Origin of the sequence: Aureimonas phyllosphaerae, assembly GCF_047943035.1 — a bacterium.
In the GTDB taxonomy this organism is placed as follows: Bacteria; Pseudomonadota; Alphaproteobacteria; order Rhizobiales; family Rhizobiaceae; genus Aureimonas; species Aureimonas phyllosphaerae.
Genome location: NZ_CP181348.1, coordinates 2,239,495 through 2,293,255 on the forward strand (window position 1 = coordinate 2,239,495; position 53,761 = coordinate 2,293,255).

At 67.9% G+C, this 53,761-nt stretch carries 55 protein-coding genes (1 of these 55 cut by a window edge); 29 read left to right on the forward strand and 26 right to left on the reverse strand.

Going from position 1 to position 53,761, the window contains the following annotated elements:
* The 5 genes from ACLNGM_RS10550 to ACLNGM_RS10570 form a co-directional block, all read left to right on the forward strand.
* Positions 1-764 carry the final stretch of an anthranilate synthase gene (locus ACLNGM_RS10550; protein ID WP_416358300.1) on the forward strand. Its footprint begins 1,426 nt before the window's first position, so 764 of the gene's 2,190 nt are visible here — the last part of the coding sequence; its start codon lies off the left edge, out of view; it ends in the stop codon at positions 762-764.
* A gap of 20 nt (positions 765-784) precedes the next feature.
* A complete protein-coding gene (locus ACLNGM_RS10555; protein WP_416358426.1) occupies positions 785-1,687 on the forward strand; it encodes a cation diffusion facilitator family transporter in 903 nt (300 codons plus the stop codon).
* Positions 1,688-1,947: 260 nt separating this feature from the next.
* A complete protein-coding gene (locus ACLNGM_RS10560; RefSeq protein WP_090961110.1) occupies positions 1,948-2,325 on the forward strand; it encodes a hypothetical protein in 378 nt (125 codons plus the stop codon).
* Positions 2,326-2,728: 403 nt separating this feature from the next.
* Positions 2,729-4,420 (forward strand): 2-isopropylmalate synthase, encoded by a 1,692-nt coding sequence (leuA, locus tag ACLNGM_RS10565; protein ID WP_416358301.1) that lies wholly within the window; start codon positions 2,729-2,731, stop codon positions 4,418-4,420.
* A gap of 108 nt (positions 4,421-4,528) precedes the next feature.
* Positions 4,529-5,146 (forward strand): hypothetical protein, encoded by a 618-nt coding sequence (locus ACLNGM_RS10570; RefSeq protein WP_416358302.1) that lies wholly within the window; start codon positions 4,529-4,531, stop codon positions 5,144-5,146.
* Positions 5,147-5,155: 9 nt separating this feature from the next.
* On the opposite strand, the gene ACLNGM_RS10575 is transcribed toward ACLNGM_RS10570, so the two are convergent.
* On the reverse strand, positions 5,156-6,307 hold the full coding sequence (locus ACLNGM_RS10575; protein WP_416358303.1) for a benzoate/H(+) symporter BenE family transporter: 1,152 nt from the start codon (positions 6,305-6,307) through the stop codon (positions 5,156-5,158).
* Positions 6,308-6,401: 94 nt separating this feature from the next.
* Entirely contained in the window at positions 6,402-7,343 is a 942-nt protein-coding gene (locus ACLNGM_RS10580; RefSeq protein ID WP_416358304.1) for a metallophosphoesterase family protein, read from the reverse strand.
* A gap of 45 nt (positions 7,344-7,388) precedes the next feature.
* Between ACLNGM_RS10580 and ACLNGM_RS10585 the strand changes: the two genes are divergently transcribed.
* Positions 7,389-7,853 (forward strand): NUDIX domain-containing protein, encoded by a 465-nt coding sequence (locus ACLNGM_RS10585; protein WP_416358305.1) that lies wholly within the window; start codon positions 7,389-7,391, stop codon positions 7,851-7,853.
* Position 7,854: 1 nt separating this feature from the next.
* Here ACLNGM_RS10585 and ACLNGM_RS10590 read toward each other — a convergent pair whose 3' ends face one another.
* Positions 7,855-8,841: a glutathione S-transferase family protein gene (locus tag ACLNGM_RS10590; RefSeq protein WP_416358427.1), complete on the reverse strand. Its 987-nt coding sequence runs from the start codon at positions 8,839-8,841 to the stop codon at positions 7,855-7,857.
* 237 nt (positions 8,842-9,078) lie between these two features.
* On the opposite strand from ACLNGM_RS10590, the gene ACLNGM_RS10595 reads away from it, so the two are divergent.
* Positions 9,079-9,591, forward strand: a complete 513-nt coding sequence (locus ACLNGM_RS10595) for a GNAT family N-acetyltransferase (protein ID WP_416358306.1) — start codon at positions 9,079-9,081, stop codon at positions 9,589-9,591.
* Here ACLNGM_RS10595 and ACLNGM_RS10600 read toward each other — a convergent pair.
* From ACLNGM_RS10600 to ACLNGM_RS10620, 5 genes are all read right to left on the reverse strand, one after another.
* A complete protein-coding gene (locus ACLNGM_RS10600; RefSeq protein ID WP_416358307.1) occupies positions 9,588-10,604 on the reverse strand; it encodes a patatin-like phospholipase family protein in 1,017 nt (338 codons plus the stop codon). The two genes, ACLNGM_RS10595 and ACLNGM_RS10600, sit on opposite strands and share 4 nt — an antisense overlap.
* A gap of 149 nt (positions 10,605-10,753) precedes the next feature.
* On the reverse strand, positions 10,754-12,829 hold the full coding sequence (locus ACLNGM_RS10605; RefSeq protein WP_416358308.1) for a hypothetical protein: 2,076 nt from the start codon (positions 12,827-12,829) through the stop codon (positions 10,754-10,756).
* A 4-nt stretch (positions 12,830-12,833) separates the two neighbouring features.
* Complete coding sequence (locus ACLNGM_RS10610; protein WP_416358309.1) at positions 12,834-15,692, reverse strand: DUF4159 domain-containing protein; 2,859 nt, start codon at positions 15,690-15,692, stop codon at positions 12,834-12,836.
* Positions 15,692-16,606: a DUF58 domain-containing protein gene (locus ACLNGM_RS10615; RefSeq protein WP_416358310.1), complete on the reverse strand. Its 915-nt coding sequence runs from the start codon at positions 16,604-16,606 to the stop codon at positions 15,692-15,694. The genes ACLNGM_RS10610 and ACLNGM_RS10615 overlap by 1 nt, the downstream gene beginning before the upstream one ends.
* A gap of 4 nt (positions 16,607-16,610) precedes the next feature.
* A complete protein-coding gene (locus ACLNGM_RS10620; RefSeq protein WP_416358311.1) occupies positions 16,611-17,621 on the reverse strand; it encodes an AAA family ATPase in 1,011 nt (336 codons plus the stop codon).
* 183 nt (positions 17,622-17,804) lie between these two features.
* Between ACLNGM_RS10620 and ACLNGM_RS10625 the strand changes: the two genes are divergently transcribed.
* The 3 genes from ACLNGM_RS10625 to ACLNGM_RS10635 are packed head-to-tail and all read left to right on the forward strand — an operon-like array spanning position 17,805 to position 20,228.
* Positions 17,805-18,380, forward strand: a complete 576-nt coding sequence (locus ACLNGM_RS10625) for a DUF1285 domain-containing protein (RefSeq protein ID WP_416358312.1) — start codon at positions 17,805-17,807, stop codon at positions 18,378-18,380.
* Positions 18,373-18,999, forward strand: a complete 627-nt coding sequence (locus ACLNGM_RS10630) for a CoA pyrophosphatase (protein ID WP_416358313.1) — start codon at positions 18,373-18,375, stop codon at positions 18,997-18,999. The genes ACLNGM_RS10625 and ACLNGM_RS10630 overlap by 8 nt, the downstream gene beginning before the upstream one ends.
* Entirely contained in the window at positions 18,996-20,228 is a 1,233-nt protein-coding gene (locus ACLNGM_RS10635) for a CCA tRNA nucleotidyltransferase (RefSeq protein ID WP_416358314.1), read from the forward strand. Before ACLNGM_RS10630 ends, ACLNGM_RS10635 begins: the two co-directional genes overlap by 4 nt.
* Before the next feature lie 80 nt (positions 20,229-20,308).
* Here ACLNGM_RS10635 and ACLNGM_RS10640 read toward each other — a convergent pair whose 3' ends face one another.
* Complete coding sequence (locus ACLNGM_RS10640; RefSeq protein WP_090961073.1) at positions 20,309-20,488, reverse strand: DUF1059 domain-containing protein; 180 nt, start codon at positions 20,486-20,488, stop codon at positions 20,309-20,311.
* Positions 20,489-20,772: 284 nt separating this feature from the next.
* Positions 20,773-21,684: an oxygen-dependent coproporphyrinogen oxidase gene (gene hemF, locus ACLNGM_RS10645; protein ID WP_090961070.1), complete on the reverse strand. Its 912-nt coding sequence runs from the start codon at positions 21,682-21,684 to the stop codon at positions 20,773-20,775.
* 192 nt (positions 21,685-21,876) lie between these two features.
* Here hemF and ACLNGM_RS10650 point away from each other — a divergent pair, with 192 nt between their 5' ends.
* A complete protein-coding gene (locus ACLNGM_RS10650) occupies positions 21,877-22,125 on the forward strand; it encodes a hypothetical protein (protein WP_416358315.1) in 249 nt (82 codons plus the stop codon).
* Here ACLNGM_RS10650 and ACLNGM_RS10655 read toward each other — a convergent pair.
* Positions 22,094-22,528 carry an NUDIX domain-containing protein gene (locus tag ACLNGM_RS10655; RefSeq protein ID WP_416358316.1) on the reverse strand — a complete coding sequence of 145 codons (435 nt, stop codon included), beginning with the start codon at positions 22,526-22,528 and terminating at the stop codon, positions 22,094-22,096. The two genes, ACLNGM_RS10650 and ACLNGM_RS10655, sit on opposite strands and share 32 nt — an antisense overlap.
* On the reverse strand, positions 22,525-22,992 hold the full coding sequence (locus ACLNGM_RS10660; RefSeq protein WP_416358317.1) for a tRNA (cytidine(34)-2'-O)-methyltransferase: 468 nt from the start codon (positions 22,990-22,992) through the stop codon (positions 22,525-22,527). Before ACLNGM_RS10660 ends, ACLNGM_RS10655 begins: the two co-directional genes overlap by 4 nt.
* A 140-nt stretch (positions 22,993-23,132) precedes the next feature.
* On the opposite strand from ACLNGM_RS10660, the gene ACLNGM_RS10665 reads away from it, so the two are divergent.
* The 6 genes from ACLNGM_RS10665 (at position 23,133) to ACLNGM_RS10690 (ending at position 31,901) form a co-directional block, all read left to right on the forward strand.
* Complete coding sequence (locus ACLNGM_RS10665; RefSeq protein ID WP_416358318.1) at positions 23,133-25,025, forward strand: ABC transporter ATP-binding protein; 1,893 nt, start codon at positions 23,133-23,135, stop codon at positions 25,023-25,025.
* Complete coding sequence (locus ACLNGM_RS10670; RefSeq protein ID WP_416358319.1) at positions 25,022-26,902, forward strand: ABC transporter ATP-binding protein; 1,881 nt, start codon at positions 25,022-25,024, stop codon at positions 26,900-26,902. Before ACLNGM_RS10665 ends, ACLNGM_RS10670 begins: the two co-directional genes overlap by 4 nt.
* Before the next feature lie 207 nt (positions 26,903-27,109).
* Positions 27,110-27,670 (forward strand): ubiquinol-cytochrome c reductase iron-sulfur subunit, encoded by a 561-nt coding sequence (petA, locus tag ACLNGM_RS10675; RefSeq protein WP_090961052.1) that lies wholly within the window; start codon positions 27,110-27,112, stop codon positions 27,668-27,670.
* A 19-nt stretch (positions 27,671-27,689) separates the two neighbouring features.
* Positions 27,690-28,988 (forward strand): cytochrome b, encoded by a 1,299-nt coding sequence (locus tag ACLNGM_RS10680; protein WP_416358320.1) that lies wholly within the window; start codon positions 27,690-27,692, stop codon positions 28,986-28,988.
* Between the two features lie 23 nt (positions 28,989-29,011).
* On the forward strand, positions 29,012-29,974 hold the full coding sequence (locus ACLNGM_RS10685) for a cytochrome c1 (RefSeq protein ID WP_090961310.1): 963 nt from the start codon (positions 29,012-29,014) through the stop codon (positions 29,972-29,974).
* A 142-nt stretch (positions 29,975-30,116) separates the two neighbouring features.
* The gene (locus tag ACLNGM_RS10690; protein WP_416358321.1) at positions 30,117-31,901 is read left to right on the forward strand and encodes a GGDEF domain-containing protein; all 1,785 of its coding nucleotides are present in this window, start codon (positions 30,117-30,119) and stop codon (positions 31,899-31,901) included.
* Between the two features lie 26 nt (positions 31,902-31,927).
* On the opposite strand, the gene ychF is transcribed toward ACLNGM_RS10690, so the two are convergent.
* From ychF to lgt, 8 genes are all read right to left on the reverse strand, one after another.
* On the reverse strand, positions 31,928-33,031 hold the full coding sequence (ychF, locus tag ACLNGM_RS10695) for a redox-regulated ATPase YchF (RefSeq protein WP_416358322.1): 1,104 nt from the start codon (positions 33,029-33,031) through the stop codon (positions 31,928-31,930).
* Positions 33,032-33,099: 68 nt separating this feature from the next.
* Complete coding sequence (pth, locus tag ACLNGM_RS10700) at positions 33,100-33,816, reverse strand: aminoacyl-tRNA hydrolase (RefSeq protein WP_090961042.1); 717 nt, start codon at positions 33,814-33,816, stop codon at positions 33,100-33,102.
* A 90-nt stretch (positions 33,817-33,906) separates the two neighbouring features.
* A complete protein-coding gene (locus ACLNGM_RS10705; RefSeq protein WP_090961039.1) occupies positions 33,907-34,569 on the reverse strand; it encodes a 50S ribosomal protein L25/general stress protein Ctc in 663 nt (220 codons plus the stop codon).
* A 174-nt stretch (positions 34,570-34,743) separates the two neighbouring features.
* Complete coding sequence (locus tag ACLNGM_RS10710; protein WP_090961036.1) at positions 34,744-35,676, reverse strand: ribose-phosphate pyrophosphokinase; 933 nt, start codon at positions 35,674-35,676, stop codon at positions 34,744-34,746.
* A 144-nt stretch (positions 35,677-35,820) separates the two neighbouring features.
* Positions 35,821-36,972 (reverse strand): M24 family metallopeptidase, encoded by a 1,152-nt coding sequence (locus ACLNGM_RS10715; protein ID WP_416358323.1) that lies wholly within the window; start codon positions 36,970-36,972, stop codon positions 35,821-35,823.
* A 13-nt stretch (positions 36,973-36,985) separates the two neighbouring features.
* Entirely contained in the window at positions 36,986-37,792 is an 807-nt protein-coding gene (gene pgeF / locus ACLNGM_RS10720) for a peptidoglycan editing factor PgeF (RefSeq protein ID WP_416358324.1), read from the reverse strand.
* A gap of 54 nt (positions 37,793-37,846) precedes the next feature.
* Entirely contained in the window at positions 37,847-38,953 is a 1,107-nt protein-coding gene (locus ACLNGM_RS10725) for a class I SAM-dependent methyltransferase (RefSeq protein WP_416358325.1), read from the reverse strand.
* The gene (gene lgt, locus ACLNGM_RS10730; protein ID WP_416358326.1) at positions 38,950-39,819 is read right to left on the reverse strand and encodes a prolipoprotein diacylglyceryl transferase; all 870 of its coding nucleotides are present in this window, start codon (positions 39,817-39,819) and stop codon (positions 38,950-38,952) included. Before lgt ends, ACLNGM_RS10725 begins: the two co-directional genes overlap by 4 nt.
* A gap of 139 nt (positions 39,820-39,958) precedes the next feature.
* On the opposite strand from lgt, the gene ACLNGM_RS10735 reads away from it, so the two are divergent.
* From ACLNGM_RS10735 to ACLNGM_RS10750, 4 genes are all read left to right on the forward strand, one after another.
* Positions 39,959-40,231, forward strand: coding sequence for an accessory factor UbiK family protein (locus tag ACLNGM_RS10735; protein WP_416358327.1), 273 nt, complete (start codon positions 39,959-39,961; stop codon positions 40,229-40,231).
* A 322-nt stretch (positions 40,232-40,553) separates the two neighbouring features.
* The gene (locus tag ACLNGM_RS10740; RefSeq protein ID WP_090961022.1) at positions 40,554-41,054 is read left to right on the forward strand and encodes a YbjN domain-containing protein; all 501 of its coding nucleotides are present in this window, start codon (positions 40,554-40,556) and stop codon (positions 41,052-41,054) included.
* Positions 41,051-41,872 (forward strand): pyrroline-5-carboxylate reductase, encoded by an 822-nt coding sequence (gene proC, locus ACLNGM_RS10745; RefSeq protein WP_416358328.1) that lies wholly within the window; start codon positions 41,051-41,053, stop codon positions 41,870-41,872. The genes ACLNGM_RS10740 and proC overlap by 4 nt, the downstream gene beginning before the upstream one ends.
* Positions 41,873-41,875: 3 nt before the next feature.
* A complete protein-coding gene (locus tag ACLNGM_RS10750) occupies positions 41,876-42,238 on the forward strand; it encodes a tRNA-binding protein (protein WP_416358329.1) in 363 nt (120 codons plus the stop codon).
* A 174-nt stretch (positions 42,239-42,412) separates the two neighbouring features.
* On the opposite strand, the gene ACLNGM_RS10755 is transcribed toward ACLNGM_RS10750, so the two are convergent.
* Genes ACLNGM_RS10755 through ACLNGM_RS10765 form a run of 3 tightly spaced genes read right to left on the reverse strand, consistent with a single transcriptional unit; the run spans position 42,413 to position 45,099 of the window.
* Positions 42,413-43,855 (reverse strand): ATP-binding protein, encoded by a 1,443-nt coding sequence (locus ACLNGM_RS10755; RefSeq protein WP_416358330.1) that lies wholly within the window; start codon positions 43,853-43,855, stop codon positions 42,413-42,415.
* Complete coding sequence (locus tag ACLNGM_RS10760) at positions 43,845-44,561, reverse strand: response regulator (RefSeq protein WP_090961013.1); 717 nt, start codon at positions 44,559-44,561, stop codon at positions 43,845-43,847. The genes ACLNGM_RS10755 and ACLNGM_RS10760 overlap by 11 nt, the downstream gene beginning before the upstream one ends.
* Before the next feature lies 1 nt (position 44,562).
* Entirely contained in the window at positions 44,563-45,099 is a 537-nt protein-coding gene (locus tag ACLNGM_RS10765) for a MarR family winged helix-turn-helix transcriptional regulator (RefSeq protein ID WP_294641396.1), read from the reverse strand.
* Positions 45,100-45,367: 268 nt separating this feature from the next.
* Here ACLNGM_RS10765 and ACLNGM_RS10770 point away from each other — a divergent pair, with 268 nt between their 5' ends.
* Positions 45,368-46,258: a branched-chain amino acid aminotransferase gene (locus ACLNGM_RS10770; protein ID WP_416358331.1), complete on the forward strand. Its 891-nt coding sequence runs from the start codon at positions 45,368-45,370 to the stop codon at positions 46,256-46,258.
* Positions 46,259-46,364: 106 nt separating this feature from the next.
* Complete coding sequence (locus tag ACLNGM_RS10775; protein ID WP_416358332.1) at positions 46,365-47,003, forward strand: MBL fold metallo-hydrolase; 639 nt, start codon at positions 46,365-46,367, stop codon at positions 47,001-47,003.
* Positions 47,004-47,007: 4 nt separating this feature from the next.
* Here ACLNGM_RS10775 and ACLNGM_RS10780 read toward each other — a convergent pair whose 3' ends face one another.
* Positions 47,008-47,982 (reverse strand): hypothetical protein, encoded by a 975-nt coding sequence (locus ACLNGM_RS10780; protein WP_416358333.1) that lies wholly within the window; start codon positions 47,980-47,982, stop codon positions 47,008-47,010.
* 179 nt (positions 47,983-48,161) lie between these two features.
* Positions 48,162-48,377, reverse strand: coding sequence for a cold-shock protein (locus ACLNGM_RS10785; RefSeq protein WP_055890128.1), 216 nt, complete (start codon positions 48,375-48,377; stop codon positions 48,162-48,164).
* 464 nt (positions 48,378-48,841) lie between these two features.
* Here ACLNGM_RS10785 and ACLNGM_RS10790 point away from each other — a divergent pair, with 464 nt between their 5' ends.
* From ACLNGM_RS10790 to ACLNGM_RS10815, 6 genes are all read left to right on the forward strand, one after another.
* Positions 48,842-49,201, forward strand: coding sequence for a hypothetical protein (locus ACLNGM_RS10790; protein WP_416358334.1), 360 nt, complete (start codon positions 48,842-48,844; stop codon positions 49,199-49,201).
* 125 nt (positions 49,202-49,326) lie between these two features.
* Positions 49,327-49,671: a hypothetical protein gene (locus ACLNGM_RS10795; protein WP_416358335.1), complete on the forward strand. Its 345-nt coding sequence runs from the start codon at positions 49,327-49,329 to the stop codon at positions 49,669-49,671.
* A 169-nt stretch (positions 49,672-49,840) separates the two neighbouring features.
* On the forward strand, positions 49,841-50,149 hold the full coding sequence (locus ACLNGM_RS10800) for a hypothetical protein (protein WP_090960995.1): 309 nt from the start codon (positions 49,841-49,843) through the stop codon (positions 50,147-50,149).
* A 665-nt stretch (positions 50,150-50,814) separates the two neighbouring features.
* Positions 50,815-50,943, forward strand: coding sequence for a hypothetical protein (locus ACLNGM_RS10805; RefSeq protein WP_416358336.1), 129 nt, complete (start codon positions 50,815-50,817; stop codon positions 50,941-50,943).
* A gap of 99 nt (positions 50,944-51,042) precedes the next feature.
* Positions 51,043-51,363 carry a hypothetical protein gene (locus ACLNGM_RS10810; protein ID WP_416358337.1) on the forward strand — a complete coding sequence of 107 codons (321 nt, stop codon included), beginning with the start codon at positions 51,043-51,045 and terminating at the stop codon, positions 51,361-51,363.
* 329 nt (positions 51,364-51,692) lie between these two features.
* Complete coding sequence (locus ACLNGM_RS10815; protein WP_416358338.1) at positions 51,693-51,980, forward strand: hypothetical protein; 288 nt, start codon at positions 51,693-51,695, stop codon at positions 51,978-51,980.
* A gap of 7 nt (positions 51,981-51,987) precedes the next feature.
* On the opposite strand, the gene ACLNGM_RS10820 is transcribed toward ACLNGM_RS10815, so the two are convergent.
* Positions 51,988-53,154 (reverse strand): hypothetical protein, encoded by a 1,167-nt coding sequence (locus ACLNGM_RS10820; protein ID WP_416358339.1) that lies wholly within the window; start codon positions 53,152-53,154, stop codon positions 51,988-51,990.
* Between the last annotated feature and the right edge of the window lie 607 nt (positions 53,155-53,761).

Below are 53,761 nucleotides of genomic sequence, written 5' to 3' on the forward strand. Positions count from 1 at the left end.
AGGTGCGCGCGGGCGCGACGCTCCTCTACGATTCCAATCCGGAAGAGGAGGAGGCCGAGACCGAACTCAAGGCGTCCGCGATGATCGCGGCGATCCGCGAGGCCGGCAAGCCGAACGCCGGGGAGGGGACCAGCGCCCGCGCCAAGGTCGGCGAGGGCGTGCGCATCCTTCTCGTCGATCACGAGGACAGTTTCGTCCACACGCTCGCCAACTACTTCCGCCAGACCGGCGCGGACGTGACGACCGTGCGCACCCCGGTGCCGGAGGAGATCTTCGACCGCGTCGCGCCCGATCTCGTCGTCCTGTCGCCCGGTCCCGGCAACCCGGATGATTTCGACTGCCGGGGCACGATCGCGCAGGCGCGCAAGCGCCAGATGCCGATCTTCGGCGTCTGCCTCGGGCTCCAGGCGCTGGCCGAAGCCTATGGCGGCACGCTGCGCACGCTTCATGTGCCCGTGCACGGCAAGCCGTCGCGCGTTCGCGTCTCGACGCCCGGCATCATCTTCTCCGGCCTTCCGAACGAGGTCACGGTTGGCCGCTACCACTCGATCTTCGCCGATCCGGTGCGCCTGCCGCGCGAGTTCGAGGTGACGGCCGAGACCGAGGATGGCGTCGTGATGGCCTTCGAACACCGGCACGAGCCGGTCGCGGCCGTGCAGTTCCATCCCGAAAGCATCATGAGCCTCGGGAGCGAGGCCGGGATGCGGATGATCGAGAACGTGGTGGCCAAGCTTCCGCGCCGCGCACGGGTGAAGGCCGCCTGATGACGGCATCCGCGATGGCGATGGCCGACGATTCCGGCCGTCTGGTGAAGCGCACGGCGATGATGACCATCGCCGTGGCCTGCCTCGTCCTCGGAATTAAGTATGCGGCCTACGTGGTCACCGGATCGGTGGCCCTGTTCTCGGACGCGCTGGAATCCATCGTCAACGTCGTTGCGGGCGTGATTGCCCTGTGGGCCGTCAGCGTCAGCTACAAGCCTGCCGACACCGACCATCCCTACGGCCACACCAAGGCCGAGTATTTCTCGGCGGTGGTGGAGGGCGTCCTCATCGTCGTCGCTGCGCTCCTCATCCTGCGCGAGGCCTACGGCGCCTATTTCGTGCCGCGCGACATCGAGGCGCCGATGCTCGGCATCGCGATCAACGGCGTCGCGACCGTGATCAACCTCCTGTGGGCACTCTACCTCATGCGGCAGGGGCGCGAACACCGCTCTCCGGCGCTCGATGCCGACGGGCGGCACATCATGGCCGACGTCGTGACCTCGGTCGGCGTGCTCGCGGGCCTTGCCGTCGCCAGCGCGACGGGTTGGGCAATCCTCGATCCGGCGCTCGCCGCCCTCGTCGCGCTGAACATTCTGCGCGAGGGCTGGAAGGTCGTCGCCTCTTCGCTCTCCGGCCTGATGGACCAGGCGCTCGATCCGGCGGACGACACGCGGGCGCGCGAGATCATCTCGGCTTCGGCAGAAGGGGCGATCGAGGTCCACGACGTGCGCACGCGCATCGCCGGTCGCGCGGTCTTCATCGAGTTCCACATGGTGGTGCCGAGCGAGATGCGCGTCGTGGACGCCCATTCCATCTGCGACCGCATCGAGGACGCATTGCAGGCCACCTTCGCCGGGGCCCGCGTTCTGATCCACGTCGAGCCCGAGGGCGAGGCGAAGCAGGTGGGCGTGCCGGTTCTCTAGCCCTCCGCTCCAGTTCGCATCGGCTTGCGAGCGCCGGTCCACCCGAATGGGTCGGCCGGCGTTTTCGTGTTAACGCCTTGGGCGGCTAAAAGGCGGGATCCCTTATGATAGCGACGGACTGTTCAACAATCTCTACTCGATAAGCCGACATTCGCTGCCTAGATCATGCGCATCGGACGACGCAAGCTGATCTCACCGGCTCCCTCCCAGGCCGCTGAACGTCTCGATGCGCCTCCTAAGTTTCCTCAAGGACAAGAACAATGAAGACCTCCATCTTTGCCTCGGCTGTTGTGCTCTCTCTCGCTGCCCTGACCGGCGTCGCCTCTGCCAACGGTATCGTCCCGGGCTCCGACACCTATGAGCGTGCCGCCGACGGTGTCGCCGTCAATTCGGTGATCCGTGGCGAGACCGTCGCCCCCCGCGCCAGCGTGGTCGAGAGCCGCTCGTTCGGCTATCCCGCGACCGAAGGTGCGGCCGTCAACGTTGTCCCGGGTTCGCGTTACGAAACCCGCGCGATCGATTCCAACGCCGTCAACTCGGTGATCCGTGGCGACTACCATGCCGGCTACACGGCGTCCCCGGTCGAGCAGGTCCGCGTCGTTCCAGGTTCGGATTCGTTTGGCGTCGATGCCCGTTGAGTTTTCTGGAAGGCGGCATCGGTCGCCTTGTGGAGGAAAGGCCCGATCCGAAAGGACCGGGCCTTTTTCGTGTCGGGTGCCTCCTTCGGGCTTGCCTTCCCGGTTCCGGAGCGTCATTCTGGCCGCCATGACGAAGTCGGACGTATCCTTCGGCCCCTTGGCCCCGGTTGCCGCGCGCGAGCGCGATGTCGCCGCACGTCCGCTTCTCGGCCTCCTTCGTCTCGTCCTTATCGGCGACCGTCGGGCCCGTTGATCGAAGGGGCGCCCGGCGGTCGAGCCGGCGCGCGACACCCTCGCGAAGCCTCCAGTCTCTTCGGCTTTACAACCCCGGTCAAATCCTGAAAGACGCGCGTCAGCCGGCCGTCGTGCCGCTCCGTCTTCGCCGAACGAGCAAGGTATTCCCATGTCCGCATCCGTCCCGGTGATGCCCAAGGCCTCCCAGAAGTATCAGCCCTATCCGGCCGTCGATCTGCCCGACCGCCAGTGGCCCTCGCGCCGCATCGAGACGGCGCCGATCTGGTGCTCCGTCGACCTTCGCGACGGCAACCAGGCGCTGGTCGACCCGATGGGGCAGGAGCGCAAGTCGCGCATGTTCGCGCTCCTGAAGCACATGCGTTTCAAGGAGGTGGAGATCGGCTTCCCCTCCGCCTCGCAGACGGACTTCGACTTCACCCGCTGGTGCATCGAGGAGGGCGGCGTGCCCGACGACATGTCGCTGCAGGTGCTGGTCCAGTGCCGGCCCGAGCTGATCACGCGCACCTTCGAGAGCCTGGAGGGCGCGAAGAAGCCGATCGTCCACTTCTACAATTCGACCAGCGAGTTGCAGCGCCGCGTCGTGTTCGGCAAGGACCGCGCCGGCATCCGCCAGATCGCGGTCGAGGCCGCCGAGATGATCGCCGAGATGGCCGACAAGGCCGGCGGCGGGTTCCGCTTCGAGTATTCGCCCGAAAGCTTCACCGGCACCGAGCTCGATTTCGCGCTCGAGATCTGCAGCGCCGTCGCGGAGGTCATCCGCCCGACGCCGGAAAACCGCCTGATCCTCAACCTGCCGGCCACCGTCGAGATGTCGACGCCCAACATTCACGCCGACCAGATCGAGTGGATGAGCCGAAACCTCGACAACCGCGAGACGATCATCCTGTCGCTGCACCCGCACAACGACCGGGGCACCGCGATCGCGGCGACCGAACTCGGCCTGATGGCGGGCGCCGACCGGGTCGAGGGGACGCTGTTCGGCAACGGCGAGCGCACCGGCAACGTCGATCTCGTGACGCTGGCGCTCAACATGTACACGCAAGGGGTCGATCCCGAGCTCGACGTCTCCGACATCAACCGGATGAAGGAGGTCTACGAGCACTGCAACCAGCTCGCGATCCCCGAGCGCCACCCCTACGTTGGCGAACTGGTCTACACGGCCTTTTCCGGCTCGCATCAGGATGCGATCAACAAGGGCATGAAGGCGGCGAAGGTCGCCAACAAGCCCCTGTGGGAGGTGCCGTATCTCCCGATCGATCCGCAGGACGTCGGCCGCTCCTATGAGGCGATCATCCGCATCAACTCGCAGTCGGGCAAGGGCGGCATCGCCTACGTCCTGCAGGCCGACCACGGCCTGAACCTGCCGCGCAACCTGCAGGTGGATTTTCGCGAGGACATCCAGCGGATCACCGACGAGGAAGGCCGTGAACTGCCGGTCAAGCGCATCTACGAGCGCTTCCTGGAACGCTACGTCGAGCAGCCGGGCGCGCGCTTCGCTTATGTCGAGCACATCACGCGACCGGAGCAGGGACCCTCGCGCCGCACGGTGACGGCGACGATCCGCGACGGCGACCGGACGATCGAGATCGAGGGCCGCGGCACCGGTGCGATCGACGGCTTCATCGACGGTCTGTCGCGTCACATGGGGATCGACCTGTCGGTCGCCGATTACGCCGAGCACTCGCTCCAGCGCGGCTCCAACGCCTCGGCGATCGCCTATATGGAGATCGAGCATCCGGGCGGACGGGCCTTCGGCGCCGGCATCGACCAGAACGCCACGACGGCCTCGCTGCGCGCGATCGTTGCGGCCGCCAACCGGATCGTGGATACTCGAGGTTAACGAAACCTTTCCGCTTGCGTCCCGTTCCGGTTTCACGAAAGCCAGCGGCGGTACGCATGACAACCGTACGGCGGGCCATGATGGCCCGCCGCGCGAGGTCGAGGTGGCATGATGATGGAGTCCCGGGGCGCCCTATCGGTGACGAGCGGAACCAAGCGTTTGGCCGATGCCGTGCGCGCGGCCAAGATCGCCTCCTCGCAGCGGACCGACATCGTGATCGACATCCGCGAGGCGGATCGCGCCCGCCTCGAGATCTTCGCCGAGGAACTGCAGCCGATCATCGACGCCGTCCCCGCCGATGATGACCTTTTCGACTTCACCCTGTCCGGCGGACCGCAGCCCCGCTACTGGGTCGACGGCACGGCGCAGGTCCTGATGGCGCGCGACCGGCGCACATATCGCTTCGTGCGGGACACCCGCCTCGGCCGCATCACGCTCGCCGAATCGGGCGAAAGCCGCGTCATCGTCGACAAGGTGACTGAGTACGTCGCCGAGCGGATGGTGGAGCGCGACCGCGCGCTCGCCGCATCCGACGGCATCGGCCTCCGGCCTGCCGAGCGGCCCGCCTCGCTGGCGGCCGCTTCCTCGCTCGAGCCGATCCGCCTCGCCCCCCGTCCGCGCTCGACCGATTTCGTGATCGCCCTGTCCTGGCTGATGATCGGCATCGTGGTCGGTGCCGGCATTCTCATGGCGCTCGCCGCCTATCGCGGCGCGCCGATCGTCTGACGGAAGGCGTCAGCCCCGCCGCCGGACGGCCAGAAGCACGACGCCTCCCACCACGAGGCCCCAGAACGGGGCGCTGATGCCGAGGAACGGCACGCCCGACGCCGTCACGACGAAGCACAGGATCGCCGCCTCGCGGTCGTCCGTCTCGCCGACCATGCCCCCGAGTGCCCCGGTAAAGGCGCCGATCAGCGCGACGCCGGCCACCGTCTGGACCAGCGGCGGAGACTGCGCGGCGAACGCCGTGGCCCAGCCCGCCGTGAGACCGAAAGCGATATAGGCGACCCCCGAGACGATCCCCGCCCACCAGCGGCGGCCCCGGTCGGGTCCGGCCTCGTCACCCGCGCAGATCGCCGCGGTGATGGCCGCGAGATTGACCGCATGGCCGCCGAAGGGGGCGCAGAGGAGGCTCGCGACGCCCGTCGCCGTGAAGAGCGGCGCGGGCTCGGCGGCAAAGCCGTTGACCCTGAGGATCGCAAGACCCGGAATGTTCTGCGAGGCCATGGTGATCAGGAAGAGGGGCAGGCCGAGCCCGACCAGCGACGCCGTTGACCAGTCCGGCAAGACAAGGACGGGTGCGGGGATCACCGCTGCCGTGCCTCCCGGACTGCTCTGGGCGAGGAAGATCAGCAGGAAGGTTGCGACCGCCGCAGCCGGTACAGCTAGGACGCGGCTCCAGCGCCCGACAAGAAACCAGATCGCGATGACGGCGAGCGCCTCGAGCGGGATCGACGCCACCGCCTTGACGGGCGCGAGGCAGAGGGGAAGCAGGATGCCCGCCAGCATCGCATTGGCGAGCGACAGCGGGATGCGCGAGATCGCCCGGCCGACCGGTTTCACAAGGCCGGCCAGAACGACCAGCGCGCCGGCGAGGACAAAGGCCCCGATCGCCGCCGCAAAGCCGCCGGCGGGTGCGCCTGCTCCGGCGAGCAGCGCGGCGCCCGGCGTCGACCAGGCGACCGAGATCGGCATTTTCATCCGCCACGAGACGAGGATGCCGCAGGCGCCCATTGCGATCGACAGGGCCATGATGCCGGACGCGGCCTCCTCCGGCGAGGCGCCGACCCCCACCAGCCCCTGCAGCACCACGGAAAAGGAACTGGCGAAGCCGACGAAGGCCGCAAGCAGCCCCGCCGAGAGGGCGGGCAACGGGGGAGGGCGCATCGGGCGGGCCTCGATCGGCGAACGGCGATCCGAGGGCCTTACGCGGCCGTGTCCACCCCTGGCAAGCGGTTCCTTGGCTGCAGCCTGCCGCCGATCAGGCGGCGACGCCGGGCTCGACGTCGATCGTGGTGCCGTCGCTCAGGAGGCGGCGCTCCCGGATCCAGTCGATGCCGCCGCCGTCGGCCCGGAAACCGCGTTCGCGTTGCACGAGCGACCAGTCGCCGGGCCCGCCGTCGATCTCGAACAGGCTGTAGCGCGCCGCCGGCTTGGAGCCGCCGGGGTTCTGGCTCGCCGACGGGATGCCCGCGACGGGCACGCGCTCGCCGCCGGGGCCCGTCAGCCAGTAGAGCGTGTCGAGATGGGTATGCCCGTGCAGGACGAGTTCGGCGCCGACGTCGTGGATCACCTTGGAGAAGTATTGCTTGCCGATCAGCCGTTTCGACCAGGCCGCCGCACCGGCGATCGGCGGGTGGTGGATCATCACCACGCGGAACAGGCCGCGCGCCTTGGCCTCGTCGAGGAGGCGGGCGGTCGCCAGCGCCTGGCCACGCTTGAAGGTGCCGGTGGCAAAGAACGGTGCGGTGGCTTCGGCACTCGACGTGCCGATGATCGCGACCTGACCGCGCACGCGCATGTAGGGATAGCGCCGATGATGAGGCGCCTTGCCGCCGTCGCCGATCAGATACGGGTACCATTCCTCGTAGACGCGCTTCAGCGCCCCCGGAACGTAGGCGTCGTGATTGCCCGGCACCACCGACACCCAGGCGGGATCGCCGAGGTCCTCGAGCCAGATCCGTGCGCCGACGATCTCGGTCTTGGTCGCGAGGTTCACGAGATCGCCGGTCACCGCCACGTGGCTCGGCGACTGCGTCTTCAGGTCGGCGACGAGCTTCAGAAGCGTGTCGCCGAACATCGCCCGCTTCCGGTTGCGCTGCCAGTTGATGTAGCCGGTGATGCGCTTGGACGCGAGTTCGCGATAGGACAGTTCCGGCAGCGGGCCGAGATGGATGTCGGACAGATGAGCGAGACGAAACATGGGCGGTGAACTAGCCGGACCGGGCGCGATGGGAAGGGGACGGCGATGACGCCCTGGCTTTCCCGGCCGCTCGCCCGCGTGCTGCGCCTCTGGGGGCTCGCCACGCGGTCGATGACCCTCGGAGCTCGCATCGTGGCCCTCGATGCGGAGGGCCGCGTTTTCCTCGTGCGTCACGGCTACCGCGAGGGGTGGTACATGCCGGGCGGCGCGGTGGACCCCGGCGAGACGGTGCTCGAGGCCGTGGTGCGCGAGGCCCGCGAGGAGGGCAACCTCGTCTGCGAGGTGACGCCTGTCCTCGTCTCGGTCCACTACAACCGCCGCGAGAGGCGCGATCATGTGCTGGTCTACCGGTGCGACCGTGTTCGGCAGACCGAACCGCGCAAGGCCGACTGGGAGATCGCCGAGAGCGGCTTCTTCGCGCTGGACGCCCTGCCCGAGGGCACGACGCCGGCCACGCGCCGACGCCTCGCCGAGGCGCTCGGCGGCGAGCCGCCGGCCGAGGACTGGTAGCTCAGGCGGCGGCCAGCCGCTCGCGCCCGTGCGGTGGGTCGAGATCGAGCTCGGGGCCAAGCGGCACGATCCGCGTCGGGTTAATCATGTCGTGGCTCTCGTAGTAGTGATGCTTGATGTGGTGGAAATCCACCGTCTCGCGCACGCCCGGCCACTGGTAGAGTTCCAACATGTAGCCTTGGAGGTTGGGGTAGTCGGCGATCCGGCGCTTGTTGCACTTGAAGTGCCCGACATAGACCGGGTCGAAGCGGATCAGCGTCGTGAACAGGCGCCAGTCCGCCTCGGTGATCCGGTCGCCCGTGAGGTAGCGCTGGCGCGACAGGCGGTCCTCCAGCCGGTCGAGCGTGTCGAACAGGACGTGGAAGGGCTTCTCGTAGGCCTCCTGCGTCGTCGCGAAGCCGCACTTGTAGACGCCGTTGTTGACCGCCTCGTAGACCTCCTCGTTGGTCGCATCGATCGCGGACCGGAGGTCGGCCGGGCAGAAATCCACCGATGCGTCGCCGAACGCGTCGAAGGACGAGTTGAAGATGCGCAGGATCTCGGCCGACTCGTTGTTGACCATGGTCCCGTCCTTCTTGTCCCAGAGGACCGGGACGGTGACGCGGCCGGTGAAGGTCGGATCGGCCTTCAGGTACACCTCGTAGAGGCGCTCCGCCCCGTTCACGCTGTCGGGGATGCAGCCCTGGCGGTCCGAGAAAGTCCAACCTTCCGATCCCATGAACCAGTCGACCACCGAGAGGGAGACGACGTCCTCCAGCTTCTTGAGCTTGCGCAGGATCAGCGTCCGGTGCGCCCAGGGGCAGGCAAGCGAGACGTAGAGGTGGTAGCGCCCGGCCTCGGCCGGCACCGCATCCTGACCATCGGGACCCGGCTCGCCGTTCGGCGTCACCCAGCGGCGGAACGCCGTCTTGGTGCGCTGGAAGCTGCCGCCCGACGACTTGGTGTCGTACCACTTGTCCTGCCACTTGCCGTCGACCAGAAGGCCCATCTGCATCACCCATCGCAAAAGCCGCGCGCGGGGAATTGCTTCGCCCTCGACGCGGCACATATGTGGTGATATGGAGCGGACTGGCCGATAGGCAGGCCTGAAGCAACGGGTTTCCCATGCTGCGACGACGACGCCAGGAGGCGGCACCAGCCGCCACGATCCACGCCGCCGGCGCCTGACCCGATTGCGAGGTCCGGCGGGGCGTAGCGAGTGCGTCTCCACCGTCAGGACCCGACCATGCTGTCCCTCGTCCAGGAACTCGACCTGCGCTTCTGCGCGGAACAAGCCGAGCACGCCGACACCATCGAAGACATCGCCGCCGAGGCTTTCGGTCCCGGCCGCTTCACGCGAGCGGCCGAGAGGGTGCGCGAGCGCTCGCCGCACGATCCCGCCCTGTCGCTCGTCGCGATCCTCGGCTCGGAGATCGTCGGCTCGGTGCGTCAGTCGCGCGTCTCGATCGGCGGCGTTCCCGTCGTAATGCTTGGGCCGCTGACCGTGCGCCCGCGCTTCAAGAAGCGCGGCATCGGCCGGACGCTGCTCGCGATGGCCGCGGAAACCGCAGGACTTGCCGGCGAGCGGGCGATCTTCCTCGTTGGCGACCGGGCCTACTACATGCCGCTCGGCTACAGGCCGCTGCCCATCGGCTCCGTCACGATGCCCGGCCCGGTCGACGAGGCGCGCATTCTGGGGCTCGACCTCGTGCCGGGTGCCTGGGACGGCGTCGCGGGACGGGTGGAACCGCGCCGCTAGACCAGAGCTTCCACTTCGGTCGGCAGCGAGGTCCGGTTGCCGATATCGGCGCGATGGCGTTCCAGCCAGAGGTCGGTCGCTCGCCGCCCGAGGTCGCGCAGTTCCAGGAGTTCCGACCAGCGGGTATCGAGCTTCCCGACGGCGCCGCGCCGCGTCAGTTCCTCACCGGCCGAGATCATGTGGAGCCGGAGGGCAGCGATCTGGCGCAGCACCGGGTTCTCGAGATCCTCGTCGCGCACGAGACGCTTCATCTCGGTCAGCATGCGCAGGTCGCGCATGAGAGATGTGTTGAAGGTGATCTCGTTGACGCGGGCGATGATCTCGTCCGCCGTATCGGGCACGCCCGGCCGCACGAAGGGCGTCACCTGCACGATCAGGAGGTCCGACGTCCCGTGGTCCTGCGTGAACAGGGGCGTCAGGACCGGGTTGCCGAGATAGCCGCCGTCCCAGTAGTGCCGGCCGTCGATCTCGACCGCGCGGAAGACGTCCGGAAGGCAGGCCGAGGCGAGGAGGGCATCGGCTGTGAGTTCGGTCCCGGTGAAGACGCGGACGCTCCCGGCTTCCACATCGGTGGCCGAGACGAAGGTCGGAACAAGCGTCTGGCGCTGGAGAAGGTCGAGGTCGATCGCCTCCTCGACGACGACGCGCAACGGATTGCCGCCCGGTCGCCCCGCGCTGTAGGGCGAGACGAACTGGGTGAGCGAGCGCACCTGCTCGATCGCGTTGTGCACCATGGAGCGCGGAAACGGAAAGAACGGGAAGCTGCTCTCCACCGCACCGAGGGGGGAGCGAGCCGAGACCGTCTCCCACAAGCGGTGCAACGCCTCGCGCGCGCCTCTCCGGCCGCTGCCAGCGAGGCCCGCCGACAGGCTCGCCGCGTTCAGGGCGCCGGCGCTGGTGCCGCTGACGGCCGCGATCTCGATCGTGTCGTCATCGAGGAGACGGTCGAGGACGCCCCAGGTGAATGCGCCGTGCGCGCCGCCGCCCTGCAGGGCGAGACAGATGCGGGCCATGGTCCTACGCCTTCCATCCTCTCCTCCCGTTGATCATTGCCGCACGAGGGGACGCGGAGTCCAGCCTCATGCTGCACCTGCGAGATAGGGTGTCGCGTGCCGATCAAAAACCCCGGCGGAGAAGGAAACCATCCGCGAACGTCGGCGGCTCAGCGCCCCTCGCGATACCAGGTGGCGGAGAGCGCGAGAAGCAGGACGGCAAGGCCGAGGAAGCCCGCGAAGAGCGGCGTCCGGTCGACGCCACGCAGGACGCTTTCCTCCGTGGTCTTCAGGCCGATCCAGTCGCGCCCGTCCGCGTCCGCCCGGCCCGACACCGGCACGATGCGCGGTACCGACACGTCGCCGGTGGCTTCCGCCAGACGACGCGTCGAGCCGCGCGTGGCATCGGCGATCGGCTGCAGCTTCTGCGTGGTCGAGATGGCCTCGCGATACTCGCGCGGGTTCACCGGCCCGACATTGGCGAGCGCCCGCAGATCGCCGTTCGCCACCTGATAGAGCCCGAGCTCGTCGGCGTTCAGCGTGCCGCGCCATTCGCCGGCCACGCCTTGCGTCAGCGGCAGCTGCAGCGCGCGGCCGGACGGCGTGACGACCGTCGCCGGCCCCGGATCGTCGCCGATCGTATGGCGCGTCACCGTCAGGTCGGTGCCGAGTGCCTCGGCGTCGAGGGATTCCTCCTCGAGCTGCGGCTCCTTCATCAGCCAATGGGCGAGACGGCGGAACAGCGGCACATGCGGGCCCCCGCCCTCGAAGCCGCGCGACCACAACCAGCCCTGATCGGACAGGAGAAGCGCGACGCGACCCTCGCCGGCGCGGTCGAGGACGAGGAGCGGCTTGCCGTCCGGGCCGGTCATCACCGTTTCGCCGCGCGTCTCGCCGACGTCGATCGAACGGAACCATGGGCTCCAGTCCGGCGGTGTCGCGCCGGCGCCCGGCAGGTCGCGCGTCACAGGGTGCTTGCGCCCCAGTTCCGACAGGACGGGGCGGAAGGCGCGCTGGTCCACCTCGCCGGTCGGCAGCGCCGGGAGGATCGCGCTCAGCGGCGAGTTGGCGACGGAATCGGGCCCCGCATATTCCGGCCCCGAGGCAATCAGCATCGCGCCGCCGTTCTGCACGTACTGGGCGATATAGTCGTAGTAGAGCGTCGGCAGCACGCCGCGCCGCTGGTAGCGGTCGAAGATGATGAGGTCGAAGTCCTCGATCTTCTCGACGAAGAGCTCGCGCGTCGGAAAGGCGATCAGCGACAGCTCGTTGATCGGCGTGCCGTCCTGCTTCTCCGGCGGGCGCAGGATCGTGAAATGGACGAGGTCGACCGCCGCGTCCGACTTCAGGAGGTTGCGCCATGTGCGCTCGCCGGCGTGCGGCTCGCCAGAGACGAGGAGCACGCGCAGATTCTCGCGGATGCCGTCGATCACCGCGATGGCGCGGTTGTTGACCGGCGTGATCTCGCGGGTCTCGCGCGCCGCCGAGAGTTCCACGATGTTCTTGCCGGCGCGCGGCAGGGTGATCTGGACGTTCGTGTCCTGCCCCGGAACGGCGTTGCGCCGCTCGACGAGGTCGCCGTTCAGGAAGACCTGCACCTCGACCGGATTGGTCGACGCGCCTTCGCCTTCCTCCACGACCCGAAAGGTCAGCGTCTGGGGCTGGTCGACCAGCGCGAACCGCGGCGATGTCACGAGGTCGAGGCGGCGGTCGAACTCGTTCGGCCGGCCGGTGACGAGCGCGTGAACCGGCGCGTCGAAGCCGAGTGCCGCGGCGTTCTCGGGGATGTCGTGGACCTGCCCGTCGGTCACCATGATCGCGCCGCCGACCCGGGCGGGCGAGACGTCGCGAAGGCCGTCACGCAGCGCCCCGAAGAGCGCCGTCGTCGCGTCGCCCTCGCCAGCCGAGCGGGCCTCGATCGTGCGCACCTCGAACTGCGGGAAGGCGGCGAGGTTGCGGCGGATCTCTTCCACCGCCGCATCGGTCTGGGCCGTGCGCTCACCGATCGTCTGGCTCTGGCTGCGGTCGACGACCACGGCGACGACGCTCTTCAGCGGGTCGCGCTCCTCGCGCAGCACCACGGGGTTGAGGAGCGCCAGCACCAGGGCGACCAGCGCGAGACTGCGCACCACGGCGCCGCGCATCCGGGCGGCGAGCAGCGCCAGCGCCAGGATCACGGCCGGAACGGCGAGGATCGCGATGACGGTCCACGAGAAGAAGGGCGAGACGTCGATCGACCAGGTCATGGCGTCACTGCCCCAGGCGTTCGAGGAGGGCGGGCACGTGCACCTGATCGGCCTTGTAGTTGCCGGTCAGCACGTACATCACGATGTTGACCCCCGCCCGGTAGGCGTATTCGCGCTGCGACGGGTCGGCGTTGTCGGTCGGGAAGACGAAGAGCCCGTTGCCGTCGACCGCCCAGGCGCTGGCGAAATCGTTCGACGTGATCATGATCGAGGAGACGCCGTCGCCCGCGCTCGCCGGCCGCGCCTCGGCGTCGGCGGAGCGCACGAGCGACTCGACCCAGAGGTCCGAGCCGGTGTGCCGGCCGGGAAAGCTGTCCATGATGTAGAAGGCCTTGGTCAAGACGTGGTCGGCCGGCACCGGCTCGAGCGGCGGAATGTCGAGGTCGGCGAGGATGTCGCGCAGCCGACGCTGCCCGGCCGAGACCGTCTGGCCCGAGAGGTCGCCCATCGCGTCTCCCTCGACATCGAAGAGCACCGTGCCGCCCTGCTTCATGTAGGCGTCGACGCGGCTGATCGCCTCTTGGCTCGGCATCGGGGCCGAGGCGTGGATCGGCCAGTAGAGGATCGGGTAGAAGGACAACTCGTCCGTCGCGATGTCGACCGGCATCGGCTTGCCCGGCTCCAGCGCCGTCTTCGAGGCGATGTATTGCGACAGGCCGTCGAGACCCTGCCGGGAGATCTCGTCCGTCGCGGCGTCACCGGTCTCGACATAGGCGAGGTGCGTGGTTTCCGTCGCCTCGATCGCCCGCGCGGCGTCGACCCCTTCCAGTCCCTGCGTCGCCATGGCGGCGGGGGAGGGGGTGTCCTGCGCGTGCGCACGCTCTGACTGAGTGCCGATGGCCGCGGCGAGCGACAGGCCGAGCACAAGTGCGGCGGGCGCCGCGCGGCGCCCGAAGCCGCGGCGCAGACGCGCGAAGCCACCATGCAGCCAGAGCAGCGCCAGCGCATCCAGCGCGAAGAGCGCGACCGCGCCGGCGAACAGCCAGGGCGTCAGGTCCGTCGCGCCGGCCGTGCCGTAGGCGCGCGTGGCGATGGGCGCGCCGAGGTCGAGCGCGGGAAGGGGGCGCAGCACGGCGTCGGTTTCGAGGAGGTTCAGGGCGCGATATCCTTCGGCCGTACCGTAGAGGCCGGGCGGGTTCTGGAGGCTGGGAAGGGGCGCGGCGCCGTCGGCCAGCACCAGCGGCCGGATATCCGGACCGGGCTGCACGAGGCGCGCGGTGCCGTCCATCACGCGGTAGGGCGGCAGGCTGGTCTCGGCCGTCCCGCCGTCGGTGCCGACCGCCCCGCGCGACAGCGAGACGATGCGCCGGAGCATGTCGACGAAGGCGCCGGAGATCGGCAGGTTCGACCACGTCGCCTCGGCCGTCGTGTGGAACAGGACGATCGTCCCGGCGCCGCGCGCGGCCGCGGTCACGATCGGCGTTCCGTCGGCAAGGCTCGCCCAGGTCCGGTCGGAGAGGTCGGCGGAAGGCTCCGCGAGGATCTGGCGCGACACGGTGACGTCGGCGGGCACGGTGATGCCGGCGAACGGAGAGCCATCGGCGATCGGCGCCACGCGTTGCGGCTCGGACCATGAGATTGCCCCGCCGAGCTGGCGTTCCCCGCCGCGCAGGCGCACGGGCACGAGCGGATCCTCGGCGGTCGAGGCGGCCAGACGCGGGCCGGCGAACCGGACCAGCGTGCCGCCGTTCTCGAGGAAGCCGTTCAGCGCCTGCGTGGCCGCATCCGGCAGGACGCCGATGTCGGCGAGCACGATGACGGACGGGCGCTGCTCGACGAGCGCGGGGATGGCGGTGCCGAGATCGGCGCTGCCGGCGCGAACGAGATCGGCGAAGGGCTCCAGCGCTCTCGTGATGTAATAGAGCGGCGACAGGAGCGGCTGCGCGAGGTCGGCCGCCTCGCCGGACACGAGGGCCACGCGGCGACGCTGGAAGCTGTCGTCGACGAGGCGAACGGAGGCCGCGTCGTTGATGCCGTCGCGCTCGATGCGGGCGACGTCGTTGCGCAGTTCGACCGGAATGGTGAAGCGCGCCTGCGCGGTCGTCGCGCCGGCGGCGAAGGCGAGGGGCGCGCGGCCGATCTCACGCTCCTGCGCGTCCAGCGCGCGAAGCTGGTAGGTCGCGGGGCCCGTCTCGCCTTCGGGGCGAACGGCATTGACCACCAGCGCGTCCGTTGCGTTCTCGGCGCGCGTGAGCCCGGCCAGCGTGCCGACCGGCGGGGCGTAGAGGATCACCTGCGAGGGCGCGAGGGCGCGCAGCGTTTCGGCCGCCGCCTCCATGCCGCCGCCATCGAGCCCGTCGCTGAGATAGGCGATGCTGGCGCCGCTCTGGGCGCCGAGCACGGAGGACAGGCGCGTCGCGGCGGCCGCGCGGTCGGACGCGATCGGGCGCGGCTCGGCGGCGGCCAGCCGCTCCAGGGCCGTCGCGGCCTCCACCGGGGCCGTATCGTTTCCGGCGTCCTCGGCCGTCAGGACCAGCGACACGGGACGCCCGGCCTTGCCCGCCTCGCGGAGAAGGTCTTCGGCTGCGCTGCGCCGGTCGTCCCAGTCGCGCGCGCTCGCCCAGCCGTTGTCCAGCATCACGACCACGGGGCCGTTGCCCGACAGCGCGCTTTCGCGCGGGTTGAGGATCGGCGCCGCCAGCGCGAGAATGACCAGCGCCGCCAGCAGCAGCCGCAGAAGTGTCAGCCACCAGGGGCTGCGCGCCGGCGTTTCCTCGCGGCGCAGGACGCGCTCCAGAATGCGCAGCGGCGGGAAGGTTTCGGTCTGCGGTCGCGGCGGGGTGAGGCGCAGCAGCCACCAGATCGCAGGCAGGGCGAGAAGCCCGGCGAGCACCAGCGGCGCGCCGAAGGACAAGGCTCCCATCAGGCGCGCGCCTTCATGCTTTGCGGCTGACCGCTGAGATGGCCGTGGACCGCGACGAGGGGTTCGGACGCCAGGCGGTCGGTGGCGTGGAAGACGTGGCTCCAGCCGAGCCGGCGGCAATGCTCGCCGAGATACTGACGGCGTGCCTCGAAGGCGTCACGGTAGAGGTCGCGCAGCGCCTCGGCGCGCCCGGCCGTGAGCTTGGCGCCGGTCTCGGGGTCCTGGAATTCGGTGCGGCCGGAATAGGGAAAGGCGACCTCGGCGGGATCGGCGATCTGCACGATATGGCCGCGCACGCCCTGTCGGGCGAGAAGGTCGATCCGCTCGGTCAGTTCGTCGATCGGATCGAGGAAATCGGCGACCAGCACGATCTCGCTGAAGCGCTTCAAGCGATCCGTCGCGGGAAAGCCGCCCGCCGGCCGGTTGGTCTGGAGCGCGGCGGCGATGCGCTCGGCGGCGTTGCGTGCGGAAACGGGCGCCATCACGTCGGGATAGCCGATCCGCTCGCCCGAGCGCGCCAGGAGTTCGGCGAGCGCTAGAACGAGGACGAGCGCACGGCTCTCCTTGGAAACCAGTCCCTCGCCGCTCTGGTAGAGCATCGACGGGGACGGATCCGCCCAGAGCCAGACGGTCTGCGCCGCCTCCCATTCGCGGTCGCGAAGATAGACGTTGTCGTCACGCGCGGAGCGGCGCCAGTCGATGCGCGATACCTGCTCGCCGTCGACGAAGGGGCGGAACTGCCAGAAGTTCTCGCCCGTGCCGCGCCGCCGCCGACCATGCCAGCCGGTCGCCACGGACGCCGACACGCGGCGCGCCTCGACGAGGAGGTCCGGCAGGAGCGCCGCGCGCTGGCGGGCGCGATGCAGCGCCTCGCCACCCGTCACAGCGTCGGTGATGCGCCCGATGGCCGCCATCCGGTCAGCCGGCCTGGCGCGCCAGACGGGCGATCACCTCGCGCACGCCGATGCCTTCGGCACGCGCGGCGAAGTTCAGCGCCATGCGGTGCTGGAGGATCGGCTCGGCCAGCGCCCGAACGTCGTCAATCGAGGGAGCGAGCCGTCCTTCGTAGAGTGCGCGGGCGCGCACGCAGGTCATCATCGCCTGGCTTGCGCGCGGGCCGGGACCCCAGGCGACATGCGTGTCGGCCTCCGACGAGCCCTGGCCGGGACGCGCCGAGCGCACGAGCGACAGGATCGCCTCGACGACGCTCTCGGGCACCGGCATCCGGCGCACCAGCATCTGGATCTCGCGCAGGCGCTCAGCGCTCATCACGGCAACGGCCTTGTCCTCGGCGACGCCGGTGGTCGCGAGGAGGATGCGGCGCTCGGCCTCGATCGAGGGGTAGTGCACGTCGACCTGGCACAGGAAGCGGTCGAGCTGGGCTTCGGGCAGGGGATAGGTGCCCTCCTGCTCCAGTGGGTTCTGGGTCGCCAGCACGTGGAAGGGCGCGGGCAGGTCGTGCCGCTCGCCGGCCACCGTCACGTGGTATTCCTGCATCGACTGGAGGAGCGCGGACTGGGTGCGCGGGCTGGCGCGGTTGATCTCGTCCGCCATCAGGAGCTGCGCGAAGACCGGGCCGCGCACGAAGCGGAAGGAGCGGCGGCCGCCCTCGTTCTGGTCCATGACCTCGGTGCCGACGATGTCGGAGGGCATGAGGTCGGGCGTGAACTGGACGCGCCGCGCATCGAGGCCGAGCACGGTGCCGAGCGTCTCCACGAGCTTGGTCTTGGCAAGGCCCGGAACGCCGACGAGCAGCGCGTGGCCGCCGGCCAGAATCGCGACCAGCGTCTGCTCGACGACGCTTTCCTGGCCGAAGATCACGCGGGCGACGGATTCGCGCGCCTTCGCGATGTCGGCCAGCGCGCGCTCGGCCTCGGCCACCATGGCGTGCGCGTCGAGGGTCGGCTCCGTGTTGGCGAGTATCGTCATCCTGCGGGGCCCTTCGATGAGTCGTGTCGGAACGGCCGACGACGGGGAGAAGCCGCATAGAATCGAGGCGGCGGTCGTCTGGCAAGCGCTGGGATGCGCGACTATTTGGTGACGGCCAAGCCCGGCCAAAATAAGACGGGATGCTGCCCGGCAAGGGGCGGCGGCCTCGGGGGACGTTGCATCATGACTCAGTCGGAGGACACAAGTTCGGCATCGGTCTCGCTGGAGGCTCTGGTGTCGCGCGCCGAGCGCGCCGGCCGCTCCGCTCCGCCGGTCGAACAGTGGAACCCGCCGCATTGCGGGACGATCGACATGGCGATCGACGAGGACGGCCGCTGGCTCTACCAGGGGTCGCCGATCGACCGTCCGGCACTGGCCCGCCTCTTCTCCAGCGTCCTGCGCCGCGAGGTGGACGGTTCCTTCGTTCTGGTGACGCCGGCCGAGAAGCTGACGATCCGCGTGGCCGATGCCCCTTTCGTCGCGGTCGAGATGAGCGACGAGGCGGGCCGCCTGCGCTTTCGCACGAACATGGGCGACGTCGTGGAGGCCGACGACGCGCACCCCTTGCGTTTTGCCGATGCCGCGGGCGACGCCTTTCGACCCTACCTGCGGGTGCGTGGCGGGCTGGAAGCGCGGCTGACGCGCGCGCTCGCTTTCGACCTCGCGCAGCGGATCGAGGAGCGTGGCGGCGAGGCCGGCATCGCGTCCGGCTCCAGCTGGTTTCCAGTGCCGCTCGCGCTCTCGGCACTCGATGCTTGAGACGCGGTTCGACGCCGCCGACCTTCGTGCGCGCCTGTCGGCCCGCGGTCTGGAAGCCCTCGAGCACGACACCGGTGACCACGTTCTCAACCCGGACTGGGCGCAATTGTCGGAGGGCGCGGGCGCGCGCGAGGCGGCAGTGCTCGTTCCCGTGGTCGACCGGCCGGGCGAGGCGGGGGTGATCCTGACGACGCGCGCGGCGCATCTGCGCAAGCATTCCGGCCAGATCGCCTTTCCCGGCGGCTCGGTCGATCCAGCCGATGCCTCGGTCGAGGCGGCGGCACTGCGCGAAGCCGAGGAGGAGGTCGGCCTCGACCCCGGGCTGGTCGAGGTGATCGGCCGCCTGCCGCGCTACCGCGCGACGACGGGGTTCCGCATCACGCCGGTGGTCGGGATCGTCGATCCCGCCTTCGTGCCCCGGCCGGACCCTTCGGAGGTGGCCGACGCCTTCGAGGTGCCGCTCGGCTTCCTCATGAACGCGGCGAACCACGCCAAGGGCAGCCGGGTCTGGCAGGGCAAGCCGCGATACTTCTACACGATGCCCTTCGGGGATCGGTATATCTGGGGCGTGACGGCGGGCATCCTGCGCACGCTGTATGAAAGGCTCTACGCATCATGACGCGCATCGAGGCGGACTGGCTCCGCGACCCCGCCCTACAGACCATCCTGGCCTGCCTCTCGGCGGGAGGCGAGGAGGCACGGGTGGTGGGCGGCGCGATCCGCAACACGCTGATGGGCCGCCCGATCACCGATGTCGACGTCGCCACCACGACGCTGCCCGCTGAAACCATCGCCCGCGTCGAGGCGGCGGGGCTGAAGGCCGTGCCGACCGGCGTCGAGCACGGTACGGTGACGGTGGTCGCGAGCGGACGGCCCTTCGAAGTCACGACGCTTCGCCGCGACGTCGAGACCGACGGTCGCCACGCCAAGGTCCTGTTCGGGCGCGACTGGGCCGAGGATGCCGCCCGGCGCGACTTCTCGATCAACGCCCTCTACTGCGACGCCGACGGCGAGATCCTCGATCTCGTCGGCGGCCTTGCCGACATCGAGAGCGGCACGCTGCGCTTCATCGGCGACGCCGGCCAGCGGATCGAGGAGGACTATCTGCGCATCCTGCGCTTCTTCCGCTTCTTCGCGTGGTACGGGCGGGGCCGGCCGGATGGCGACGGCCTGCGCGCGGCCTCGCGGCTGAAGGAGGGGCTGGATCGCCTGTCCTCCGAGCGCGTCTGGGCCGAGTTGCGCAAGCTTCTCGGCGCGCCCGACCCGGCCCGCGCGCTTCTCTGGATGCGGCAGGCGGGTGTCCTCAGCCGCGTGCTGCCGGAATCGGAGAAGTGGGGCATCGACGCGATCCACGGTCTCGTCGAGACCGAGGCGCTCTACGGCTGGTCGCCCGACCCGATCCGCCGCTTGGAGGCGATCGTGCTGCCGGACGCCGCGCGTCTGCGCGAGATGGCCGGCCGGCTGCGTCTGTCGAATACGGATCGCGACCGGCTCGTCGCCTGGGCGATGAGCGAGGCTCCACCGGGCGAGAGCGATGCCGCCTTCCGGACCAGGCTGTATCTCGGCGACCGAACCGCGCTCGCCGACCGTTTGGCGCTCGCGCTCAGCGCCGAGCGCACCGCAGCGGCCGGCGATCCCGATCGCCTTCCCCAAGTGGCGCTGCTGGCGGCCCGCTTCGAGGCGGCTGCCGGGTTCGAGCCGCCGGCCTTTCCGCTCAGCGGACACGATCTCGCAGCGGCCGGCGTCGCGCCGGGACCCGAGATCGGGCGCACGCTCGATCGCCTGAAGCGGGCCTATGCCGAGAGCGGATTCGTGCTCGGTCGCGAGGCCTTGCTCAACCTCGTCTGAACCGCACGAAAAAGCGCGGCTCCATCGGTCGATGAAGCCGCGCCCGAACGATTCCTCGAAGCGCCGATGGCGTCAGAGCGTCAGTGCCTCGCGCTCTCGTGCATGCCGTCGCGGATGGCGTCCATCAGCCGCTGGGTGATCGTCTCGACGCCCAGCTGCTTGGCCTGCATCACGGCGCGGCGCATCACTTCCGCCTGCGAATCGGCGCGGATCACCCGCTCGCAGCCTGGAATGACACCGTGGCAATTGAGTTCATACATCACAGTCCTCCCTGGTCGATCCTTCGACCGCGCGGATGCGCGTGCCGCCTGCCCTTCGAAACCATGCGGTCGGAATGCACGTCTGTTCGCGGATGTCCTCGGTCCTGCGAGCACCCGGCCGTCGCTTGCGACGGGCGGGATACACGGACCTTATCAGGAGCGATCGCGTTGTGAACAGGACGTTGTTGGCAAGTTAACCAATTCTTGTCCGCACACGGGAACTAGCGCGAGAGACGCTGTCGGCGAGGGACGCGAAGCCCGAAATTCATCGCCCGTCCAACCGATCAGGGCCACTTCACGAGCGGGGGCAGGGAGGACAGGATCGAGGCGACGTTGCCGCCGGTCTTCAGTCCAAAAAGCGTGCCGCGGTCGTACAGGAGGTTGTACTCCACATAGCGTCCACGGCGCACGAGTTGCTCCTCGCGCTGCTCCTCGGTCCACGGGGTGCCGGCGTTCTGGCGCACGAGATGCGGATAGACCACGAGGAACGCCTTGCCGACATCCCGCGTGAAGGCGAAGTCGGCGTCCCAGCCCCCAGCCTCGTCCGGTGAATGCAGCCAGTCGTAGAAGATGCCGCCGACGCCGCGCGGCTCCTTGCGGTGCGGCAGATAGAAGTACTCGTCGCACCACGTCTTGTAGCGATCATAGCTCGCAACGCCCGAGTGGCGATCGCAGACGAACTGCAGGGCCTTATGGAAGGCGCGCGTGTCGGGATCCTCGGCGGTGCGGCGCGCGTCCAGCATCGGGGTGAGGTCGGCGCCGCCGCCGAACCATTGACCGGTGGTGACCACCATGCGCGTGTTCATGTGCACGGCCGGCACGTTCGGGTTGCGCGTGTGGGCGATCAGCGAGATGCCCGAGGCCCAGAAGCTGCGGTCGCTGCCAGCGCCCGGGATCTGCGCGGCGAAGTCCTCCGACAGCTCGCCGTAGACGGTGGAGGTGTGGATGCCCGCCTTCTCGAAGACGCGCCCGTTCTGCAGCATCGACATCGTGCCGCCGCCGCCGTTCTCGCCGCGCGTCCAGGGCGTGCGCTCGAAGCGGCCGGCCGGCAGCGTCTCGTCGGAACCGAACTCGTCCTCCAGCGTCTCGAAGGCCTGGCAGAGCCGGTCGCGCAACGCCTCGAACCAGGCCTTCGCCTCGTCCTTCTTGGCGTCGAGGTTTTCCGGCAGGCCTTGCGGCAGTTCGGGACGTTCCATGGCGCGCGACGATCCTTCCGACCCGGCCGGAATCGGAATGTCCGGGCTTGCCCTGCATTGGCTAGCAGTTGCGCGAGCGTTTCGGAAGCGATCCGTTCGGGGCGGGCCCGCCGTTCCGACTCGAATTCCCGAGACCGAAGGCCTATATCCTGGAGCGACAGGAGCCCGCCGAAACAGGAGCGCGACGGTTCGATGGCCCCGCTTCCACCGCCCCCTCTCGATGGCCTGCGCCGGCAGCTGCGCGCACGGCGCGAAGCGGCTCCGCGCGACAGCTTCGTGCGCGAGACCTTCACGTTGCCGCGCCCGGAAGCGCGGACCAAGGCGCGCGAGTGGTTCGCCCGCTACCCCAAGGCCGCCTACTGGACGCAGGTCGAAAGCTGGCGCCTCCTGCCGGGCGACGAGGTCGAGTTCACGATGCGCCGCCTTCCGAGCGCCGACTGATCCGCGCCCTCAGGTGGGGCAGGGCGCCCCGCGTCGGCGCGGTGAGCGGCTCGGGCAGGGCGTCGAGCGCGAACCAGTCGAGCCCGTCGTGCTTCTCCGGTTCCTGGATCGACGGCTCGCCCACCGCGTCCTCCACGACGTAGACTGGCGCGAACCAGTGATGGCCCGCCTCGACGTCGATCTGGTCGACGACGCAGAGGAGTTCGTCGGCCGCTATCCGCAGCCCCGTTTCTTCCAGCACCTCGCGCGCCGTCGCATCGGCCGCGGTCTCGAACAGATCGACCTTGCCGCCCGGCAGGCCCCAGGCGCCGGCCTCCGGGGCGCGGCGGCGACGGATGAGGAGCAGTCGGCCCTCGCGCAGGATCGCGGCGCCGGTTCCGACCCGCGGTTCGTCGAAGATCATGGCGTCCCCTTCCATCGTAGCTGCCGCAGCGCCTCGCCCGCGACCATTGCCGCGCTGACCGCAAGGTTTAAGGAGCGCGCTCCCGCCTCCATCGGAATGGTCGCGCGGATATCGGCAAGATCGTGAACGGCATCCGGCACGCCTGCGCTCTCGCGTCCGAAGAGAAGAACGTCGTCGTCCCGGAACGCGACATCGCAATAGGCCGTGTCCGCCTTCGTCGTCAGGAGCACGAGCCGACGTCCCGCCGCACGCCGAACCGCCTCGAAGGCCGAAAAATCGACGTGACGGGTGAGTCGCGCCATGGCGAGATAGTCCATGCCCGCCCGTTTCAACGCCCGGTCCGAAAGGTCGAACCCGGCCGGCTCTATGATCTCCACGTCGAGGCCGAGACAGGCGCCGAGCCGCAGGATCGTGCCGGCGTTGCCCGCGATGTCGGGCTGGTAGAGGGCGATGGACAAGCGCATGCCCTCCCGATACCCAAGCCCGGACCGGCTGCCTACAGCCGTTTCGTGAAATCGTCGTCGCGCGGCCTATATGCTGGCGACACTTCAGGCGAACCGGGCGTTGTGCGTGCCGCTTGCCCGACGCGCCAAACGGAATGCCCATGTTCGCCACCTTCGAGAAGCTCGTCGACCCGTTTCCCGCGGGCCCGGCCAGGAGCCCGCCCGCCACGTTCTGGCCCTTCGTCTGGCATTACGCCAAGCCGGTTCGCTGGTTGCTGGTCGGCATGGCCGTCCTGTCGGGCGTCATCGCGGTGATCGAGGTCTCGCTCTTCGGCTTCCTCGGTTCGATCGTCGACTGGCTTTCGGCCGCCAATCCCGACACGTTCCTAGCCGACGAGGGGTGGCGCCTTGCCGCGATGGCGGCGGTGATCCTCGTCGTCCTGCCGGGGCTGGCGCTCTTCGAATCGCTGATCTCGTTCCAGGCGCTGTTCGGCAATCTGCCGATGCGCTTCCGCTGGACGGCGCACAACTGGTTGCTGGACCAGTCGCTCGGCTTCTTCCAGGACGAGTTCGCCGGACGCGTCTCGACCAAGCTGATGCAGACCGCGCTCGCCGTGCGCGAGACGATCATGAAGTCGATCGATGTGTTTCTCTATGTCGCGGTCTATTTCACCGGCATCATCGTGCTGCTCGCCGCGGCCGACTGGCGGCTGATGCTGCCCTTCGTCGGGTGGCTCGTGCTCTATGTCGCGATGCTGCGCTACTTCATCCCGCGCCTCGGAGCCGTCGCCGAGCTGCAGGCCGATGCGCGCGCCGAGATGACCGGCCGCATCGTCGACGCCTACGCCAATATCGGCACCGTGAAGCTCTTCGCCCACACCCCGCGCGAGGTGACCTACGCCAAGGACGCGATGCGGCTGTTCCTGAAGCCCGTCTACGGGCAGGGGCGCCTCATCACCCAGTTCTTCGTCTGCCTCCTGTTCCTGAACTCGCTGCTTCTGTTCGGCGTCGGCGCGATGGGCATCGGCCTCTGGGTCAACGGCCTCGTGTCGGTCGGCGCGGTCGCCGTCGGCATCGGCCTCGTGCTTCGCCTGCACGGCATGGCGCAGTGGATCATGTGGGAGGTCTCGGCGCTCTTCGAGAACGTCGGCACCATCCGCGACGGCATCTCGACCTTCACGCAGCCCATCGCCCTGACCGACGCGCCGGGTGCAGGCGCGCTGGCGGTGACCGACGGCGAGGTCCGCTTCGACAAGGTGTCCTTCGCCTACGCCTCGGCCAAGCCCCATCGCGCGGCCGGTCCCGTCGTTGGCGACTTCGACCTGACGATCCGCCCCGGCGAGAAGATCGGGCTCGTGGGTCGCTCAGGCGCCGGCAAGTCGACGCTCCTCAACCTTCTCCTGCGTTTCTACGACGTCCAGTCCGGCCGCATCCTGATCGACGGGCAGGACATCGCGGGCGTCACCCAGAATTCGCTGCGCGCTGCAATCGGCATGGTGACGCAGGACACCTCGCTGCTCCACCGCACGATCCGCGAGAACATCCTCTACGGCCGCCCCGACGCCACCGACGAGGAGGTGTGCCACGCCCTGCGCCGCGCCGAAGCGCTGGACTTCGTGGAGGCGCTGGTCGATCGCGAAGGTCGCCGCGGTCTCGACGCCGAGGTCGGCGAGCGCGGCGTCAAGCTGTCGGGCGGCCAGCGCCAGCGCATCGCCATCGCCCGCGTCATGCTGAAGGACGCGCCGATCCTCCTTCTCGACGAGGCGACGTCGGCGCTCGATTCCGAGGTCGAGGCGGCGATCGCGGAGAATCTTTATCGCCTGATGGAGGGCAAGACGGTGATCGCGGTCGCCCATCGCCTGTCCACCATCGCCGCGCTCGATCGTCTCGTGGTGCTCGACCGGGGGCGCATTCTCGAAGAGGGCAGCCACGCCGAACTCATCGAACGGGGCGGTCTCTACGCCGATCTCTGGCGCCGTCAGGTCGGCGGCTTCCTCGATGCCGGCGACGACGAACCACAGTCGGCCGCGACCGGCGTGCGCGCGGCCGAATGATCGGCGGGCTGCTGCGCCGCTTCGAGCGCATCATCGATCCCTATGGCGACGTCGAGCCGGACGGGGCGGAGCCGCGCCGCGTCGGCGCGCTGCCACCGCTGCCACAGGAGACCAACCGCTTCATCTGGCATTTCGCGAGCGAGGCACGCTGGCCGTTCCTGGCGCTTCTCGTGACCGGCGGGCTGACCGGCGGCGTCGACGCCTTTCTCTATGCCGCGGTGGGACGGGTCGTCGATGCCCTCGGCTCGTCGTCGCCGGCCACGCTGCTCGCCGACCATTTCTGGCTCCTTGTGACCCTTGCGGTCACGACGCTCCTCCTTCGCACCCTCGTTCTCTTCGCCGCCTCGCTCCTCGAGCAGCAGGTCATCGTCCCCTCGCTCTACAACCGCATTCGCTGGCAGTCCTACCGGCGGCTGATGGACCAGTCCTACACCTTCTTCCAGAACGACTTCGCGGGGCGCATCGCCCAGAAGGTGCAGCAGGTGGGCGAGGCGACGGGCGATTTCATCGTCACGACGCTCCAGACCTTCTGGAGCTTTATCACCTTCACGCTTCTGGCGGTCGCCATCCTCGGCGCGATGGACCCGTGGATGGGGCTTGTCCTGTTCCTATGGGCGATCGGCTACGGCTGGATCGTGCGGGATCTCCTGCCGCGCATCCGGCGCGCCGGGCGCGAGAGCGCCGAGGCGCGCTCCGTCATGTCGGGACGCATCGTCGACAGCTTCACCAACATCCTCGCGGTCAAGCTCTTCGATCCCGGCCGGCGGCAGGACGCTTTCGTGCTCGACGGCTTCCGGCGCTTCGTCGAGGCGATCCGCGCGCTGACGCGGGCGATCACCGCCGTGCGCACCGCCGTCGCCGTTCTCAACGGCCTGATGATGACGGCGATCGGCGCGCTGGTTCTGCACTCCTGGATGCAGAACACCGCCTCGACCGGCGATGTCGCGACCGCGCTCGGCCTTATCCTACGCCTCAATCAGATGAGCGGCTGGATGATGTTCAATATCAACGGCCTCGTGCGCAACTACGGCACGGTCCAGGATGCGGTCGGCATCGTCACGAAGCCTCCAGCGCTCCTCGATCGCGCGGATGCGCCCGCGCTCCAGCCGGCCGGCGGGGCTGTGGAGTATCGCGACGTGACCTTCCACTACGGGAAGGGGAAGGGCGTCATCGAGAACTTCTCGCTTGCGATCCGGCCGGGCGAGAAGGTCGGACTCGTGGGGCGCTCGGGCGCCGGCAAGACGACGCTCGTCAACCTCCTCCTTCGCCTCTACGACGTCGAGCGCGGCTCGATCCTGATCGACGGGCAGGATATTTCCGGCGTGACGCAGACCTCGCTGCGCCGCGAAATCGGCGTCGTCACGCAGGACACGTCGCTCTTCCACCGCTCGATCCGCGACAACATCGCCTATGGTCGCCCCGATGCCAGCGAGGAGGAAATCCTGTCGGCTGCGCGGCGCGCCGACGCGCTCGGCTTCATCCGGACGGTGCGCGACCCGAACGGGCGCGAAGGTCTCGATGCGTTCGTGGGCGAGCGCGGCGTCAAGCTGTCGGGTGGCCAGCGTCAGCGCATCGCCATCGCGCGCGTCTTCCTGAAGAACGCGCCGATCCTCGTCCTCGACGAGGCGACGTCGGCGCTGGATTCGGAAGTCGAGGTGGCGATCCAGGACAATCTCGGCGAGATGATGCAGGGCAAGACGGTGATCGCCATTGCTCATCGCCTGTCGACCATCGCCCGTCTCGACCGTCTCGTGGTGATCGATGCCGGCCGCATCGTCGAGGAGGGAACCCATGCCGACCTGGTACGCCGCGGCGGGCTATACGCCTCGCTCTGGGCCCGGCAGTCGGGTGGCTTCCTGCCGGCGGCGGCGGAATAGTCGGATGCGTGTTCTCCAAGCGACATAACCGCCCGAAGCGTCGCCACAGTCTGGACAAGTTCCAAGCGGGCGCTTAGAAATCGCGGCCGAAACGGCTCTAGGGGAGGGCGCGGTCGCTCCGGCGCTCGGTGTGCTCCGCGAGGTCGTGTTGGGACTGAGGCAGGCGCGCCGCATCGGTGCGCTGGCCCTGAAGGAGCGCATTTCTCCGTGAGCGTCGATCACAGCAGCGAACCCACTCGCCGGGACTTTCTATACATCGCGACGGGGGCGGCCGGCGTCGTCGGTGCCGCCGCGGCCGTCTGGCCCTTCATCGACCAGATGAACCCGGATGCCGCGACGTTGGCGCTGGCGCAGGTGGACGTCGACATCAGTCAGATCGCGGCCGGCCAGTCGATCACCGCCAAGTGGCGCGGCAAGCCGATCTTCATCCGCCAGCGCACTCCGACCGAGATCGAGGAAGGCAAGGGCGTCTCGCTGTCTGATCTCAAGGATCCCGTCGCGCGCAACGCCAACCTGCCGGCAGACGCGCCGGCGACCGACGTCAACCGCGCCGCGGAGGGCCAGGAGCAGTGGCTCGTGATGGTCGGCGTGTGCACGCATCTCGGCTGCGTCCCGCTCGGTCAGTCCGGTGACTACGACGGCTGGTACTGCCCGTGCCATGGCTCGCACTACGACACGGCCGGCCGCATCCGGAAGGGTCCGGCACCCGAGAACATGGCGGTGCCGCTGTTCTCCTTCCCCAATCCCACCACCATCCGCATCGGCTGAGGCGAGAGGCACAGAGAACATGAGTGGTCCGTCCTCCTACGTGCCGAACAACGGCATCATGCGCTGGCTCGATGCCCGCCTGCCGCTGCCCCGGCTCCTCTACGATTCGTTCGTCGTCTTCCCGGTTCCGCGCAACCTGAGCTACGCCTACACGTTCGGCGGCATCCTGGCTCTGTTCCTCGGCATCCAGATCCTGACCGGCGTCGTCCTGGCGATGCACTACGCGGCCAATTCCGGCATCGCGTTCCAGTCCGTCGAGAGCATCGTGCGCGACGTGAACTGGGGCTGGCTGCTGCGCTACATGCACGCCAACGGCGCCTCGTTCTTCTTCATCGCCGTCTACATCCATATCTTCCGCGGTCTCTACTACGGCTCCTACAAAGCGCCCCGCGAGATCATGTGGATCCTCGGCGTCATCATCTTCCTCCTGATGATGGCCACCGCCTTCATGGGCTACGTCCTGCCCTGGGGCCAGATGTCCTTCTGGGGCGCCACGGTCATCACAGGCTTCTTCACCGCCTTCCCCGGCATCGGCGGGCCGATCCAGACGCTGCTCCTGGGCGGCTTTGCGGTCGACAACGCGACGCTGAACCGCTTCTTCGCGTTGCATTACCTCCTGCCGTTCATGATCGCGGGCGTCGTGATCCTGCACATCTGGGCGCTGCACGTCGTGGGTCAGACCAACCCGACCGGCGTCGAGATCAAGTCCCCGAAGGACACCGTGCCGTTCACGCCGCACGCGACCATCAAGGACGGGTTCGCGATGGTCGTGTTTCTCGCGTTCTTCTCGTACTTCGTCTTCTACATGCCGAACTATCTCGGCCATCCCGACAACTACATTCCCGCCAACCCGCTGCAGACGCCGGCCCACATCGTTCCGGAGTGGTACTTCCTGCCGTTCTACGCGATGCTGCGCGCCATCACGTTCAACATCGGCCCGATCGACTCCAAGCTCGGCGGCGTTTTGGTGATGTTCGGCTCGATCATCATCCTGTTCTTCCTGCCCTGGCTCGACACCAGCCGCGTGCGCTCCACCGCCTACCGCCCGATCTACAAGATCTTCTTCTGGATTTTCGCGGTGAACGCGGTGCTGCTCGGCTGGCTCGGCTCGCGCCCGGCCGAGGGCATCTACCCGACGCTCTCGCTGATCGGCACGATCTACTACTTCGCGCACTTCCTCATCGTCCTGCCGGTCCTTGGCCTGGTGGAGACCCCGAAGAAGCTGCCGAACTCGATCACGGAGGCGGTGCTGGCCAAGCGCGGCGCCGCACGCGGGGTGCCGGCTGGCGCCACCGCCTCTCCCGAAACCAAAGGCTGACGAAGCGACCCATGGACCTTGCAATGAGAAAGCTTCTTCCAGCCCTTCTGGTCGCGGGCGTCGTCATGAGCCCGGCCCTTGGCCGGGCGCAGGAGCCGGCCGCCCCCGCCGGTCAGATCGTCGGGGACGCGCCGGGCGAGGCGCCGGACGCCACGCGCGGCACCGAACAGGCCGTCGCCGAAGGGCATGGCGGCGAAGCGGGCGGCGAGCATGCCACGCCGCATTATCCGCTCAAGAAGCCGGCCGAGCTCTCCTGGACCTTCGCCGGACCGTTCGGGCACTGGGATCTCGGGCAGCTGCAGCGCGGCTTGAAGGTCTACAAGGAGGTCTGCTCGAACTGCCATTCGATGAACCTCGTGTCGTTCCGCAACTTCTCGGCGCTGGGCTACAGTGACGAGCAGGTCCGGGCGCTCGCGGCCGAGTACCAGATCACCGATCCGGCGCCGAACGCGCAGGGCGAGATGTTCCAGCGCGCCGGCATTCCCTCCGACCGCCTGCCCTCGCCCTATCCAAACCCGGAAGCGGCCGCTGCGGCTCTCGGCGGAGCCCATCCGCCGGACCTGTCGCTGATCGCCAAGGCTCGCTCGGTCGAGCGCGGCTTCCCGCGGTTCCTTCTCGATATCTTTCCGTGGAGCCAGTACGCCGAAGGCGGACCGGACTACATTCACGCGCTGCTGACCGGTTACGAGCAGGCGCCGGCCAACGTCACCATCCAGCCGGGAACCTATTACAACCCGCACTTCATCTCGGGCCCCGCGCTCGCGATGGCGCCGCCGCTCAGCGACGGGCAGGTGACCTACGACGACGGCGCGCCGGCGACGATGGAGCAGTATTCGCGCGACGTATCGGCCTTCCTGATGTGGACGGCCGAGCCGCACCTCGTCGAGCGCAAGGCGACGGGCTTCGTGGTGATGATCTTCCTGATCGGCTTCGCGATCATGCTCTATCTCGTCAAGCGTCGCGTCTGGGCCGACACGCCGCACTGATCGTTTGATGGTGTCGCAACCAGATTCAAGGGGCCTTCGGGCCCCTTGTCTTTTGGGGATTGCTTTCCAAGGATGATGACCTCCGGTTGAGGGAACCTTCATCTTTCGTGGTTTAGGCTTCGCAGGTCTCAAGGAGATCGCGATGTTCCGGCTTCCGTCATTCGATCTCATCCGCATCAGTTCCATCATCGCGCTTTCGGCGAGCATGATCATCGGCTCGATCGCGTTGCGCGGCGTGCTCGACCAGAACCAGCGCGCCGGGGCGTCGCTGGTGGAACTCCAGCTTTTCGAACTCGCGACCGCCGCCGCCACGGCCATCACCAAGGAACGCCGCCCGCTGGAGCTTGCCCTGGGCGAGGAGCCGGGGGAGGCCGCCGCCACCACCAACGAACTGCGAGCGGCACGCGGCGACACGGATCGCGCCCTCGATCGCTTCCGGGCTGGTGTCGAGGCGACGACGCTGCGCGACAGCGTCAACTTCAAGTTCCTGACGGCGCTTCTGCGCGACGAGCGTCGCGGTGCCGACGCGCTTCTCGCGCTTCCCGTCAAGGACCGGCAGATCAGCTTGCAACTGCGCGTCGCGCGCGGCATGTCCTCGATCTCGGAGACCTTCGTCCCCTTCGTCGACAAGACGGCGCAGCGCGTGATCCAGGCCGACGAGAACCTCGCCGGCCGCGTCAACGTCGCACGACTCCTTGGCGCTCTTTACGAGTCCGCGACCCGGCTGCCGTCCGAGGTGATGCCTGCGCTCAAGTGGTCGGAAGTGATCCCGCCGGAGGCGGTGATGACCAGCATGCGCGTCCAGCAGCGCATCCTGGCGCTCTGGGATGTCGGCGTGTCGCAGCTGGAATTCGGACCGAGCTCCCCCCGCCTTCGGGAGGCGCACGAAGAGATCCGCTCGGTCTATTTCGGCAAGGGCTTTCCCTTCCTGGTCCGTGCGATCGAGACCTACTCGCGCCGGCCGCTCAATTCCACCGAACACGCCAAGCGTATTTCCGAGGTCTACGCGCCGACGACCCTGCCGATCCTGCGCATGCGCAACCTCTACGTCGATGCGATGATGAACGAGGCCGTGGAGATCCAGAAGTCGACGCTGATCCAGATGAAGCTCGTCGTCTCCCTTGCCGTCCTGATCCTGGTCATGACCGCGACGGCGGCATGGGTTCTCTACCGCCAGATGCTGCGGCCCCTCTTCGGCGTGCGGGACCAGATCCTCGCCCTGTGCGAGCGCCGCCCGATCCGCCGCGATCGCTACGACGGCTCGGTGCTGGCGGTGAAGAGCCTCTACAACGCACTCGAGACCCTGGAAGCGCGCGACCGCCAGCGCATGGTGCTGGAGGAGGAGCGGGCGATCCTGGCAGAGAAACTCAGGACGCTATCCGAAACGGACGAACTCACCGCGCTGCCCAACCGCCGCGGCCTCTTCGTGCGTCTCGAGAAATTTGCGGGGGGCGGGCGAAACTTCACCGCGATCCTCGGCGACATCGACCATTTCAAGGTCGTGAACGACACCCACGGCCATGGGGCCGGGGACGAGGTTCTCGCGGCGTTCTCAAGCCTCCTGCGGCGCCGGGCGAACGCGGACGTCATTGCGGCGCGATACGGGGGTGAGGAATTTGCGATCGTCCTGCGATCCGAGCGCGCCGAGGACGCGCTGACCTTTGCGGAAGAGCTGCGGACCGAGATCGAAGGGCTGGTGGTCGAGACCAGCGCCGGGCCGATCCGCATCACCGCGAGCTTCGGCCTCGCCAACGAGGCCGGCCCCGTCGCCTCGTGGCAGACGCTGTTCAGCGTCGCCGACAAGGCGCTCTACGAAGCCAAGGCGGCCGGCCGGAACCGGGTGCGCCTCAGCAACGCGACGATCGCGGCCCTCGCCAAGCCCACTGCAGAGCCGAAGACGGCGAGGAGCCGAATCGCCGCGGCTTGAGGCCGGCGGCGCGCCGGCTCGGCGCCTCAGACGTTGAACTTGAACAGCATGATGTCGCCGTCCTGGACGACGTATTCCTTGCCCTCGTCCCGCGCCTTGCCGGCTTCCTTCGCCGCGACTTCGCCGCCGAGCCCGACGAAATCGTCGTAGGCGATCGTCTGGGCGCGGATGAAGCCCTTCTCGAAATCGGTATGGATGACGCCGGCCGCCTGCGGTGCCTTCGCGCCGCGCTTGACGGTCCAGGCGCGCGTCTCCTTCGGGCCCACCGTGAAATAGGTGATGAGGTCGAGGAGCGCGTAGCCCTCGCGGATCAGGCGGTCGAGGCCGGGCTCGTCGAGGCCCATCGCACCCATGTACTCGCCGACCTCGTCCTCGCCGAGCTGCGCGATCTCCGCCTCGATCGCGGCCGAGATCACGACGCTGCGCGCACCCTGACGCTTCGCCATGTCCGCGACCGCTTCCGAATACCGGTTGCCCGTGGCCGCATCGGCTTCCGCCACGTTGCAGACGTAAAGGACGGGCTTGGAGGTCAGGAGGTTGAGGTTGCGAAGCTGCTGGCGGTCGTCGGCGTCGAGCGTCGCGAGCAGCGTGCGCGCGGGCTCGCCGTTCTGCAGCTTGGCGAGCGCGGCTTCCATCACCGGCACCTGCGCCAGCGCTTCCTTGTCCTTGCCCTGCGCCTTCTTGCGCGCGGCGACGATGCGGCGCTCCAGACTCTCGAGGTCGGAGAGCATCAGCTCGGTCTCGACCGTCTCGGCGTCCGCCACCGGGTCGATGCGACCCTCGACATGCGTGATGTCGTCGTCCTCGAAGCAGCGCAGGACGTGGACGATCGCGTCCACCTCGCGGATGTTGGCGAGGAACTGGTTGCCGAGCCCTTCGCCCTTCGAGGCGCCGCGCACGAGGCCGGCGATGTCGACGAAAGTGATGCGGGTCGGGATGATCTGAGCCGACTTGCCGATCTTGGCGATCGGCGCCATGCGCTTGTCGGGCACGCCGACATCGCCGGTATTCGGCTCGATCGTGCAGAACGGGTAGTTCGCAGCCTGCGCCGCGGCGGTCTTGGTCAGAGCGTTGAAGAGCGTGGACTTGCCGACATTGGGAAGTCCGACGATGCCGCAGCGAAAGCCCATGGTGGTTCTGCCTCAGGTCTGAAGGGGAGGGCGGACCGCCGGACGGCTGGCCTGCCGGAGGAAAGGGATCAGTTCGGGTCGCCGCCACCGAGCAGGCGGCGCAACATGCCCGCCATCGGCCCGGTGGCCGCATGGGTCTCGGTAGGGCGGGCCTGGCGCACGTGGCTTTCGCCCTTCGCCTTGCCGGCGCCGCCCTTGGCGCCCGCCGGCTCCTCCGAGCCGCCGGTGGCCAGCGTCACCTTGTTCATGAAGACGGCGTCCTCGCCCGCGACCAGCGACGGCGCGTTGCGCGCGACGGTCTCCAGCATCGGCTCCAGCCAGTCGCGGTCTACCTTGGCGAAGTCGCCGAGGACATGCGGGTTGACGCGCTCCTTGGAGCCGGGGTGCCCGATCCCGAGGCGCACGCGCCGGTACTCCTTGCCGAGATGCGCGTCGATCGAGCGCAACCCGTTGTGCCCGCCGTGACCGCCCCCGGTCTTCACGCGCACCTTGCCGGGCGGCAGGTCGAGTTCGTCGTGGAAGACGACGATGTCGGCGGGCGGGATCTTGTAGAAGGCTGCAGCCGCCTGCACCGAGCGTCCGCTGTCGTTCATGAAGGTGAGAGGCTTCAGGAGGATCACCTTCCGGCCCGCGATCGAGCCCTCGGCGATCTCGCCGTGGAACTTCTTCGACCAGGGAGAGAAGCCGCCCGTGCGGGCGATCTCGTCGACCGCCATGAAGCCGATATTGTGCCGGTTGCCGGCATATTGCGCGCCGGGATTGCCGAGGCCCACCATGATGAGCATGTGCCCGTCCTCCAGCGATCCGGGGTCGAGAGAACCCGAACCCGCCCATCAGGGTGCGGCGGACGAAAAGCTCCGTCCGCCGCTCGTCGATCAGTTGCCGGTCTTCGGCTCGTCCTCGGCGGTCGCGTCGGTCTGCTCGATGACTTCCGTCTCCGGCGTCTCGGCGTCGAGCTCGTCGACTTCCTCGGCCATCGGCGGAACGATCGTGGCGATCACGAACTCCTCGTCCGTGGTCAGGCGCACGCCCTTCGGCAGCTTGAGGGCCGACGAGGAGACCGCGTCGCCGATCTCGAGGCCGGTCAGGTCGAGCGTGAAGCCCTCCGGAATCGACTGCGCGGCGCAGACGACTTCGATGTCGTGGTGCACGACGTTGAGCGTGCCGTCCTGGGCCTTGATGCCCGGCGCGGCGTCTTCGTTCTCGAAATGCACCGGGATGCGGACCGTGACTTCCGTGCGGTCGGAGACGCGCAGGTAGTCGACGTGGGTCAGCGTGTCCTTGACGACGTCGAGCTGGTAGTCCTTCGGCAGGACCTTGATCTGCTTGCCGCCGACGTCGATCGTGATGACCGTCGTCAGGAAGCCGCCGCCGTGCAGCTTGAGGAAGGTCTCCTTGTAGGGGACCGCGATCGGCAGGGGCTCCTGCTTGTCGCCGTAGATGACGGCTGGCACCATTCCGTTGCGGCGGAGATGTCTGGCGGCCCCCTTGCCGACCTTCTCGCGCGCTTCGGCCTTGACCGTGTAGCTCTCGCTCATGGTTTCAATCCTTGTTTTCGTTCAGAGGTTGCCGCTCCGGCGCGAGGACGCCCGGAACGACGAAAAGCGGCCGTGAGGCCGCTTCACGCCCGCGCTGCCTCCAAGGGTGTCCGCGCGGGCGGGTTGGCTATAGCGGCGATCGGCTCGAGGTGCAAGGCGAGCGCCGGCCTCGGCTCAGTCGAAGAGCGAGGAGACCGACTGCTCGGTGGTGGTGCGCGAGATCGCCTCGCCGAGCAGCGTCGCGGTGCTGATGACGCGGATGTTGCGCGCCTCGCGGATCGCCTTGGTCGGCTCGATCGAATCGGTGATCACGAGTTCCTCGATCGAGGAGGCGGCGATGCGCGCGACCGCGCCGCCCGACAGGACGCCGTGGGTGATGTAGGCGCGCACGCCCTTGGCGCCCGCCGCCATCAGCGCGTCGGCCGCGTTGCACAAGGTGCCGCCGGAATCGATGATGTCGTCGATCAGGATGCAGTGCCGGTCCTTCACGTCGCCGATGATGTTCATCACCTCGGACTCGCCCGGCTTCTCGCGGCGCTTGTCGACGATGGCGAGCGGCGCGTCGAGGCGCTTGGCGAGCGAGCGGGCGCGCACCACGCCGCCCACATCCGGCGAGACCACCATCACGCGGTCGGTCTCGAGGTGCTCCTTGATGTCGCGCGCCAGCAGCGGCACCGCGAAAAGGTTGTCGGTCGGGATGTCGAAGAAGCCCTGGATCTGCCCGGCGTGGAGATCCATCGTCATCACGCGGTCGGCGCCGGCATGGGTGATGAGGTTGGCGACGAGCTTGGCCGAGATCGGCGTGCGGCCGCCGGCTTTGCGATCCTGCCGGGCGTAGCCGAAATAGGGGAGGACCGCGGTGATGCGGCGGGCGGAGGCCCGGCGCAGCGCGTCCATGATGATCAGAAGCTCCATCAGATGGTCGTTCGCGGGGTACGACGTCGACTGGATGACGAAGCAGTCCTCGCCGCGAACGTTCTCCTGAATCTCGACGAAGATCTCCTGATCGGCGAAGCGGCGCACCGATGCGGCGCCGAGCGGCAGTTCCAGGTAGCGCCCGATCCCTTCGGCCAGAGTGCGGTTGGAGTTGCCGACAAAGAGTTTCATCGCTGACCGCTTTATCCGTCTACGGGGCACGCCGGACCTCGGAAGGGAGGGGCCGGTCGCATGGGCGGGCTCTTAGCAAGCTGGTGGAAAGATTCAAGGTTGCACCGCGGGAAAGACCGCGGCGCGGTTAAGTCCTCGCCTCGATCAGCCGGTCGCCTTCAGCTCGATCGGCAGGCGCGACAGGCACTCGGGCGCGCCCTCGGTGGTGAGGTAGGTCTGCCCGAGGCACATCGCGGCGCCGCTGTCAGAGTCCATGATGATCATGTGCGCGAACAGCGTCATGTTCGGCCGGATCGGCTCGGCATTGCCCGAGACGAACATCTGCGGGTCCATCCAGGACGGTGCGAAACGAGCACCGACCGAGTAGCCGCAGGCGGCAAGGCGATGGCGGGCGAGGTCGTGGGCCTCCATCACGCGGGCATGGGCGTCGAACACGTCGCCGAAGGTCTGCCCGGGGCGCATGGCCTCCTCGACGGCCTTCAACGCCTCGGCGCCGGCCGCGAACAGTTCCTCGTGCCGCATCAGCGGGCGGCCGACGATCACGGTGCGCATCAGCGGGGCATGGTACTGCGCCTTCACGCCGGACCACTCGATCGTCAGCTGATCCTGCGCCGACAGGTTGCGGCGGCCGGACTTGTAACGGCAGAGAAGCGCATCCTCGCCGGAGCCGAGGATGAACGGATTGGCGGGGTAGTCGCCGCCCTTCAGGAGGATGTCCCCCTGCAGCGCGTGGAGGAGCGCGCCCTCGTCGGCCCCCTCGCGCACCAGCGGCCACATCGCCTCGAACGCCTCGTCGCCGAGCCGCGCCGCCTCCCTTGCATAGGCGATCTCGGCCTCGCTCTTGATGACGCGCAGCGCGGGCACGAGGTCGGACGCGTCGGTGAGCGCGGCGAAGGAGCCGAGTTTCTCCTCGACGAGCTTGCCGTTCGCCGCCGTCAGACCGTGCGTCGACCACTCGACGCCGACGCGGGCGCCGAGCAGCCTCATGTCGTCCATCATGTCGCGCAGCTCGATCGCCGGGTTGGCGCCGCCGCGATCGCGCCAGACGACGACCGACTCGATGTTCGAGGTGGCGCGCGCCTGGCGCAGGTCCGCCGAGCGCGTGAGGAGACGCATCTCGCCGTCCGCCTTCACGACGAGGCACTGGAAGAAGCAGAAGCCGAACGTATCGTAGCCCGTCAGCCAGAACATCGAGTCCTGCGCAAAGAGCATCACGGCATCGAGCTTGCGCTCGGCCATCTCGGCGGACAGGCGCGCGCGGCGGCGCTCGAATTCGTCGGGCGTGAAATGGAGCATGAAGCGCTTTCGTTCAGGCGAGGGCGATGGCGGAAAGCTGCCGACCGTAGTCGGTCTCCCCGCGATGGGTGGTACGCCGGAAGGAGAAGAACGCGTCCTCCTCGGCATAGGTGCAGCGTCCGACGAAGCGGGCCGCGACGCCGATGCGCTCGAGGCGGGCGAGGATGAAGGCGGGCAGGTCGAACTGGCGCTTCTCCGGCGTCGCACCGGCCGCGAAGAAGCGCTCGTTGGCGGCATCCTCTCGCAGGAAGGTTTCGGCCATGTCGGCGCCGACCTCGTAGTTGGCCTGTGTGATGCAGGGCCCGAGCACCGCCTCGATCCGGTCGCGCCGCGCGCCGAGACCCTCCATGGTCTCGACCGTGCGCTCGAGGACGCCGCCGACGGCCCCGCGCCAGCCGGCATGGGCCGCCGCAACGACGCCGCCGCGTGGGTCGGCAAAGAGGATCGGCCCGCAATCGGCCGTCACGACGCCGACCGCGAGACCCCGCGTCGCTGTCACCACCGCGTCCGCCTTCGGGCGCTCGCCGCCGAACGGCTCGGTCGCGACCACCGCATCGGGCGAATGCGTCTGCCAGGGCGTCGCCAACTGCGTGCCTTCGAGGCCGAGGAAATGCACGGCGCGCCGCCGGTTCTCGTGCACCGCCTCGGCCTCGTCGTGCGAGCCGATCCCGGCGTTGAGGCCGCGATAGATGCCGGTCGAGACGCCGCCGGCCCGCGTGAAGAAGGCATGGGCGAGCCGTGCGTCGGAGCCGAAGCGCGGGTCCTGCACGGTGTCGCGCGCTCGAAGGTGCGAGGCGGCGGAAAGGCGGTGATCGAGCATGGAAAGCAGCAGTCCGTTACGGACCCTCATTCGTGGGGGAGGGGGTCATCGAAGTCAATCGACGCGCGGTTGCACGAAGGGCGGCAGCGGCAGCGGGGCGGAGGCCGCGCCGAACACCTTGAACAGCGCGCCCATCTCGCCCTGGCCCCGGCCGGCGAGGCGGTGGACGGCGGCCGTGATCGCCGCACGGCCGGCCTCGTCGGCATGGGCGCCGAGCCGTCCCGCCCGCTCGGGCAGCCCCAGCGACAGAAGGAAGTCGCCTTGCGCCGCGAGGCCGAAGCGGAGCGTCGGCGCCGCGCCGGCCATGGCGCGCGCGACCTGCTCGAAGTCGACATGGCTGGTGATGTCGGCCGCGCCGGGCGCATCGAGCGCGCTTGTCGTTTCGTGACGGCGCAGCGCCTGCAGCGTGTCTCCAAAGCCAGTGCGGGCGTGGCCGTAGTCGATCAGGAGCGCTGCGCCGCCCTGCCGCGCAAGCCGGGCTGCCAGGGCAGCGCACAGGGCGTCGCGCTCGGGCGAGACCTCGAACACCGCACCCGCGGCGGGCTGGGGCAGGCGGGCGAGGGGCGCGGGCACGCGCGTCGTCGCGGGGCCGTCGGCGAACGCGAAGCCGTCGCCGGAGACGTCCACCAGCCGCTCGTGCCACGCGCCGTCGCGGAACACGAACTGGCGAATGGCGAGCGCATCGACAAGTTCGTTGGCGACGAGGAGAAGCGGCCCATCGCCGTCGAGCTCCTCGATCTGCCGGACGCGCCGGACGGGCAGGTCGAAGCGCGCGAGGCGCTCGGCCTGAATGCCGGCGAGGCGGTCACTGACCTCGACCAGCCGGATGCGCGCCGCCTTGAGAAACGCCGGGTCGAGCTGGCGCAGGGTGCGCAGCATGTCCGCCATCAGCGTGCCGCGTCCCGGGCCCGCCTCCGCGAAGGTGAAGGGGGAGGGGCGGCCGAGCCCGTCCCAGGCGGCAAAGGCCCAGGCGGCCAGAAGCTCGCCGAACATCTGGCTGATCTCGGGCGCGGTGGTGAAGTCCCCGGCTGCGCCGATCGGATCTCGGCTCGTGTAGTAGCCGTCGGTCGGGTCGAAGAGGCACAGGTTCCAGAACTGGTTGAGCCGCATCGGGCCCGACGCCTCGATCTCGGCGCGAATGCGCGAAGCGAGATCGCTCACGCAGCGGCCGTGGTCTCGGCGGGGCGGGGCTCGTAGGCGCGGAGCTTGGCGGTCGCGATCGCCCAGAGCCCGACGAGGAGCATCGGCAGCGACAGCACCATGCCCATGGTCAGCCAGCCGGTGCCGAGGAGATAGCCGAGCTGCACGTCGGGCATGCGGAAGAACTCGACGAAGATGCGCGCGCATCCGTAGAGCAGGATGAAGACCCCGCCGACGAGACGCGGACGCCCGAGCGCACCGAAGCGATGGGTCAGGACGCGCAGGATCAGGAAGAGGACGACGCCCTCCAGCGCCGCCTCGTAAAGCTGGCTCGGGTGGCGCGGCTCGGGACCGGCATGTGGGAACACCATCGCCCAGGGCACGGAGGTCGGCGCCCCCCAAAGCTCGCCATTGATGAAGTTTGCGATGCGGCCGAAGAACAGGCCGAAGGGCACCGAGGCCGCGACCACGTCGATCAGGCTGAACAGCGGCACCTTGTGCGAGCGGCAGAACAGGATCATCGCGATCGTCACGCCGATCAGGCCGCCATGGAACGACATGCCGCCTTCCCAGATGCGGAAGGCCGAGAGGGGGTCGGCGGCGATGCGGTCGAAGTCATAGAACAGGATGGAGCCGATGCGCCCGCCCGCCACGATGCCGATCGTGATCCAGACGATGAAGTCGTCGATGTCGGTCTTGATGATCGGCGACACGCCGTTCGGCCAGAGCCGCGGCGTGCCGACGAGATGGCGCCCGTAGAGCCAGCCGCACAGGATGCCGGCGACGTAGGCGAGCCCGTACCAGCGCAGCGCGATGGGTCCGATCTGCAGGAAGACCGGGTCGATCTGGGGATAGGTGAGGACGCCGAGAACGGCGGAGGCTGTCATGGCGGAGGGCTCCTCGGGGCTCGGCACGTCGGGCGGGGATGTGCGCCGGGCAGGCGGCGGGGTCAAGCCGCTCCATTGCCAAGGCGGGGGCGAGCGCCTACGTCCGAGGGTGCGCTAGCCGCTTTCAAGGAGCGAACCGATGAACGACCGAGGCCCCAACCGCATGCTCGACGAGTTCGCCCGCATGATGACCGACGCGGCTGGCGCGGCGCAGGGCGTGCGCCGCGAGATGGAGACGGTGTTCCGCTCCCAGGGCGAGCGCTTCATCAATTCGATGGACCTCGTCCAGCGCGAGGAGTTCGAGGCCGTCCGCGAGATGGCGACGCGGGCACGCGTCGAGAACGAAGCTCTGAAAAAGCGCGTCGCCGACCTCGAGGCCCGTTTGTCTGGGGCCTCCACGACCGCGTCCTGACGCTTTTCCACAGGCCGTGCACAGGTTTGTCACGAGCCTGCCGCGGCCCCATGGAATCGGAAAAGCGTGAGCGCTGAATCCCTTAACGCCTCGGGGTCGGGCCGCGGGTTCCGACCCGCTCCCGACGAACCTTAAAATACCGTTTCCGCCTCTGGAATCGCGAGTCCGCGTCGATACACTGAAATCAACGGTGATTCGCCACGGCGGCGGTTTTCCGGGAGGCGCGGAAGCCAGGGTCTTACGAGGAATTCGACCCTTGACGACGGGGTGCGTGCGGCATCTCGGCGGTCCCGCGTCCGATGCGGCACGGGGATCAAACGACATGCAACTCGGCGAACTCGACGTCAGGCGGCTCTCCCATCCGGTGGATGTGATCGAGACCGTCGCCTCGCGTCATGACTGGTCTTTCGAACGCCCCTGCGACGACGAGATCGCGGTCTCGGTGCAGGGCGCCTGGACCGATTATTCGGTCTCCTTCTCGTGGATGGAAGCCTCGGAGGCGCTGCATCTCGGCTGCGCCTTCACGCTGAAGGTCCCGGCCCGGCGGCAGGTCGAGGTGCTGCGGCTCCTGTCGCGCATCAACGAGGGGATGCTCGTCGGGCACTTTGATCTCTGGGCGGCCGAAGGCGCGGTGATGTTCCGCCACGCCATCCTCCTGTCGGGCGGCGTGCAGCCGACGAGCCAGCAGGCCGAGCGGCTCCTCTCGGCGGCGCTGGAAGCGTGCGAGCGCTACTATCAGGCCTTCCAGTTCGTGGTCTGGGCGGAGAAGTCCGCTGACGAGGCGCTGGCCTGCGTCGTGTTCGACACGGTCGGCAACGCATGAGCGCGGGCATCGCGCCGGTCGGCCGGCTTCTGCTTCTGGGCGGCGGCAATATGGGCGGCGCGATGCTGCGCGGCTGGATCGCGGGCGGGCTCGACCCCGCCTCGGTCACCATCCTCGATCCCAATCCGTCGCCGGCGCTCGGCGCCCTGTTCGACCAGGGCGTGCGCCATGCGGCCACCGCCCCGGACGAGCCGCAGGACGTCGTGATCCTCGCGGTCAAGCCGCAGGTGCTGGCCGAGGCCGTCGCGCCGCTGCGCGCGAGCCTCAAGGACGAGACGCTTGTGATCTCGGTCGCGGCCGGGCGCACCATCGCCTTCATCGAGGAGAAGCTTGGCGCGCGGCCGGTGGTGCGCGCGATGCCGAACACGCCGGCCCTGATCGGGCGCGGCATCACGGGCGCCTTCGCCAACGAGCGCGTGACGCGGGGCCAGAAGGCGATGGCGAACGATCTCTTACAGGCGAGCGGCCCGGTGGAATGGGTGCAGGCCGAGGACGACATCGACCGCGTGACGGCCGTGTCCGGCAGCGGCCCCGCCTATGTCTTCCTCCTGGCCGAAGCGCTGGCGGAAGCGGGCGTGAAGGCCGGCCTCGACCCTGATCTCGCAATGCGCCTCGCGCGCCATACCGTGGCAGGCGCGGGCGAGCTGATGATCCGATCCGATGATCCGCCCGCGCAACTGCGCCGCAACGTCACCTCGCCCAAGGGCACGACGGAGGCGGCGCTCGGCGTCCTGATGGGGGAGGACGGCCTCCAGCCTCTGATGACCCAAGCGGTTGCCGCCGCGCGCGACCGCGCGATCGAACTGTCTAAGGGCTGAACGATGAGTGCCGAGACCGCAGGCGTCGCGCCGCAGATAACCTTCGACGACTTCCTGAAGGTCGACATTCGCGTCGGGACGATCGTCTCGGCCGAGCCGTTCCCGGAGGCGCGCAAGCCCGCCTTCCGCCTCGTCATCGATTTCGGGCCGGAGATCGGCCAGAAGAAGTCGTCGGCGCAGATCACCGTGCGCCACTCGCTGGACGAACTGGTCGGGCGGCAGGTGATGGCGGTGGTCAACTTCCCGCCGCGCCAGATCGGCCCGATGCGCTCGGAGGTCCTGACGCTCGGCTTCCCCGACGAGGCCGGCAACGTGGTGCTCGCGGCGCTGAGCCACGAGGTGCCGAACGGCGGACGCCTGTACTAGAGCGCTTTCCAAGCGGATCGAACGGTCGTCATCGTCCTTCGGACACTTGCTGCGCGGCAGGGCGCTTTCGTCCCCTTGTCGGCTTTGTTCGTCGATCACACAGCTACGGCATCTCGCCTTTTACCCAAGCGAGATCACCTCCGTGACAACCATCCCGTCCGGTGGGAACACGCTCTAGGCCGGTATTCGGACCAGCGCCTTCAGCCCGCCGAGCGAGGATTCCGACAGGAGGATATCGCCGCCATGACTGCGCGCGACATCGCGCGCGATGGCGAGGCCGAGGCCCGTGCCGCCCGCATCGATGTTGCGGGCCTCGTCCAGCCGAACGAACGGCTTGAAGACGTCCTCGCGCTGCGTCGGCTCGATGCCGGGACCATCGTCTTCCACGGAGACCGACAGCCAGCGGTCGTCGTGCCGAGCGCTGAGCCGGACTGCGTTGCCGTGGCGCAGCGCGTTCGCGACGAGATTGCCGAGGCAGCGCACGAAGGCGTCGGGTCGCACCGAGATGCGCGGATCGCCGACGAGATCGGTCTCGAGGCTTCGACCTTTCAGGGACGCCTCGCTCTCGAAACGGGCGAAGACGCGCTCGAGGTCGAGCTCGCCGACCTCCTCGCCGCCCTCGCCCTTGGCGAAGGCGAGATAGCCTTCCAGCATCCGGCCCATCTCATCGACGTCCTGCTCGAGCTCCTGCCGATCCTCGTTCTCTTCCAGAAGCGCCAGCTGCAGGCGGAAGCGGGTGAGGACCGTGCGCAGGTCGTGGCTGACGCCGTTCAGCATCTGCGTGCGCTGCTCGATCTGGCGCTCGATGCGGTCGCGCATCTGGATGAAGGCGAGCGAGGCGCGCCGCACCTCCGATGCGCCGCGCACGCGAAAATCGGGCGGCATCGGCTGTCCACGACCGAAGCCCTCGGCCGCCTGCGCGAGCTTCTGGATCGGGCGGATCTGGTTTCGCAGGAACAGGATCGCAATCAGGATCAGCACCAGCGACGTGCCGACCATCCAGAGAAGGAAGATGTGGCTGTTGGAGGCGTAGGCCGAATTGCGCGGCGCGAAGATGCGCAGCATGTGGTCCGGCAGCTGGATGCGGATCTCGACGATCCGCGACTCGCCGAGCGTGTCGATCCAGAAGGGCCGATTGATCTGCCGGGTGATCTCCTCCGACAGGATGCCGTCGAGAATGTTGAAGAAGGGCTTGGGCGCCGGGGCGGGCAGGGGCTCGGGCGGTAGCACCAGGACGTTGAGCGCCAGGCGCTCGCGCGCGATCCGCGTCACCTCGGCATACTCGCCCGCCGGGTCGGGATAGGTCTGGATCATGTCGATCACGGCCGAGATGTCCTGCACCACCGAGGCCGAGAGGCGCTGCGTCACCGTCTGCCAGTGCCGCTCCATGAAGACGAAGGCGACCACCGACTGCAGCAGCACCATCGGCGCGATGATGATGATCAGCGATCGGGCGTAGAGGCCCTTGGGCGTGCGGCGCGAGACGAAGCGCCGGAGCTGACGCGACAGGCCGCGTAGCGCCGCGCCCCAGCCCCGACGCGGCGGCGGCCGCTTCGCTCCGGTCTCGCTGCCCGCCTCGGCGATCACCGAGGCGTCGATGACGCGTTCAATCGACATTCAGACGGTAACCGATGCCGCGCACCGTCTGAAGCCAGAGGGGATTGGCAGGATCGCTCTCGATCTTGCGGCGCAGCCGGTTGATCTGCACGTCCACCGTCCGCTCGCCGACCTCGGTGTCGTTGGTGAGGAGATCCTGGCGCGGTATGGTGTCGCCCGCCTTCTGGGCGAATTGCGTCATGATCTCCTGCTCGCGCTCGGTCAGGCGGATCACGTCGGCACCGCGTCGCAGCTCCTTGCGCGACAACGAGAACGAGAATGGCCCGAAGCGCACGTGCTCGACCTTCTGCACCGGCGTCGTGCCGCCGCGCTTCAGGATGTTGTTGATGCGCAGAAGAAGCTCGCGCGGATCGAAGGGCTTGGCGAGATAGTCGTCGGCCCCCGCCTCGAGGCCGAGGATGCGGTCGTCAGTTTCCGAGCGAGCGGTGAGCATCAGGATCGGGATGTCGCGATGAGGCGACACGGAGCGCACGAGGTCGAGCCCGCTTTCGCCCGGCATCATCACGTCGACGATCATCAGATCGAACTCGAGGCCCTGCAAGATGCGGCGGGCCTCGGCGGCGTCGGAAGCCACCGACACGCGGAAGCGGCGCTCCGACAGGAAGCGCGACAGGAGGCTGCGGATGCGGCGGTCGTCGTCGATGATCAGGAGATGCGGGGCATCGTCCATCGATTCGTCGGTCGCATGATCCTCGGCGAGCGTCATGTCAGCGGTTCTCCCTTCCGATGCCCTTACGCGCGAACCAGTCCCGTGTCGCCTTCCGATCGGCGCCCATCTCCAGGAGAAAGTCGTTCACGAGGCCCGGATCGTCCAGAGCGGCGGCGCGAAAGGCGGCGTCGATCCGCCGGCCCTGCGCGCGGGAGAGTTCGAGCGTCAGATCGCGGCCTTTCTGCGTCGGATAGAGGCGGCGCTGCCGCCGGTCGTCGGTTCCCTGGACCTGCGCGATGAAGCCATCGTCGATCAGCTGGCGCAAAACGCGCGAGAGGGATTGCTTGGTGATCTCCAGAAGGTCCAGAATCTCGGCGATGGTCATGCCGGGGTCGCGGTTGACGAAATGCAGGATGCGGTGATGCGCCCGCCCGAACCCGTAGCGCTCCAGGATCGAGTCGGCGTCGCCCGTGAATTCGCGATAGGCGAAGAAGAACAGCTCGATCAGCCGGAAGTCGAGTTCGCCGCGCGTGGGCAGCGCGTCCTCGACGATCGTGTCGTCCGGGGCTGGGGCATCGGCCAAGGGCAGGTCCATCGGAATAGGTCAGTAGTGTTGACGTATCTACCGCCCATTGTTACACCCATGCAAGCGCTCGCAAACAGCGATCGCGTTTCGAAAGGCCCTGCAGACGCCCGCACGAGTGGCGTGCGCGGGGCCTGCCGCAATTTCATCCCATGAGCGCCGCATCCTTGCCGGGACCGACGGTCATGCCACCGCGCCCGGGCGGTCGGGAGGGTCGGCGCATCGCCGGGTCGATGCGTGAACGAGACAGGAAAGGGCGCCTTCGGCGCGATCCCCCAAGATGAGCAGCGTTCCCTTCGACCAACTCGACGGCCAGATCTGGTACAACGGCGAATTCGTGCCCTGGAAGGATGCCAAGGTCCACGTGCTGACGCATGGCCTGCATTATGCCAGCGCCGTGTTCGAGGGCGAGCGCGCCTATGGCGGCGAAATCTTCAAGCTGCGCGAGCACACCGAGCGCCTGATCGAGTCGGGACGCATTCTCGGCTTCGAGATCCCCTACAGCGCCGAGGCGATCGACGCCGCGTGCAGCGAGCTTCTCCGCCGCCAGGGCTTCCGCGACGCCTATGTCCGCCCGATCGCCTGGCGCGGCTCGGAATCGATGGGCGTCTCGGCCCAGAAGAACACGATCAACCTCGCCATCGCGATCTGGCAGTGGCCGAGCTATTTCGACCCCGAGCAGCGGATGAAGGGCATCCGGCTCGATCTCGCCGAGTACCGCCGGCCCGATCCGAAGACCGCCCCGTCGCGCGCCAAGGCCGCCGGCCTCTACATGATCTGCACGATCTCCAAGCACGCGGCCGAGGCCAAGGGCTATGCCGACGCGCTGATGCTCGACTGGCGCGGACGCGTCGCGGAGGCGACCGGCGCCAACGTCTTCTTCGTCCAGGACGGCGTGATCCATACGCCCGATCCGGACTGCTTCCTCGACGGCATCACGCGCCGCACGGTGATCGATCTCGCCAAGCGTCGCGGTTACGAGGTGCAGGTTCGCGCCATCATGCCGGAGGAACTGGAAGGCTTCACCGAGTGCTTCCTGTGCGGCACGGCTGCCGAGGTGACGCCGGTGGCCGAGATCGGCCCGTATCGCTTCACGCCGGGCGATGTCACCCGTCGTCTGGTGGAAGACTACGCCGCCGAGGTTCAGCCGAAGCGTCTGGCGGCCGAATAGCCGGTCCGATCCTTTGACCACCGCAAGGGCTCGCCGCAGGGCGGGCCCTTTTCTTTTCGAGGTCGCGGATCATCATCCCTCGACCCGCCGCCTTAGGATTGGCCTCATGAGCCTTGCCGCCGAGATCGTTCCCGTCACCCCGTTCCAGCAGAATTGTTGCATCCTCTACGACGACGGGGAGAAGTCGGCTGTGGTGGTGGACCCCGGCGGCGACGTCGAGCGGATCGAGACGGCGGTGAAACGGCTCGGCGTGACCGTGGAGGCCATCTGGATCACCCATGGCCATATCGACCATGCCGGCGGTGCGATGGACCTGAAGGACGCGCTCGGCGTCGAGATCGTCGGACCACATCGCGCGGACGAGATGCTGCTCGGGCGGCTGGAGGATCAGGCGCGGATGTTCGGCTTGCCAGGGACGTTCCGCAACTGCACGCCGGACCGCTGGCTGGAGGACGGCGATGTGCTGACGCTCGGGCCCCACCGTTTCGAGGTCATCCACGCGCCGGGCCACGCCCCTGGCCATGTCGTCTTCTTCCAGCGCGAGGCCCGGTTCCTGCACGCGGGCGACGTTCTCTTCGCCGGCTCGATCGGTCGGACCGACCTTCCGGGCGGCGACCACGCGCAGCTCCTCGCCACCATCCGCGACAAGATCCTGCCGCTCGGCGACGAGGTCGGCTTCATCTGCGGCCACGGGCCCGGCAGCCGGATCGGCGTCGAGCGCCGCACCAATCCCTTCCTGCGCTGACCGCTCAGGGTTCGCCGGTGCAGAAGCGGCGCTGGCCCGCCTCGTTGGTATAGGTTCCGAGCGAGGAATCGAAGTTCGGATGGCGCGCCACGCAGTCGCGCAGCCATTCGGCCGTCCAGGGCTCGAACGTCGCGCCCGCCGCCGGTTCGTTTTCCGGCTCGGACGTCGTCGCGGCCGTGCGGGCGTCGGCGCGGCGCGTGGCCGGCGGATCGACGGGTCGCTCGACGACGTCGGGATCGGGGAACACGGTGACGGCGCGCTCCTCCGGCGAGAGCTCCGCGAAGGGCGTCGGCATGTTGTCGTCGTGCTCCGCCGCCGTGTTCCGATCGCGTCCCGCGCGAAAATCCGGCCCGATGCGGATGATCTTGGCGGCTCCGACATGCGAAACCGCAAGGCCGTCCTTGCCGTAGGGTTGCCGGTCCAGCCGATCCTCTTCGACGTTGAGGATCTTCGGGCCACCGCTGAGGCCGCCGTAGTAGAAGGACGGCAGGCGCCAATCGTCGGAGGGCAGGCCGACCGTGATGAACGAGGACCCGACCGCTCCCGAGGTGCCGTAGAAGCTACCGGGATCGACCGCGCCGCCATAGGCTCGCACATCGACGAAGGAGCCGTTCGAGCGGTAGCGGCGGCCCTCATTCCAGCGGGGTTCGATCCGTCGCGCGGCGATGTCGTCGGCGTGATGGAACGAGCCGGCGTTCCTATATCGCCCGCCATGGTGGTCGCCGCGATAGGAGCGCTGGTAGTAACCATCGTTGTGGTCACTGCGATAGGAGCGCCCGTCGTGGCCGCCGTACCGGCCGCTGCGATAGGCGCCTTCGTGGCGGCCGTGAGCCCGACCGACGGCCGAGACCGCCGTGTCCGCGCCGCCGCGTGCCACCGTCGGGTAGCGATCGAGCGTCAGTCCGCCGTCGAATGCCGATGCCGCCTGCGGGGTCCCGACGGCGAGGGCGGCGGCAAGCGCCTGGAGAATCCGCTTCATCTGTCGTCCTGCCTCGTTAATCCTTGATTAAGGATTGTGTGCAGGGGACGCCAAGTCAAACCGGCGGGCTGGAAGTGTTAAAACGGGGTTAATACGCAAAACGGCCCGCCGGGGGGCTCGGCGGGCCGTTTCAGGATGGGGGAGGGCAGCCGGACGGACCCGGCCGCGAAAGGGCAGACTTAGTCGGCCGCCTCGAGGTTCACGGCCTTGGGGCCCTTGCCGCGCTTGTCCGGCTCGGTCTCGTAGGAGACCTTCTGGTTCTCGACCAGACCCGGCAGGCCGGAAGCCTGAACCGCGGAGATGTGGACGAAGATGTCGGCGCCACCATTGTCGGGCTTGATGAAACCAAAGCCCTTCTCGGTGTTGAAGAACTTGACCGTGCCGGTCTGAGACATGTCGTATACCCTTTTCCTTGGGCTATGTATGGTCCCCTTACGGGGTTTGCAGGCAAGTCTTGATGCGAGGAAAAGGAACAGATACATCGCGGCCCGCTTTCACGGCCCACTCGAGGGATGCGCCCCCGATACGCAATTCGTCCATCACCCGAGTTCGCGAAATTGCCCGAACAAGAAAAGTGTGCAAGCACTCGCTTGACTTTGCAAGCGAAAGTTTCGTCCGTACCGTTCCTGTCGCCCGCGCGTGTCCATTTGGTCTGCTTTATGGCAGCCAAGTGGAGATAGATCGTTAGACTGACCAAATGGTCAGCGCCTCGATTTCGCCTCGCCGCGAACGCCGCGCCGCCCCGTTTTCGGCCGGGGCCGACCCTTGGCCGGGTCACGAAAACCATCGGAACGATCGTGGCCGGCGGCGCTTCTTCTCCCGAACCCCCTGACGGGGACCAACGATAGGGAGAACACTCATGAAGCGGATCCTGACCGCCACGGCCGCCCTGGCCTTCCTCGCCGCCCCGGCGCTCGCCCAGTCCACCGACGGCGCCTCGACGTCGGGCGGAACGACGATGATGCCGCCTGCGGGCGCGACCGGTACCACGACGACAGGCGGCGCGGACGCGATGGGCGACGCGGCGCGCACCGGCAACACGGCGGCCCCGACGGGCGGCGCGGCGATGGGCACGGACGACACGTCCACCAGCTCGATGACGCCGGAAGCGCCGATGGCCAACGGCACGCCGACGCAAGGCATGGACCCGGCCGCGGGCGCGGCGGCGAGCAGCTCGACCCCGTCGGGCGGCATCGTACCGGGCCAGACGCCGGACTGATCCCGGCAGACCACGCTTGAGGTTTGCCGGCGCCGCCCCGCCATGCTGCGGGGCGGCGTTTTTCGTGGGAACGAAGGCGCCAATCGTGGCATTGTTGCTTGAGACTCATTCGAAGGACTTGTCCCATGTTCCGGCCGATCGCTTCCGCCCTCCTTCTCGCCGCGGGCCTCGCCGCGCCCGCCGTGGCGCAGTCGTCGATGGCGACGGACGACTTCCGCCAGACCCGCTCGGTGTCGCAGCCGGTGGAAGGATTGCCGGGCGTCGGCATGGACATTGGCTCGGCGGGCGGCGACCGCGGCCCGCGCGGCGCGGGCGGGCTGCAGAACGGCGTCGGCGCCTACGGCAACATGACGCCGGACGCGTCGGGCTCGGCCGGCAACGCGCTGACGCGCGTGCCGGGCGCGATCCCGGAAGGCGGTCGCAGCGGCATCGGCATCCCCCTCGGCGGCACCTCGGCGAGCGGCGGCTGACCGCCCGGCGAGACCGCACGGCGATGTGATCGAGGCCCGCTCCGGCGGGCCTTTTTCTTGCACTTTTCCGAGGGAACTCAAGGCTTTGCCCGACCGTTGCCACCCCAACGACACAATCAGCGCCGTGCGGTTCCTAGCGAGCCCGGCGCCTCAGCCAGGGTGGACGACGATGAAGGAATGCCTCTACGCCAGCGCCGGATTGGCGCTCCTGATCGCCGCGTTTCCGGCGCTCGCCAACGATCCGCGCGAGACGGGCACGATCCTGTCGCCGCGCGAGCGCGAGCAGGTGGTACGCGAGGTCGTGCTGCCGGACGGGCGCGTGGTGCTGCAGACGGACAATTACGGATATCCGGCCGCGTTCGGTCTGGGGGATGCGACGGGCAAGGCCTCGTCGGTGCCTTTGGTGAACGGGCGTACGCCCTCGGTCGAGGCCTCGACGCCGTCGGGCGGTCTCGTGCCGGGGCAGGAGCCGGAATAAGCATCCGAATACCGGACGCGCGAAAGCGGCCCGCGCCACCTCGGTGGCCGGGCTTTTTCGTGTGGGCTTCCTGTCGGTCGCCGTTCGGGGAACAGGCGACGGGCCGCCGGAGGCGAACCTCCGTGGGTAGAAAACAAAAGTGGTCCGCCTCCGGCGACCCGCGCGGTGTTTGCGGTTCGGCAGGGTGTGCGAGACCCCGCCATGGAGCTTCTCCGGTTGCCGCGCGCCTCGGCCCTTGCTGCCGTCTGCCTCTGACGCAGCGGCCTTCGGGGCTGTCTCGGGTCTGCGGCTTTCCGAGCGCCTCTCGTATTGGAGGCTGAACCGGACTTGCCAGAACCGTCCGGGCCACGGTCCCCTCCGGCAGGGGTCGTGTCGCGGACACCGCCCGCCACCCCTCCGAACGATCCCGGTGATCATTCGCGCCTGTTCGATGGGGCGGCGATGGCGGAAGGTTAGGGCCGGACGGCGGCGGGGGGCAGAAAGCGGGGAAGGGCGCCTCGCCACGGCGCCAGGCGGGCGCTATAGGCAGGCCTTCCGGCGCGGCCGGCGATCGTCCGGCGAGCCCCGTCTCGGCGGGCGGCGCCAAGGGCCCGCCGGTCCACCCCGCACCCGCCGCCGGCCCCGGCCGGCGCGCCAGCGGCTGCGACTTGAAAAGGCCCTTGCCCTTGCCCCGTATCCTCATGCTCCTCACCGCGCTCGGCCTCCTTGCCGGCTGCGCGGAGATCAACAAGCCGATCACGCCGAACGACAGCTGGCGCGAGAAGGCGACGCGCGACAACGGCATGCCGCGCTGACGGCCGACGATCTGAAGGCAGGATGACGATCAGGTTCAGGAACCGTTCAGGTGGCTGGAGGCTTACTGGGCCATCCATTCAACGGACGGAGTTGATCCGATGAAGAAGACCGTGATCCTCGCCCTTTCGGGCATCCTCGTCGCCACCTCGATGCCGGCGATGGCGCAGACCTACCGGTCGGACGTGCGCCAGTATCGCCAGCACGAGCGCATCGAGCGCGGGCTGCACACGGGCCGCATCACGCCGCAGGAGGCGCGACGCCTCGCCCGCCAGCAGCACCGCATCGAGCGCGTCGAGCGCCGGGCGCGCTACTACAACAACGGTTATGTCGACCCGCGCTCGGCCCGCAAGATCGAGCGCATGCAGGACCGCGCCAACCGCAACATCCACCGCGCGGCGCGGAATGGTCATCGCTGGTAAGCGGCGGGCCGCGCAAAGGGCGTGACATCTGAGAGGGCGCGGGAGCGGAACGGCTTCCGCGCCCTTTTGCCGTTGCGAACCGGCGGGGGCCGGATGGTCCGTGTGCTCAAGGCGGGCACTCGACGCGCAAGGCGGGGCTCGATGCGCCGGCATCCTCGAGGGGGTACGCCGCGCTTCCCTCCCGGCATCCCGTCCGTCGGGCCCAATCGCAGGCACTCACCGCATATCCGCGAACCGCCGACCGCGCCCCTACTCCGACGCCTTCAGGAACCGTTCAGGCGCCGAGGCGTCCTCTTCCCCGAGACGACGAGACAGTCCAGGAACCCTACATGAAGACGACCCTTCTTCTCTCCGCCCTGGCGCTGACGCTGACCGCCCTGCCGGTCGCCGCGCAGGACCTCGTGCTGCCGTCCGGCCCGCCGCGCAACGCGGCCGAGCAGCGGCTGCAGGACCGCGTGGACGCGCAGATCCAGATCAACCGCGAGCGCGGCTTCTACAGCCCCGGCCAGATCCGCCGCCAGGAGCGCTACGAGCGCCGCCAGCGCGTGCAGCAGCGCTGGGAGCGGGAGGAGAGGCGCCGGTGGGAGAGGGAAGAGCGGCGGCGGGATCGGTGGTGATATTACCTTAGTTTGTTGGTTCTGGCGTTTTGTTCTCAGTTCTTCCTAAAGCTTTTCGAGAGTACTGTTTGTGAAGCTTTGCTTTGCTGAAATCGAGAGCAGATCGAATTTTCTCTGATATCGTTTTGCTAGGTTGTTTTGCTTTCAATTGCACCGCATCCGTCTCAAAAATCTGGATGTCCGCAATTGTTATAACCAACTCTGAATTGACATCCCCGGACTGCGAGTAGTCTGGAAAGTCAAAAGTTATCGTGCATGTTCCATTAATTGCATCAAACGAGAACTCGTAGTCTGCTTCGATGCGGTAAGTCTCTATATGCGCGTGATGCGCTTCCTGCGATAGCAATCGAAGCTTCTCAAGGCCGACTCCACGAAATCGAACAGAGCTGAGGTTATCTTCCAGCCATGCTAATTCCAAGGGTTTGTCGGTCTGGCTATTGGGCTTGAACCCGACATCCCCAATCGCCTGAAATTTAATAAATTTGCTGCTCTTATCACTCGCTAGACTTTGAAGAAATTTAAACCGCCCTTCACTTGAAAAATCCGAAAAACGTACGCTAACAGCCTTCGCGTCATTTGCTACAACGCCAGCGATCTTCAACCCCGAAATAAATTCGGACGCTATTTCGTCGCAAATTTTACGGGTCTCTTTGGACGTATGGGTCGATATGATATTGATTTCGTTCGTCGTTGGATTTTTGGAGGCAAAAACCTTACCTTCAAACTCGGCGTCAATCTTGGTGAAAGACTTGCTGTAATCGCGACGAACGATTTTGAACGCCATTTCAATTACATTGGGATTTCCGTCAACGGCCACAACCATCGGCGTTCCGCTCATGCGATAATTTTTGAAGCTGGTATCTAGGACAGATGAAAAATTGCAATGATCGTCTACGGCTTCACTCAACGATGTTATATCGTTGGCATCTTGGATTATCTGGCTTGAAAACTTTGGATTGTCTTCGTTCTTTTCAAGTAAGCTCAGTAGAAACTGAAATTCTGTCGGGGTGAGGCCGGTTCGTACTAGAGAGGGGATCGTTTCACCCTTGTCATCAGATCGAAGGAATATGCCTCGACGTCGCACGATCTTTCTTAAATCAGAGCGCCCTATGGCGGCTTGGGCAAGGAAGTCACGCAATATTTCACCCTGCGGTAGAACGAGGCGCTCAGTCACTTAGCAAACTCCTGAAATCCTGTCCCAACTGCGCAACTGTAACGATCAGACCCGAGGCTCTTTCGCCTTCCATTGCAAGTACGGAATCTACAGTAGACCGATCATTGGCCTCATTATATGACCTGTAGAGAAATGTTAGTCTCTTTGAAAGCTTTCGTGTTAGATCCGTGGCTAGGTTGAGTAATCTTTGAAAATTTTCTCTCTCAAATGGTTCGTTCGTAGAAATGCAAAATGCGCTTTCCCCGGAGGCGGTCTCAAGTCGAAGGTATATTAGAGGTGACGTCAGAAATTCGGCTGGCATAATGCGACTTGAATACGGTATACTGTCGTCCCGGTAGTTCTGAGACAAAAGGTAGTAGTCAAATTCGAAAGATTTGTAGTTATCCTCCGCGTATTTAATAGTATCATATATAAATGAAGCTGCAGCGTTGTCGACGAGTTGTATCGAGCTGAACTTTAAATCTGTTGGAATGTTGATGTTCCAGAGTTTAATTCTTACGTCTCCTGTACCGTCTTCTCTTAAGCTCAAGAAAAAGATGACAGAGCAGGCGTCGTAATGAACTACGTCACCCCTGCGGCTCAGTTTAATGTCCGCCAACTTCTGTGA

What these genes read in the sequence shown, in the direction of transcription:
- ACLNGM_RS10620 (WP_416358311.1), bottom strand. Translation starts at nt 17,621, where the DNA reads ATGACGATACTCGCCAACACGGAGCCGACCCTCGACGCGCACGCCATG.
- ACLNGM_RS10560 (WP_090961110.1), top strand. Translation starts at nt 1,948, where the DNA reads ATGAAGACCTCCATCTTTGCCTCGGCTGTTGTGCTCTCTCTCGCTGCC.
- ACLNGM_RS10635 (WP_416358314.1), top strand. Translation starts at nt 18,996, where the DNA reads ATGACGCGCATCGAGGCGGACTGGCTCCGCGACCCCGCCCTACAGACC.
- ACLNGM_RS10665 (WP_416358318.1), top strand. Translation starts at nt 23,133, where the DNA reads ATGTTCGCCACCTTCGAGAAGCTCGTCGACCCGTTTCCCGCGGGCCCG.
- ACLNGM_RS10670 (WP_416358319.1), top strand. Translation starts at nt 25,022, where the DNA reads ATGATCGGCGGGCTGCTGCGCCGCTTCGAGCGCATCATCGATCCCTAT.
- ACLNGM_RS10625 (WP_416358312.1), top strand. Translation starts at nt 17,805, where the DNA reads ATGACTCAGTCGGAGGACACAAGTTCGGCATCGGTCTCGCTGGAGGCT.
- ACLNGM_RS10660 (WP_416358317.1), bottom strand. Translation starts at nt 22,992, where the DNA reads ATGCGCTTGTCCATCGCCCTCTACCAGCCCGACATCGCGGGCAACGCC.
- ACLNGM_RS10715 (WP_416358323.1), bottom strand. Translation starts at nt 36,972, where the DNA reads ATGCTCCATTTCACGCCCGACGAATTCGAGCGCCGCCGCGCGCGCCTG.
- hemF (WP_090961070.1), bottom strand. Translation starts at nt 21,684, where the DNA reads ATGGAACGTCCCGAACTGCCGCAAGGCCTGCCGGAAAACCTCGACGCC.
- pgeF (WP_416358324.1), bottom strand. Translation starts at nt 37,792, where the DNA reads ATGCTCGATCACCGCCTTTCCGCCGCCTCGCACCTTCGAGCGCGCGAC.
- ACLNGM_RS10750 (WP_416358329.1), top strand. Translation starts at nt 41,876, where the DNA reads ATGAGTGCCGAGACCGCAGGCGTCGCGCCGCAGATAACCTTCGACGAC.
- ACLNGM_RS10735 (WP_416358327.1), top strand. Translation starts at nt 39,959, where the DNA reads ATGAACGACCGAGGCCCCAACCGCATGCTCGACGAGTTCGCCCGCATG.
- lgt (WP_416358326.1), bottom strand. Translation starts at nt 39,819, where the DNA reads ATGACAGCCTCCGCCGTTCTCGGCGTCCTCACCTATCCCCAGATCGAC.
- ACLNGM_RS10765 (WP_294641396.1), bottom strand. Translation starts at nt 45,099, where the DNA reads ATGGACCTGCCCTTGGCCGATGCCCCAGCCCCGGACGACACGATCGTC.
- ACLNGM_RS10575 (WP_416358303.1), bottom strand. Translation starts at nt 6,307, where the DNA reads ATGCGCCCTCCCCCGTTGCCCGCCCTCTCGGCGGGGCTGCTTGCGGCC.
- ACLNGM_RS10655 (WP_416358316.1), bottom strand. Translation starts at nt 22,528, where the DNA reads ATGATCTTCGACGAACCGCGGGTCGGAACCGGCGCCGCGATCCTGCGC.
- ACLNGM_RS10785 (WP_055890128.1), bottom strand. Translation starts at nt 48,377, where the DNA reads ATGTCTCAGACCGGCACGGTCAAGTTCTTCAACACCGAGAAGGGCTTT.
- ACLNGM_RS10610 (WP_416358309.1), bottom strand. Translation starts at nt 15,692, where the DNA reads ATGGGAGCCTTGTCCTTCGGCGCGCCGCTGGTGCTCGCCGGGCTTCTC.
- ACLNGM_RS10590 (WP_416358427.1), bottom strand. Translation starts at nt 8,841, where the DNA reads ATGGGCCTTCTGGTCGACGGCAAGTGGCAGGACAAGTGGTACGACACC.
- ACLNGM_RS10650 (WP_416358315.1), top strand. Translation starts at nt 21,877, where the DNA reads ATGGCCCCGCTTCCACCGCCCCCTCTCGATGGCCTGCGCCGGCAGCTG.
- ACLNGM_RS10580 (WP_416358304.1), bottom strand. Translation starts at nt 7,343, where the DNA reads ATGTTTCGTCTCGCTCATCTGTCCGACATCCATCTCGGCCCGCTGCCG.
- ACLNGM_RS10690 (WP_416358321.1), top strand. Translation starts at nt 30,117, where the DNA reads ATGTTCCGGCTTCCGTCATTCGATCTCATCCGCATCAGTTCCATCATC.
- ACLNGM_RS10800 (WP_090960995.1), top strand. Translation starts at nt 49,841, where the DNA reads ATGAAGGAATGCCTCTACGCCAGCGCCGGATTGGCGCTCCTGATCGCC.
- ACLNGM_RS10685 (WP_090961310.1), top strand. Translation starts at nt 29,012, where the DNA reads ATGAGAAAGCTTCTTCCAGCCCTTCTGGTCGCGGGCGTCGTCATGAGC.
- ACLNGM_RS10790 (WP_416358334.1), top strand. Translation starts at nt 48,842, where the DNA reads ATGAAGCGGATCCTGACCGCCACGGCCGCCCTGGCCTTCCTCGCCGCC.
- ACLNGM_RS10760 (WP_090961013.1), bottom strand. Translation starts at nt 44,561, where the DNA reads ATGACGCTCGCCGAGGATCATGCGACCGACGAATCGATGGACGATGCC.
- pth (WP_090961042.1), bottom strand. Translation starts at nt 33,816, where the DNA reads ATGCTCATCATGGTGGGCCTCGGCAATCCCGGCGCGCAATATGCCGGC.
- proC (WP_416358328.1), top strand. Translation starts at nt 41,051, where the DNA reads ATGAGCGCGGGCATCGCGCCGGTCGGCCGGCTTCTGCTTCTGGGCGGC.
- ACLNGM_RS10570 (WP_416358302.1), top strand. Translation starts at nt 4,529, where the DNA reads ATGATGATGGAGTCCCGGGGCGCCCTATCGGTGACGAGCGGAACCAAG.
- ACLNGM_RS10595 (WP_416358306.1), top strand. Translation starts at nt 9,079, where the DNA reads ATGCTGTCCCTCGTCCAGGAACTCGACCTGCGCTTCTGCGCGGAACAA.
- ACLNGM_RS10630 (WP_416358313.1), top strand. Translation starts at nt 18,373, where the DNA reads ATGCTTGAGACGCGGTTCGACGCCGCCGACCTTCGTGCGCGCCTGTCG.
- ACLNGM_RS10755 (WP_416358330.1), bottom strand. Translation starts at nt 43,855, where the DNA reads ATGTCGATTGAACGCGTCATCGACGCCTCGGTGATCGCCGAGGCGGGC.
- ACLNGM_RS10740 (WP_090961022.1), top strand. Translation starts at nt 40,554, where the DNA reads ATGCAACTCGGCGAACTCGACGTCAGGCGGCTCTCCCATCCGGTGGAT.
- ACLNGM_RS10705 (WP_090961039.1), bottom strand. Translation starts at nt 34,569, where the DNA reads ATGAGCGAGAGCTACACGGTCAAGGCCGAAGCGCGCGAGAAGGTCGGC.
- ACLNGM_RS10680 (WP_416358320.1), top strand. Translation starts at nt 27,690, where the DNA reads ATGAGTGGTCCGTCCTCCTACGTGCCGAACAACGGCATCATGCGCTGG.
- ACLNGM_RS10795 (WP_416358335.1), top strand. Translation starts at nt 49,327, where the DNA reads ATGTTCCGGCCGATCGCTTCCGCCCTCCTTCTCGCCGCGGGCCTCGCC.
- leuA (WP_416358301.1), top strand. Translation starts at nt 2,729, where the DNA reads ATGTCCGCATCCGTCCCGGTGATGCCCAAGGCCTCCCAGAAGTATCAG.
- ychF (WP_416358322.1), bottom strand. Translation starts at nt 33,031, where the DNA reads ATGGGCTTTCGCTGCGGCATCGTCGGACTTCCCAATGTCGGCAAGTCC.
- ACLNGM_RS10555 (WP_416358426.1), top strand. Translation starts at nt 785, where the DNA reads ATGGCCGACGATTCCGGCCGTCTGGTGAAGCGCACGGCGATGATGACC.
- ACLNGM_RS10605 (WP_416358308.1), bottom strand. Translation starts at nt 12,829, where the DNA reads ATGACCTGGTCGATCGACGTCTCGCCCTTCTTCTCGTGGACCGTCATC.
- ACLNGM_RS10640 (WP_090961073.1), bottom strand. Translation starts at nt 20,488, where the DNA reads ATGTATGAACTCAATTGCCACGGTGTCATTCCAGGCTGCGAGCGGGTG.
- ACLNGM_RS10585 (WP_416358305.1), top strand. Translation starts at nt 7,389, where the DNA reads ATGACGCCCTGGCTTTCCCGGCCGCTCGCCCGCGTGCTGCGCCTCTGG.
- ACLNGM_RS10615 (WP_416358310.1), bottom strand. Translation starts at nt 16,606, where the DNA reads ATGGCGGCCATCGGGCGCATCACCGACGCTGTGACGGGTGGCGAGGCG.
- ACLNGM_RS10810 (WP_416358337.1), top strand. Translation starts at nt 51,043, where the DNA reads ATGAAGAAGACCGTGATCCTCGCCCTTTCGGGCATCCTCGTCGCCACC.
- ACLNGM_RS10600 (WP_416358307.1), bottom strand. Translation starts at nt 10,604, where the DNA reads ATGGCCCGCATCTGTCTCGCCCTGCAGGGCGGCGGCGCGCACGGCGCA.
- ACLNGM_RS10710 (WP_090961036.1), bottom strand. Translation starts at nt 35,676, where the DNA reads ATGAAACTCTTTGTCGGCAACTCCAACCGCACTCTGGCCGAAGGGATC.
- ACLNGM_RS10780 (WP_416358333.1), bottom strand. Translation starts at nt 47,982, where the DNA reads ATGAAGCGGATTCTCCAGGCGCTTGCCGCCGCCCTCGCCGTCGGGACC.
- ACLNGM_RS10815 (WP_416358338.1), top strand. Translation starts at nt 51,693, where the DNA reads ATGAAGACGACCCTTCTTCTCTCCGCCCTGGCGCTGACGCTGACCGCC.
- ACLNGM_RS10775 (WP_416358332.1), top strand. Translation starts at nt 46,365, where the DNA reads ATGAGCCTTGCCGCCGAGATCGTTCCCGTCACCCCGTTCCAGCAGAAT.
- ACLNGM_RS10770 (WP_416358331.1), top strand. Translation starts at nt 45,368, where the DNA reads ATGAGCAGCGTTCCCTTCGACCAACTCGACGGCCAGATCTGGTACAAC.